The organism is Peribacillus sp. NPDC076916, from assembly GCF_050269675.1.
Lineage (GTDB): Bacteria > Bacillota > Bacilli > Bacillales > DSM-1321 > Peribacillus > Peribacillus aracenensis.
Map to the genome: position 1 here is coordinate 287485 of NZ_JBNNIU010000003.1, position 43705 is coordinate 331189.

A 43705-nucleotide genomic window follows, 5' to 3' on the forward strand; every position below is an offset into this window, starting at 1 on the left:
TGAAATAGTACGGATGCTAGCGGATGATGTGTTGGGGAGGGAAAGGGAACGCTATGAAAATCCACTTCCTGAAAGCTATCTAAAAGCATTTGCATCCATTGATGCAGATGATAATAATGAATTGATCGTAGCATGTCTTGGTGAGGAAATCGTTGGAGTGCAGCAAATCACGTTCACTCCATATATTACCCATCAAGGCGGTTGGAGAGCAACGATCGAAGGGGTTCGGACGGCATCTTCAGAACGAGGGAAAGGCATTGGAAGCAAGTTGATTCAATATGCGATTGACCGTGCCCGGAAGCGGGGCTGCCATATCATTCAGCTGACGACCGATAAAAAGCGGGAAGAAACGCTGCGATTTTATGAACGTTTAGGATTCAAAGCCACTCATGAAGGCATGAAAATGAAGCTTTAATTCACCGTCTTTTGACCCCTTTTTCTGTGCACAACAATTTGTCTGGTATTATATGTTAAAATTATTTGTGAGATATTAATAGATGCGCAGGATCTGATGAAAGGGTGTTCTCGATGGAAAACGAAGCATGTATTCAGAAGAGGTACGGTGTAATCAGTTTTACTTCATTCATCATTGGAATCATTTGTTTTTTTACTGTTTTTATTACACCTATTAGAATGGCAAATACCGGGAGCATGACGGGTGATTATATAACTTTTTTCCTTACGATTGCCGGCATCGTCCTCTCTGTCATAGGAATTTTGAAGAAAACCGAGAAAAAAGTGATCCCGATCATTTCTTTGGTTTTTTCCTCATCATTCTTTATATTTTGGGTGATCATCATCACCTTGTTGATAACTGGGGAAATAGAATTGCCCCGTAGAACAATAGGATAAAGGGATTGAACCAGGGAAGCTCCTTGGGAGATAGAACTGACAAAAGGTGGTTTTTCAATGATAAGAGGTTTATATGAAGCACATTTACCGGTTCGTGATTTGAAACGTTCCATCGAATTCTATGAGGGGCTTGGTTTACAGTTAGATCATAAGGTTGAAGACAACCTGGCATTTCTATGGATTGAAAAGGACAAAAGTTGGTTGGGGCTTTGGGAAACGGAAAAAGTGGAGGTTGAGTATCATCCCTCCCTACGGCATATCGCTTTTCAAGTATCATTGGAAGATCTAAAGAGCTCAGTCGCATGGCTTGAAGATAGGGGCTATGCGCCAAGAGAGGCTTTTGGATTTAAACCAATAGAACCTTTCGTGATGCCTCACGGGGAATATGCCCACGCTAAAATTCACTTTAATGATCCAGACGGAAACAGTTTGGAGTTTATTAGTAAAATGGAGAATCCCCAAAAAATCAAGAATCGTATGTATTTAAGTGAATGGGAACAGATATAAATGAAAAACAGAAGTAAAAAAAAGCGAATGACAGATGGGCGAAAACTTCAAGAATAATAATCATTTATATCTGTTTTATGTCAAAACAGAATGGGAGAATCATAGAATGAATGTCAAAGCGGAATTATATTGGAATGAATTTTGGCAGGGGAAAGATGAAGAAAAACCCCAGGCAGTCAGTGCATGGCAATTCGGGGCTGATCCAGATCAGTTGGCTCAATTAGTGATGGATGGGATGAAAACGGCTACGTGCTCTGGGTATGTTTTTTATGAAGAGGAAAATGAACCATTACCATCCGTAGGTGATTACAGCATTATTTTAAGTAGTGAGGATGAGCCCTTAGCCATCATCCAAACAGTGAAAGTCGAAGTATTGCCCATGAATGAAGTGAGTGAAGAGTTTGCGATTGCAGAAGGGGAAGGAGATCGAACCTATACATACTGGTGGGAGGCTCATGAAAAATGGCTGAAAGAACAATTGGACAAGATTGGGCACACCTTTAAAGAAGATATGCTGCTTGTGTGTGAGCGCTTTGAATTGATACATGTAAAGTGACGGAAGTGAACAATAAGTGTTTTCGTTCAGTGATTTGCTATAATAGGTCATTGGATTAAAAACTTATAGAAAGATAGGTATTTGCATGAAAAAGAAACTGACATTCATTGGATTGGGAATCGTGGTTGTTTTCCTGCTATTACTTGGTACGTATAAATTAATGAATTCGAGAACATATCAGGTATTCGGAGGATTGACGGATAATGTCGAGACGAATGAAAAAGTGGTCGCTTTGACATTTGATGATGGACCATCGAGGAATGTGAATCAGATCCTTCCGTTATTGGCTAAATACGATGTAAAAGCTACTTTCTTCCTGATTGGTAACGAAATCGAAAAATACCCAGAGGAAGCTGGAAAAATAGCGGAAGCAGGACATCAGATTGGGAATCACACATATTCCCACAAGCGAATGGTTTTTAAATCGCCTTCTTTTATCAAGGCGGAAATCGAGAAAACGGATAAATTAATTCAGGACTCCGGATATAAGGGTGAAATTGACGTCCGGCCACCAAACGGGAAAAAAATCATAGGTCTGCCTTATTATTTAAATGAAAATGATAGAGAGACCATTACCTGGAATCTGGAACCAGATAGCTATTACACTACTGCTTCTGACAAAGTGAAGTATGTGAAGGGAAATATAAAACCAGGTTCGATCATCCTGATGCACCCGATGTATGATGATACGGGTAAAGAACTTCAAGCGATTGAAGGGATTTTGCAGGAGTTAACGAACGAAGGGTATACGTTCGTAACGGTCAATGAACTTCAGGAAATGTAGTCTCATTTATACCGTATGTACGGTTTTCGAAGAAAAGGGTTGCTGCGGCAGCCCTTTTTTATTTGATATATTACAGAATAGTACAAAACGTGGTCTGCATATTGTTTCTTAACGGAATTCGTTGATGGCATGCAATCGCATGAAAAAGCTATTTTAAAATGGGGCTGGTTACTTGTATCGGAATAAAAATACCGCTCTGATCATCATTTTGTGTTTCCTGTTATTCCTATTTCTTGTCGTGCTCCTTTTTCGCCACATCAAAGTATACTTCGTGTATAGCTCGGGCATCGGCCCGTTATTGTTTATCGGGGTAATGGTTTTGGCTATCGTTATGCTTTTTTTCAAAGGATATAAATAGGTTGGTACAATTGAAGGCTGCTGCGGCCGCCTTTTTTATGTGGAAAAAAGCTCTTCACATAGAGAGGCATAAAAAAATATAAAAATCAATAAAAAATTAACGTTCAAATACTAGTAATATATGGTAAGATTTTAAATGGAATTATTTTCTTTTAAATTTTATTCAGGGGTGATTAGTACGTGGAGTTTTTTACTAAGTGGTCGTTTAAGAACAAGGCTGCCGTTTCATTGGTAACCATATTTATTTTGTTGATAGGAGTTGTCAGTTATTTTAAACTGCCGATGGAATTTTTACCATCTGCTGATAATCCACAAGTTACGATTATCACAATGGGGCAGGGCACCGATTCGAAAACGATGGAAGCACAAGTTACAGAACCGATTGAAAGAGCGGTCACTGGAGTTAAGGGAAAGAGTTCCATATACTCCACAACGGGAGACGGGTTTTCAAAAGTAGATCTATTCTTTGAAGCCGGATCGGATATGAAACAAGCAAAACTTGATGTTCAAGAGGCTTTAGGCAGTGTAGCTTTGCCACAAAGCATGGCAAAGCCTACTGTTACACAGTTAAATACATCTATGATTCCCATTTCATTTGTTTCCGTTACATTTAAGGATGGATTAACAGCTGAAAATATAGACTTTACCAAGAAAGAATTAGAGCCTCTGTATAAAGATATTAAAGGGGTTTCCGATGTACAGACATTTGGAGTTTCCCAATCCGTTCTTTCGGTCAAAGTGGATAATGAAGAATTGGCTAAAAAGAAAGTCTCCATTCAAGATGTCATGAACGTCCTTAACGGTCAGAATGCAGCTTTGGCCGTAGGCGAAAAAGTGATTGATGGGAAGGCAAGTAACATCAAGGTTATCGGGGATTTAACAAGTATTGGAAAATTGAAAGCGTTAAAGGTCACCCCGAATGTCACACTTGGAGAGATAGCAAAAGTTGAAGAAGCGAAGGATGGCAACCTCATCAGTCGTTTTAATGGAAAGGAAAGCATTGATTTAAGCATTATCAAGGACAGTCAATCAAATGCTGTCACAATCAGTAAAGAGGTTGAAAAAGTAGCGAAAGAAATTAATGAAAAGTATAGCGACCAGAAATCGGTCATTTATTTATCTACAGCTGATATGGTGGAGACTTCCGTTCAGACGATGGTAAAAGAAGTTCTGCTGGGAGCGCTATTCGCCACGATTGTAATCATGGTCTTTTTACGGAATGTACGATCTACATTCATTACAATCGTATCTATACCGCTATCTCTTGGCTTTACGTTATTTTTGCTGTCATTGTCGGGAGTGACGCTGAACATTTTGACGCTGGGCGGTGTAGCTGTAGCGATCGGGCGCTTGGTGGACGATAGTATTGTTGTTATTGAAAATATTTTCCGGAAAATGCAGCAGGAGAAGATTTCAATTGAATTGGTGATGGATGCAACTAAAGAAGTGGGAGTGGCGATAACAGCTTCAACCCTTACGACTGTAGCCGTTTTCCTTCCGGTTGCCTTATTGAATGGAGGGCTTCAAGAGTTTCTTCTTCCTTTCGCTTTGACTGTCACTTATTCTTTACTGGCTTCTTTAATCGTGGCATTAACGGTTGTCCCGTTAATGAGTGCAGGATTGCTGAAAAGGACGAAGCTGCCAAAACATCGCCCGGCCAAGCGTTTTACCAAGCTCGTTACTTGGTCACTAAACCATAAATGGGTTGTCTTGATTATTGCTATGCTGTTGTTTGTCGGTTCCATTGGTACATATTTTGCCATGCCAAAAGGGGCGATTGATAATTCTTCAGCAGACTATGTCTCCGTGACATTAACTTATCCAAATGATCAGCCCTATGAAAAAGTGAAGGAAAAAGCGATTGAACTTGAAGAAACGATGCAGGATATGAGTGAAGTGGATAATATTTTCATGCAATTAGGAAACTCTGCCGAATCAGCACAATATGGGGAAGTCACATCACCGACGGAAGCGATTTTCGGCATCCTGGTAAAAGATAAAGCAAATGTAGATACGATTCTAAAAAAAATGGAAAAGGAACAAGAAAACTATCCTGATGCGAAACTTACGGTCCAAGCCTCTTCCTTTATGATGGGGGCATCAAAGACGAACATTACGATAGATGTGGTCGGCAGTAATGTTGAAGATTTGGAACTGACGGCCAATAAGGTCAAAGAAAGTATACAGGATATTAAAGGAATTGAAGAAGTAACAACGAACCAAGACGAAAAGAAAACCATTTATTCATTCAAGGTAGATCCGGCTAAAGGCAATACAGAACAAATCGCTCAACAATTAGGTATCATGCTTAATAAAACGCCTATCGGAAATATAACTTTACAGGATAAGCAGACACCTGTCGTCCTTGAACCAATCTTAGATCCTAAAAAACCAGAGGATTTAAAAAGCATTCCGATCATGACAGATGGCGGTTTAGCCCCAGTGTCAAAGGTTGCTTCTTTAAAGAGCGAGGAGAGTGCAACAACGCAGTTCCATAAAGATGGGGAAACGTATCTTCAATTGAAGGCAACGGTCGATCCGGCTAAGCTTTCCGATATTGCAAGCAAAATAAATCTTGAGATATTTGGAGATAAAGAGAAGAACAAAGGACTTGATATTCCGAATGATGTAGATATTCTAGTCGGGGGAGCCAGTGCTCAGCAAACAGATGATTTTTCCGATCTGTTCCTTACGATGTTAATATCGATCGGCATTGTCTTTTTAATCATGGTTATAACATTTAAATCGATCAAAGCACCGATCGCCATTTTATTTTCCTTGCCATTCGCTGCCATTGGAGCGTTATTAGGATTGGTTATCAGCCGAATTCCAGTCGATATTACAGCACTGCTGGGTGCTCTCATGTTAATTGGAGTTGTTGTGACAAACGCGATTGTGCTTCTGGATCGAGTCAAACAAAACGAAGAAAAAATGATTATCCGTGATGCGATCGTCGAAGCGACAGCTACAAGATTCCGTCCGATCATAATGACGGCTGTAGCAACGATTTGTGCCATGCTGCCCCTATTGTATAAAAAAGCCGAAACAGGAAGCTTGGTTTCACAAAGTTTAGCGATCGTTGTCATTGGCGGGCTAGCTGTGTCTACACTGCTCACACTTATCGTCATTCCATGTATATACGAATTGCTGCACTATAAAAAATCGAAAAAACAGAGAAAGAAAAAGAGAGAACCCGTTAACGAACAAATCGAAATGTAATAATAAAAAGTTTGTAGAGAAGCAACGCTTTCTTTACAAACTTTTTTTTCTGTAAAATAGTGCATGCTCTTAGTTTTTTAAAAATAATGGTTGACTTTCTTTCCTCCTGTAACTAAAATGATTACAGCTAGTGAAAATGTTATATTTTTTTTGGTTTGTATTGTAACTGATTCGGTTACAAGTTTAGCCAATGATGAAAAGTGAGGGAATATATAATGACAGTGAAAATTAAAGCGTATTCTGATTTTATATGTCCATTTTGTTTTTTAGGTAAAGGTCCTTTGGATGAAATCATGGAGGAAAAGGATGTAGAAGTGGAATGGATGCCATTTGAATTGCGACCGAGTCCACATTCCAAAATAGATCCATGGAATGAACCCGATAAGTTGAATTCATGGGATTCTTACATTCTCCCTGTTGCGAAAAAACTTGGAGTGGATATGCGTTTACCCCGTGTCTCCCCGCATCCATATACACATTTGGCGTTCGAAGGGTGCCATTTTGCAAAGGAGCACGGAAAAGGGAACGAGTTCCACAACAGAGTATTTACAGCGTTTTTTCAAGAGGAACAAAATATTGAAGATATTGAAGTATTGACAAAATTAGCGGGTGAAGTTGAACTTCCTGTAGATGCTTTTACTGAAGCATTAGTGTCACGAAAGTATCGGGAAGTGCACCAAGAAGCACTGAAACATGCTTATGAAGAAGCAGATATAAGGGCTGTCCCAACGTTTATTATTGGTGATGAAGTGATTCAAGGACTAGCCAGTAAAGAAAGGTTAGCGCAAGTCATTGAGAAGGAAGAAGCAAAAAATGAACGGAATGAACTTGAGGGCCTGCAATGTGATGGTAAGGGGAATTGCTAAAGCCTTTTGAGGATTAAATAAATCATAATTTGGAGGAATCAAAATGTCAGTAACTACAACAAATTTAAAAGAAGCCATTATCAATCGCCGTTCCATCCGTAAGGTGAAAAAGAACGAAAATATTACGAAAGAAAGAATGAATGAAGTATTAAAAACGGCTTTACATGCACCAACTTCATTTAATATGCAAAGTGGACGAGTGGTGGTAGTGATGGATGACGAGCATGAAAAGTTCTGGGATATTGTAAAAGAAACACTTCGTTCCCGTGTTCCAGAAGAGAGCTTTGCGGCAACAGCAGAACGATTACAAGGATTTCGTGATGGAGTGGGTACTATTCTATTCTTTGAAAATCAAGAAACAATAGAACAAATGCAAGAAAAAGCACCCTCCTATAAAGAACAGTTTCCATATTGGTCCCATCAAGGAAATGCTATGCTTCAGTATGCAATATGGATGACTTTATCGGCGGAAGGTATAGGGGCATCTTTACAACATTATAATCCAATCATTGATGAAGAAGTGATGAAGACTTGGGATCTTCCAGGGAAATGGTCGTTGATAGCTCAAATGCCATTTGGTGAGCCGAATGAACAACCAGGAGAAAAAACGTTCCTGCCTTTCGAAGATATTGTGAAATTTTATTAATTCAAAGATTTAGGGTTGGGATACTAGATTAACCAAGAGCGCGTTTACTCTTAAAGAGTAAAACGTGCTCTTTTTTTTGACGAAACGTTCCAGCGGCATTACATATATAGGGAACAAATAATTGACAATGAGAATCATTTTCATTTATAGTAAACTGTGTAATGAAATTAATTCTCAATTAGGAAGGTGATATAGATGAAGGTATTCATTGGTTATGTCAGTTTATCCGGTAATACCGAGAAGATGGCTATAAACATAAAGAATAGAATGAAGGCTGTCGGCTGTGAAGTATATATGGAAAGATTGGATACTGTTGAAGTTGATGCTTTAAAGGATTTTGATTTGGCCTTTATTGGTTTATATACATGGAATCTTGAAGATTTACCGTATGAAGCACACGAGTTTTATGAAGAAATTGACCAGGTGGACTTTGCTGGAGGGAAGGTCGCATTCTTTGGTGCCGGCGACTTGACCCATTCGAAACCGTGCGCCGCGATAGATATCCTTTCCGATAAAATGAAGCAATTTGGCTTTGATGTATATGATCGAGTATTGAAAATACACCATGAAAGCAATACATACGAACAATTTAGGAAAAGTGAAGACTTTGCAGAGCATGCCCTTAAATGGGGAAGCAATAGGAAGAAATGGAGAATCTGCATGTGGGATCGGATGCTAGGCAGCCCGAAATACCGAAAGTCAGCATTTTTGTTAAGGAGGGTCCTTGATGATTACCCAATTAAGTTCAAAGAGAGAAGTAAAAAAAGAGGAACTTATACAAGAACTTCTGAAATTAGGGATTTTTAAAAAATATAATAAACAACTATATGAGCTTCCGATCGTTGTTTTACAAAAGGAATTCAATCACTTGAGAGGTGAATTAAAAAATGTCTAGGAGAAGGAAATCTTATACTGAACTGCTAAAGGAAAACCGCGAACTTCTATTGCATGACAAAATGGAAGTGGAACGCATCTATATAAAAATCGATCAAAAAGCCATTAATGAAAAAAAGGGAAGTAAGCAAGTACAATCATGACTGGTTAGAAATTTGGTTCAGTCAACAAAATAAGGTTCGGATGCTTATTTAGGGTTTGTAAAATGATTTCCACTACAGGCACTCACTTTCCGCGGGCGGTCCGGGAGCCTCCTCGGCGCCTTTGCGCCTGCGGGGTTCTCCCTTGGACACGTTTTTCCTGCAGGAGTCTCGTACCCTCCGTTCCAATCAACTGGTCTGTTTTTAAATAAAAAACTGCAGGCAAACTGACTTTCCTTCGAGTTTGTCTATAGTGGGACCGAAATCTTTTGTTGATTTCGGTTTTTTCTTTTGGACCTGATATTGAATGCTGTTGATTTCCATAGAACATATGGAGCATCATATTAACGATCAAATTCTAATTTGATATTATAGGGCTTCGTGAAGATCCTGATTGTAATTCCTTTAAGCCTTTACAGTTTTTGTTAGTAGGTCGGACCCAATATTTCATCTTTTTTTCTTCTCAATTTTTCACTTTTCGTAACAGCTTGTCATGAAGTTTGGACAAGGTGAACAATACAAGGATAGAGCCTATTAATGTTAAAGACATATCCCATTGTGCGTCCCAAATATCACCTTGTGTTCCTAAAAATTCCTTTGAAGCTTTTCCACCTTTTGAAACAATGGCAGTTATCCATTCGATGATTTCATATAAGGCTCCAATGGCAAGCGCAAAACTTAATGTTACAGCAAATAACCACGGTCCTTTTGTTAGAGGGGTTTTACGTATTAATATTTCTCTAATCACAATCGCAAATAAACCTTTCAGGAAATGCCCAAACCGATCATAGTGGTTCCGGTTTAGATCGTAATGATCTTTTAGCCAATTAAATGCAGGGACTTTTGAGTACGTATAATGGCCACCGATGAACATGGTGATTGAAAGAACGGCAATAACTAAATAGGATAATGTAGTGAGGCGGAATTTATTATATGTAGCAAGTAAATAAATCAGAAACACAACGGCAGGAAGTACTTCCATTGTCCATATCAAGTATCCTGCAGGCTTAATGACTGACCAAATAAAAACGGCAGTGACTAGCAATAGAAATAATAAATGAATCAGTATGCTTTTATCTCTTCCCAATTTTTTTCACTCCATTAAATTTATCAGTTGATAGAATCAAACAGTTCGTGTATGGATAAAACGCTTAATGCTTTCATTTAAATCATTAGCCGCTTTTGTAGGGACCTGATGCTTGGCATGTTCAATGAATTTTAATTCCGTATATGGCAATTTTTCATGTAATAAATAAGCGTAATGATGCAATGGTCCGGTCGAATAACCGCATATATAGCTTTTTTAATTTCCAAATGATCCAATAGATGATTGATATCTTCTATAATCAGGGGATAAGTTACTGGCGTCTTGAATACTGACTTCTTCCGTGACCCCTAATATCAAAAGTGATAACTTTGAACTCTTCTGATAATTCCTTCAGTTGGTATTGGACATTCACACTTGTCAGTACTGGAGGATGAATAAAAACAATAGGAACACCGTTTCCCTTAACAGAATAATACAAGCTAATACCGTCCACATCCAACATTGGCATATGAATATTCACCTCATTTGAAGAGTACTTGCATAATATCCCTCCTGAAAGAATTTTCCCTATCAAACGTATTTTTATAACTAATCGTTTCGGTTACAATCATCTTGAATTTTTTGGGTTTTTTTGAACAAGATATAAGAGTTCAGGAAATGAACAAAAATATATAAAATAAGGTGATTAAGATGAAGGCTAACATGAATAAAATTTTGCCAGTTGTCGCTTCGGTCGGAGTAGGTATTGCTACTTATCAAATGTTGAGTGGAAATGGCGGGAAAATGAATAATATGGTGCCGCTTGCCACTAACTTGATGGGCATGGGAACTGGGATGCAAGGGCAGAATCAACAACAGCCATAAAATCACTAAAACAAAATGATCCCCTTTAGGGGATCATTTTGTTTTAGCCAAGAAAAGGGACCTCCATCATATAAGCTTAATACATACCATGGATAATATTTACCATTTTTTATAATTAAAGTAATAAAACACCAATAAAACTACTCCTTACGTTATAATGAATGGGCTCCAAGGAAAGTGCCAGAAACCTGCAGGAGTGATCAAATGAATGGAGGTTATATGTGTTGAAGAAAAAATTATTGGTCATCATTCCAACTGTTGCCCTGATGTTGGCCCCACTAGGAACGGGAACTTCAATTACCCACGCAGCAACAAAGGAGAAAATCGAAACGAAGGCGGAAACGCGCCCGACCCTCAGGAAAGGCTCACGTTCAAGTTATGTAAGAGACTTACAGCAAAGCCTTAAAGATGTTAAATATAGTGTAGGCGTAGATGGGATTTTCGGTACCCAAACACAAAATGTGGTAAGGGAGTTTCAAGTAGATCATAACTTGAGTTCAGATGGTATAGTCGGTCCCCTGACATGGGCTGCTTTAGATGAGAATAAGGTGGAAAGAAAACAGTTCACGGAGAAAGACGCGATCGCGTTAGGGAAGAAGAAGCTGGGTAACAAGATCGTATTCAGCGGTGATGGCAGATTGCTGAAAGATGGCAAAGGAAAAGCCTATTACAACTATAAAAGCAGCTAATAAAGATTGGATCGATCAAGGCGGCACAGGAACGATTGGGTGGTTCCACATTTATAAAGATGGCCGTGTAGTGGAACAATAAAGGATATACATGCAAAGAATGTTCTCACTTTATGTGGGATTTTTTTTTGTAAGGCATGGATATAATAAGAAGACTAACTGCATCTGTTTTTGGATATAAACAACAAATAAATATAGAAAAGCAATTTGGTATATTGGGATGAAAAAAATTAGATCATATGAGCCTTAGTGTACCATTTTTAAGATTTGTTAAGTCCCCTGTACTCTTTTATGTCTGGATTCGAATGGGTGTGTTTAAAATCCCGCGTTTGCCTCTCAAAATCTCATTTCTGAACGGTCATTTATGCTAGAAACTATATCAAATTGATTTATTGTTACTAATAAAGTTGTTTAATAGTCGAAATAATCGTATACTTGACAAAAAGTCAGTTCCCATTGTTGTTTGGAAATAGTTCTTTACTAATATCTTGCAAAGCGAGTCCCTCAGTAGAAAATCTAATATTAGATAAAGAATAGACGAGTAAGTTTCCTAATCATAATAGGGAATCTTCTCGTCTTATACTATTTTGATATAGTTTAGGCGCCAATAAACCCGCATTCCTCTTCATTTTAGACAAGATTTCTAATACCTCCTGTAACAACAACACCTGCTTAGTATGGACATTTGTTTCATATCTATCTTGAATAAAATGCTTTTTACCAAGTTGGTTGTTTATTCCTTTAAATCGGGTGATATTTACACCCATGTATTTCTTCTTTATTTTATATCAGTTAAGTAGCGAACTTATTTAAGACTATAAATTATGAGGTGGGAACAAATGAGAAAAAGAATGTTTGGAATTATCGTATTAATTACTTTAGTTTCTTCTATTATATTAATCGGTTGCAATCAATTAGAATCCAATCAATCTGATGATTCGAATGGTGACGTTAATCAGAAGAAAAAGGATGAGCTTGTGATGGCATTTGGTTCAGAGCCTGAAGCAGGTTTTGATCCAACGACCGGATGGGGACGTTATGGCTCACCGCTTTTCCAAAGTACTCTACTAAAAAGAGATAACAAGCTTAACATTGTAAATGATCTTGCAACAAGTTATAAAGTCAATGAAGATGGAAAGGTTTGGACAGTGAACATACGTAAGGATGTGAAATTTTCAGACGGCGAACCATTAACCGCCGACGATGTAGTCTTTACATTTGAAACAGCTACCAAAAATGGGTCGGTCGTTGATCTTAATGGTATGGATAAAGTGGAGGCGATCAATGATTACACCGTAAAATTCACGTTAAAAGATCCTCAATCAACATTTGTTAATTCCTTAGTAGGAACAGGAATCGTTCCAAAACATGCTTATGGCGCTGACTATGCTGAAAATCCTATAGGGTCAGGACCTTATCAGCTCGTACAATGGGACAAAGGGCAACAGCTCATTATAAAGGTTAATCCTGAATATTATGGCAAAAAGTCGTTTTTTAAAAAGATTACCTTTCTATTTCTAAACGAGGATGCATCTTTTGCTGCTGCACAAGCAGGGAAGGTCGATCTTGCTTATATACCAGCTGCATTTAGTAACCAGGAAGTGCCTGGAATGAGGTTGGAATCGGTGAAAACAGTTGATAATCGAGGAATCGTCTTTCCATTTGTAAAATCAGGGGACTTTACTGAAGATGGATTACCAATTGGTAACGATGTAACTGCTGATCCAGCGATTCGTCATGCGATTAATATTGCGGTAGACCGAAAAGCTTTAGTTGATGGAGTCTTAGAGGGGCGTGGTACACCAGCTTATACTTCAGTGGATGGCCTTCCTTGGTGGAACCCGGATACAACCATTAAAGATGCTGATTTTGACGGTGCGCGGAAACTTTTGAAAGAAGCCGGATGGAAGGATACAGATGGAGATGGGATTCTTGAGAAGGATTCTTTGAAAGCTGAGTTCACTCTTTATTACTTAGCGAGTGATGCAATCAGGCAATCTCTTGCAATTTCTGTGGCCGATATGATCAAGCCACTGGGAATCCAGATTAAAGTAGAAGGAGGAAGTTGGGATATTATTGAAAAGAAAATGTATTCAAATGCAGTCCTATTAGGTTGGGGGAGCCATGACCCTCATGAGATGTATAACATTTATAGTAGCAAATTTGCAGGGGTAGACTTTTATAATACCGGATATTATCAAAATAAAACGGTGGATGAATATTTTGATAAAGCCCTTCTTGCTACAAGTGAAACAGAAGCAATCGAGTATTGGAAAAAAGCACAATGGGATGGAACAACGGGCTTAAGTGCAAAGGGTGACGCTCCATGGGCCTGGTTAGTGAATATTGATCATTTGTACTTAGTGAAAGATGGACTTGATATCGGGGAACAAAGAATCCATGTCCATGGGCATGGTTGGCCTGCAACAGATAACATAGTTGAATGGAAATGGTCCAACTAATTATGCGTAAACTTAGAGGTGGAAAGCTAGGATTATTTCTATTATTGAAAGGATTAAGAATGGCCACATTATTGATTGCCATTTGTTTAATTTCCTTTCTATTAATAAAAAACTCTCCGATTGATCCAATCCAAGCCTATATCGGAGCCGATATGTTGAAGGTGGGTCCTGAGCAACGGGAGAAGATAGCTGAATATTGGGGAGTGGACCAACCAGTCATGGTGCAATTCTTGAATTGGGGATCTGCGGTACTTACAGGTGATTTAGGAACTTCAATGATATTTCGCCGCCCGGTAATGGACATTATCGGTGAACGATTCTTAAATTCCCTGGCACTCATGATATCAGCCTGGATATTATCAGGGATAATTGGATTTTCCATGGGTGTTATAGCGGCCATGAAAAAAGGGACTTGGATCGATCGAATAATAAAATGGTACTGTTTCACTCTTGCTTCAACTCCTACCTTTTGGGTGGGGCTCCTTATCCTTATCGTTTTTGGCGTTTGGCTAAGATGGTTTCCGATTGGAATGGGAGTTCCAGCTGGGGTCCTTGCGGAAAATGTCACAATGATGGATCGAATCATGCACCTTATTCTTCCGGCAATCACGCTTAGTATAGTAGGGGTTGCTAATGTGGCCTTGCATACGCGCCAGAAGCTGATTGATGTTCTTTCTAGTGATTATGTCTTATTTGCTAGGGCGAGAGGTGAACAAGGATTTGTCTTGTTTTGGAGACATGGATTGCGTAATGTTGCTTTGCCGGCGATTACCTTACAATTCGCGGCTTTTAGTGAATTGTTTGGTGGAGCAGTGCTGGCTGAGCAAGTTTTTTCATATCCCGGTTTAGGACAAGCTACGGTAGAAGCTGGGCTTAGGGGAGACGTCCCCCTTTTATTGGGATTGGTTATATGTAGTACAATATTTGTTTTTGTAGGAAATTTACTTGCTGATTTAAGCTATCGTTTATTAGATCCCAGAATGAGGGAGGGGAGAAGTTATGATTCCAGGCCTCAAAAACAAAAATAAAGAGAATGTTAAACGATTTGCTCTAAATCGAAAGCAGCGGACGCTTTATATGATCCTAATCTTACTTGCTTTTTTAGTACTTGTCATAGTAGGTGGTATCTTTATTGATGAGGGGAGAATCGAGACGAATCTTGATGAGCGAAATGATTCCCCATCATTAGCTCATCCCTTTGGTACGGATTGGTTGGGCAGAGATATGTTTACACGTACGGTAATGGGACTTTCCTTAAGTATGGGGGTTGGATTGATTGGAGCGATGGGGAGCGCGTCAATTGCTCTATTCTTGGGGATGGCAGCTGCAACAATGGGAAAAATGGCGGATCGTCTCATTTCATGGCTTATCGACCTATTTCTGAGTGTACCGCATCTCGTAACCCTTATTCTAATCGCTTTTACATTAGGGGGAGGATTTAAAGGGATTGTAATTGGTTTAACTTTAACTCATTGGCCAAGCCTTGCCCGAGTCATCCGGGCAGAGGTCATGCAAGTTCGTTCAGCAGAATATGTTCAGGTTTCTCAGAAAATGGGGAAATCTCGATGGTGGATCGCTTTCCATCATATTCTGCCCCATGTTTTCCCGCAGCTTTTAATTGGGTTCATGCTATTGTTTCCTCATGTTATTTTACATGAGGCAGCTGTTACATTTATAGGTTTGGGATTGTCTCCTCACGAGCCGGCAATTGGAATTATTCTATCAGAATCTATGAAGTATTTATCTTCAGGTATGTGGTGGCTTGCCTTTTTTCCAGGGCTATGTCTATTGATTATCGTGAGAACGTTTGATCAGATAGGAGAAAATATCCGGTTGCACTTGGATCCTAATAGGGCTCACGATTAGTCACCCATATGCTACTTTCGATTTTAAGAGGAGTTTTAACAAATGCCTATTCTTGAAGTAGAAAATTTATCAGTATCCTTTAAGCAATATAATGGATTTAAAAAGAAAAATCATAAAGTTATATCAAGTTTAAATGTCACTCTTGAGGCAGGTGAGGTTCTTGCCGTTGTAGGAGCAAGTGGATCGGGGAAAAGTCTGCTCGCACATGCCATTCTAGGGATATTGCCAAGAAATGCGAGTATAAGTGGACGGATTAAATATGCAGGAGAGGATCTCACCACTGCTCGGCAAACCGTATTAAGAGGTAAGGAAATTGCCCTTGTACCACAATCGGTAAACTTTCTCGATCCACTGATGCGCGTTGGAAATCAGGTCCGCACATCAGTAAAATCCGGTGATGCTGTATCGGTCCAACGAGAGGTCTTTGAGCGCTATCACCTACGGCCAGAGGTGGAGGATATGTATCCATTTCAACTTTCTGGAGGTATGGCAAGGAGGACACTTCTATCAACTGCCATGGTAAGCGGGGCAAAAGTGATTATTGCGGATGAGCCTACTCCAGGGCTCGATCCCGATGTCATAATGGAAGCGTTAAATAATCTTAGAGAGGTTGCAGACAATGGTTGTGCAGTGATGTTGATCACTCATGATATTGAATCGACCCTAAATATTGCTGATAAAATTGCTGTATTTTATTCAGGAACTACAGTTGAGATAGCCCCGGCGGAGAACTTTACAGGACAGGGTGAGGAACTGCGTCATCCATATAGTAAGGCTTTGTGGAGAGCGTTACCTCAAAATGATTTTACCCCAATTCCGGGTGCTCAACCTCATCCAAGTTCATTGCCAGCAGGATGTTTATTTGCGCCTCGTTGCGAAATGGCGACTCCCGTATGCCGACAGGAACAACCTGAAATGCGAGGTCTTCGGGGCGGAATGGTGAGGTGTTTTCATGCAACTTGAAGCAAGAGATATCGGATTTCGATATGGAGATGGACCATGGTTGTTCCAAGGAGTCAATTTGACGCTAAAACCAGGGGAAGTCGTGGGTATCAAGGGCCCCAGTGGACAAGGGAAAACAACCTTTTGCCGGATATTGGCGGGTTTTGAAACACCTATTGAGGGAGAGGTACTCTTAAATGGAGCATCATTGCCACTGAACGGATATCATCCTGTTCAAATGGTCCTTCAGCATCCAGAGAAGGCAATCAATCCTAAATGGAAGATGCATAAGATTCTTAATGAAGGATATCAACCTGATAAAGCGTTGTTAGAATTACTGGGGATTGAGCAGGAATGGCTAGCACGCTGGCCTAACGAACTATCTGGAGGAGAGCTGCAACGATTTTGTGTTGCCCGTGCATTGGGGCCTGATACACGTTTTTTAATTGCAGATGAAATGACAACAATGCTTGACGCAATCACACAAGCCCAAATTTGGCAGGCACTCATTGAAATTGCTAAAAAGAGAGAGATGGGAATTATCGTTGTCACCCATGAAACGAGGTTAATGCAAAGACTTTGTCAGCGTGTGCTTGATTTTAATGATTTTAGTGGAGATAAGAATAAGAAATGAACTCATGACATAGGAAAAGGAGGTCTCTTTGACAGAGACCTCCTTTTCCTATGTCATTTATTACTAAATATTTTCTTTGTTTTCATTTACTTGTTTCGCTACTTTTTGATGGATTTCTGTTTCAATTGCCTCAATAAGATCATCTTTAAGCTTTTGCTTTGGCTGAGGATGGAACCATTGGATTTCTCCTTCGTGAATAAAGCCTTTGAATTCCTCTCCCTGCACTTGCAAGGAAAATTGTTGGCGTTCATGTATGCGGTCTTCAAATGCTGGTTTTAATTCAAGGTCTGCAATCTCTTTTGAAATGCCATAGTGTCGCATTAATGAATGTATGGTAGATTCAATTGCTTCTACTTTACTTTCACCAATCATTTGTTTCGGGTGTGGGTGGAGCCAATAGATCTCATCTTCATGAAAATGCCCCTTGAATTCATCGCCTTGGACCTTAAAAGTGAATCCGTGTCGCTCATGAACACGATTCTCAAACACTGTTTCCACTTCAAAATCTTCAAGTTCGGGTTTTGCATTCTTATCTTCAGGCATAATGTAACCCCTCTCATGAAAGTTTGTATTTGGATTTTTTTCTGGATTTCCGTAAATGTTCCGGAGTTGCAAAATCGGTCCAAATCCTGAGTGGTAATTATCTATTAATTGTCTATTATATAGGTCTTTATTTAAGACTGTCCATATAATAGGGAACAGTTCATGAAAAGTCGGTCTTTAATCGCACAATAGGACACTCCAAACTGTTAATGAGGGTACACGGTATAATACCATACTCAACATCTGTTCTTTGCCTTTTAAGGAATCAACATCAGGAGAATGTATTAGTATTTCCGTAATGAGCCTGGTGTACGATTATTCCACTTCTCGCTGATGACCTTATGGCAATGATTCAATATTCGTTCAATGACCTGGGTTGAGTTCGCAAGGATTCGTATGCTAAGGCCGGGCACTGCCAACTTTGAAATTCCAAATTTAAAACTCGTTTCTTCCATTTGAATAGTTTCATACAATTCATCGAGAAGGGCATCGTTCGTATATTCGCTGATTGCGATCATTGAGCCAAGATGGGTAAAGCCTTCCATGAAACCTAGACCCGATATCGATTGTTTTTCAGGTATTAATTTAATATGGTCAAACACACCAAGTGCTCCATCCAAAAAAACTTCGGTAATTAATTGAATAGTATTATAGCTGAACTTTTTGCCCCCCGGGGACCAGCCGGGAGTAAGAATATCCGTATAAATGAACGTTGCTCCGCTTTCCATATAAACCACATTTTTTTGCTTATAATGAGCATTTTCATAAGCGATCAGTGGATCAGGAAGGTATTCTAAATAACTACCTTTTTGTAAGGATATGTTGGTTTCCTGATAGGCATGGCTTTTTGGCGTTTTGTAAACTTTTGTCGCCGATTGCGTAGTTAAAGTAACTCTGGATCCTTCATCAGCTGTTATCTCCATCTTGTATCGATCGCCATCTAAATAACCGCCACCGGGATTTAGAAGGTAGTAGCAAACCTGCCCTGAATCATCAAAGTAAATCGGCCGCATAACTTTGAGTGCACCCTGAAAGTACACCCTTTTCGCGACGGTTTTTCCTTTCCGATCTTCTAGTTCCAGAGATAAAGTGCCAGTCCAATCTGTCATATTAATCTAAACCTTTTAATAAAGCATGCTGCTTAATCCAGTCAATTACTTCAGGAAGGCCATCATCATTTTTTAAGTTTGTAAAGACGAATGGTTTGTCGCCACGGAATACTTTTGTATCTTTTGCCATTACTTCAAGACTTGCACCGACATAAGGAGCAAGGTCCGTTTTATTAATGATGAACAAATCTGATTTGATCATACCTTGTCCGCCTTTACGCGGGATTTTTTCCCCTTGTGCAACATCAATAATATAAATAGAGAAGTCAACCAGTTCGGGGCTGAAAGTAGCCGCAAGATTATCTCCGCCACTCTCAACAAAAATAAGTTCAACGTCTGGGTGGCGCTCGATTAATTCATCGATAGCGGCGAAGTTCATAGAAGCATCTTCTCGAATGGCAGTGTGGGGACAGCCGCCCGTTTCTACACCAATGATCCGATCCTCTGGAAGTACTCCATTTTGGATTAAAAATTTCGCGTCTTCTTTTGTGTAAATATCGTTTGTGACAACTGCCATTTTTATTTCATTTTCGAGATGGCGAGTCAATTTTTCTACAAGCATTGTTTTACCTGCTCCAACAGGTCCACCAACACCGATTCTAATTGGTTCCATTAAAACACGTCCTTTACTACTGATTCTTTCAAAAAACTATGACATGAATATTCGAATGTTAACGCGCTCATGTTTCATTTGAGACAGCTCAATACCTGGAGAAACAATGCCAAAATCGTCTTTCGTCAGTTGCATGATTCTAACCGCTGCCTGTGTTATTTCAGGTATGAAATTATGAGTGATCGTTTGGCCTGCTGTTTGTCCAAGAGGAATGGCTCGGACTGCATTTTGTACTTGGCTGGATATGGCAGAATATAAATAATAGAGGAGGGTGTCTTGTTTTGTTACCCCAAGTCCATGAGCTACCATCGTAAATACAATGGCTGGATGGCCAAATGAACTCTTTTTCTTAATTTCCGCTCTGTAATGCGAGAGTATGGGCATATCATAAAGTGATTCAGTGAGTTTAAGCATTCGGTCCCCGATCATTTGCGTTCCTTCCCGTGTTTCCCTCGGCAAGTTCTGGACAGTTATCAGGCGATCCAGTTTCCAGATTTCTTGAATATCCTCTTTCATTAGGGCTTCATAAACGAGACTCGAGACAAGCCCATCTGTGTAGATGAGCTGCTCATGTAAATACACTTTCAGCCACTGGAAAAATGTCTCCTTGTCTACAACTTGATTTTCTTGTATATAGCTCTCCAAACCGAAGGAATGGCTGAAGGCGCCTGTAGGTAAATTAGAGTCACAAAGCTGAAACAATGAGAGAATATGATTATTCATGACTGTGGCCTATATGACGGAACGCTTGTTTCACTTTTCGTTCCTCCCGTTTAAAAGGAATTCCAAGTTCCAGAAGTAATTCCTCAACCAAGTAGTCATATTGGACCAGCATATCATCCTCTTCAAATTGAGCAGGGAGGTGACGGTTGCCTAGTTGATGGGCGATTGTACCCATTTCTTTTATACTTCGGGGACTGATAACTAGTAAGTCATCTGACAGCACATCTATGACGATCATATTTTTATCGTCCATATATAATACATCCCCAGCCAAAAGATCTCGAGGCTCTTTTAACCGAATACCAAGTTCATTACCGTGATCCGTCTTGACCCTTTGGATGCGCTTCATTAAATGTGCACTTTCCAAGTATACTTTTTCTATGTGACGCCTTTTAATTTCGTTAGTATCCATCTTTTCTAAATTAGTGACGATTTTTTCAATAATCAATACTCTTCACCTCAGAATAGGAAATATCGCTGACCCATTGGAACGGTATCAACCGGCTCACATGTCAGCAGCTCACCATTTACTTTCACTTCATATGTTTGCGGATCAACAGTAATATCAGGTGTTTCCCCATTTAATTTCATATCTTTCTTAGTCAGGGTCCGAATTCCGCCAACAGGTAAAATCATTTTTTGTAATCCAAGTTTCTCATGAACACCAGCATCATAGGCAGCTTGAGAAATGAAAGTCACCGAACTTTTTGATAAGGCTTTCCCAAACTGGGCATACATTGGACGATGAATATAAGGTTGCGGAGTTGGGATGGAAGCATTTGCATCACCCATTAACCCGGTAACCGCTAAGCCGTTTTTAAGCACCATTTCTGGCTTTACTCCAAAAAACTTCGGAGACCAAAGGACTAAATCAGCCAATTTTCCAACTTCAATTGAACCTACATGCTCTGAAATCCCGTGTGTAATGGCTGGATTAATAGTGTATTTGGCAATATAGCGTTTAGCCCGGTTGTTGTCGGAATATTTGCTATCTCCTAGCATGGTGCCTCTTTGTTTTTTCATTTTGTCTGCAACTTGCCATGTGCGTAGGACGACTTCTCCTACACGGCCCATTGCTTGGGCATCTGAGCTTACCATGCTAAATACGCCCATATCGTGAAGAATATCTTCTGCTGCAATTGTTTCCCTTCTAATTCTAGAGTCTGCAAATGCAATGTCTTCCGGAACTGAAGGATTTAAATGATGGCAAACCATTACCATATCAAGGTGTTCGTCGATAGTATTTACGGTATAAGGGAGGGTGGGGTTCGTTGATGATGGCAGAATGTTATGATAACCTGCCGATTTGATTAGATCAGGTGCATGGCCACCGCCTGCCCCTTCGGTGTGGTACATGTGAAGGACTCGGTCTTTTACTGCAGCCATGGTATTTTCCATGAATCCACTTTCATTCAATGTATCTGCGTGCAGGGCAACTTGAATATCATATTCATCTGCTACCCTTAGTGCATAGTCAAGAGAAGAACCTGTGGCTCCCCAGTCTTCATGAACTTTTAATCCGATAACTCCAGCTTTCACTTGCTCGGTTAAAGGTTCAATGGAAGCAGCATGACCTTTACCTGTAAAGCCAATGTTAATAGGAAGTCCTTCTGCAGCTTCAAGCATGCGATGAATATTCCACTCGCCCGGAGTAACCGTAGTAGCCTTGGATCCAGCTGCAGGACCAGTACCGCCGCCGATTAATGTTGTCGTTCCAGACGTTAGTGCGACCTGTACTTGTTCCGGATTGATAAAATGAACGTGGGTATCGATGGCTCCAGCAGTCACAATCAGGCCTTCACCGGCAATGATTTCTGTAGATGCGCCAATGATAATATCCACATTGTCCATAACGAGCGGGTTTCCACTTTTACCAATACCAAAAATTTTGCCATCCCTAATGGCTAAATCGGCTTTACAAATTCCTGTGTAATCCAAGATTACGACGTTTGTTATGATGGTATCTGCAACACCGTCGTCTTTGCGGGTGGCAAGGGGATGCTGGCCCATACCGTCCCGAATGACTTTACCGCCACCAAACACTACTTCTTCTCCATATGTAGTGTAATCCTTTTCAATTTGAATAAACAAATCTGTGTCTGCAAGGCGGATAGAGTCCCCTGTAGTTGGTCCGTACATTTCAGCATATTGCTTTCGGGACATTCTAAAACTCATGATTCACCCTCACTTTCTAATTTGCCGTCTACTTTATTATTGAACCCATATACACGACGCTCTCCTGCAAAATTAATAAGTTGTATTTCTTTTTCATCTCCGGGTTCAAAACGAACAGCTGCTCCAGCAGGGACATTCAATCTCTTACCGTAAGCTTCTTTTCTATTAAAACGGAGTGCTTCATTTACTTCGTAAAAATGAAAATGTGACCCGACTTGAACAGGGCGGTCTCCTGTATTTGTAACAGAAATGGAAAAAACAGCGCTTCCTTCATTACAAATAATCTCTTCTTCTTTTAAAATGTATTCTCCAGGCAGCATTTAGTCATCCCTCCTTTTTATCTTATAGGGCTGTGGACAGTCACTAACTTCGTTCCATCTGGGAAAGTTGCTTCAACCTGAATATCATCAATCATTTCAGGTATTCCATCCATGACATCATCTTGCGTCAAAATGGTAGCCCCGTATTCCATAAGTTCAGCAACAGTTTTCCCGTCCCTTGCGCCTTCCAATACCTCATAAGTGATGAGCGCACAAGCTTCAGGGTGATTTAATTTCAATCCCCTATCTTTCCGGCGCCTTGCAAGGTCTGCTGCCACCACTATCATAAGCTTGTCAATTTCCCGCGGCAATAAATGCATAGTTGAATCCTCCTGTTGTATTTTCAAACAATAAAAAACTCCCATTTGGAGAAAGGAGAGAAAATAAATACCCTTATTCATTTTCTCCAAACTCCCTGTAGATAATCCCCACTAAAGGAGTTTAACATACAAAGTTTTTAAGATGAAGTTTAACGCAATGCGAATCGAACTAAATAAAGTAGGACTTCATAGAAGGTTTAAAGGTGGTAATGATTTCTTTCCAAAAGGAGAGTAATAAGGATGCAGTCATTGACACATGTGGTTTTATTCCTGAGATACATCAAAAGGCAAGCAGTTCCTCATTGTTTAAGAAAGTCCCCATATCGTTGTTCGACAGCTTGTAAAGCCACAATAATAACTTGTCGGGATGGAGATTCATGACATTGACGAATTGTTTTAATTAATGGAGTGACTCCTTGAGATAAATCATATCCTATCATTAATCTTTTATAAAAGTCCCAAGGCAACTTTGCGATGAAAGTGACATCTGCATTTTCTATGATATGTGTTACTTTATTAATCTCAAGAACAATCCCTACACGTTTGTGAATGTCAAACATTGATAGTGCTTTAGGAACTTTGGCGTAGCCTGTAACTAAAATCGTTTTTGCATCATCCATTTCGTATCATCCTTTTTCACCTGAAATTTCAGTTTAATTATCATTCCATTCTAGGAGATGATCGTATCAACTAACATTTAAGAATCCTTTTTTAAGGGAATCTATTTTTATTAAAAAAGGTTTAATGAAAATGTGTTATCCATAGAGAACTGCAGTGTAGTTTAGAGGGATATATGTTTTCTATGCTTACGGTGGAGTCGGGAGTATTAATAAATTCTGTGCAGGGAAAAAAGGGTTACCGAAAGAGTATTCTGCAGTGTTCCACAAGTAGACGATGATACAAGAAAAGCTATGCTCCGTCAAATGAAAGACAAATTACTTTTGCATTTCTAAATAATAAGTCTCATAGAAAAGAAGTCTTTATTTCATGTTAAGTTCTTCTTTTCTTGTTCTGGGGTTATTCACAGTAAAGCTTGTTCCCATTTCTCCTTTTATTTAACTTATATGTTTAATTGGTTTATATGTGAAAGCAGTCAAAATCCCATTTAGTTTTACGTCCGCATGTAGAAGTTAAACTAAATGGGACAGAGTATATTACATGGTTGGTATAGTTATGTAAGGTTTTTCGTAAATAAAATATACAAGAAATGTGCTACAGACAGCTCGGTTACATTAAAAAAGTAACCCCCTCCATACCATCCGGCCAGATGTATGTAGGAAAAGGGTTACTTTCATGATTGAGTAGCCACTGACTTACCAACAAAAAAACATGGAAAGAGCACCGATTGGTTTCTTTGATCATTTCCAGAGTTTCATGAAACGAAGGTTTGGTAAATAATTAGATTTTCGTTAATTTCCCACCGGCTTCCAGTTTGAATAATCTCATTCCTTTATAAGATACAATCGAAGGGATCATACAAAGCAAGGCCATAGGTAAACAATAAAGAAGATAGAAATGGCCGCCGTTTCCGAGCCAAGGAATAAAGGCTAAAGCTACAAAAAGTAAAGTGAAAAAAATGATCGTGAAAATCCCGAAAGATTGATGATAGAATGCATGAATTTCGCTTCTTCGTTCCTCTTGGTTGGGTAAGGTCTTTACTGCTTTGTGCGTTCGAAGGAATAGGTACAGGGAGAACATTAGAAATAAAGCGGAAAATGGTAAAGCGATCGCAAATAATGAAACGTCAAGAATGGAAAGATAAAAGCTGGATAAAAAGAATACTTCTGATACCCCTAATGCAAAACAATAATTGAAGATACTTATTTTACCAGGTTGTTTAAGCATGAAATCCCTCCTTCTATATCATATTATGCAACGGCTTTCATGTTCACCACTTTGTCACATTTAAAAAGAAAAAAAGTGCACCTAGAATCAAGCAAAGTGGGTTAGTGGCATCGCTTGATACTATCAAGCATGCAGATGGTGAATAGAGTCTTCGCATATTACAAATAGTAATAAAATATCGCTTGAAGGGGGGGTGCTCAATGACTGTAAAAACGGCAATAATAGGGTTTCTGATCGTTCTTCTATTATATTTCCTTTATGTAGTGGTGACTGCAGTGGTTCTTTTCCCCAAAGCAGAAAAAAAAGAAAATAGGCCGATTAAACATGTGAGTGAATATATGGGTGAGAAGGAATCCACCGTGGATCGTGTCCTGCTTCTCGAAGACGGCTATGAGTCGGGACTCGCTCGGATGCGAATGATCCAGGAAGCCCAGCATTCAATCAATATTGCCTACTATGCTTTTGGAAAAGGCAAATCAACCGAACTTATTATTGGAGCCTTGATCGAAGCGGCTGACAGAGGTGTCAAAGTCCGAATTCTTTTGGATGGAATATCTCATGGACTCAGAGGTCAATTAAGCAGTGCCCGTTATGCCTTGGCCTCGCATGAAAACATTGAATTAAGATATTACGAAACCGTTAAGCCATTTAAGCCGTGGACCTGGCATAATCGCCTTCATGACAAAATCATCATTGTAGATGGGAAGTTGGGCATCATCGGAGGGAGAAATATCGCCGATAAGTATTTAGCCAGCAAGCCGCCGAAGAATTATGTCTATGACAGGGATGTGCTCATTTTCAATGCTAAAGAGGAAAAAGATAGTGTAATCGTTGAAATGAAGGTCTATATGAATGAATTATGGAACCATCCGTATACGAGCGATGTCTTTTCAAACCTTTCGAAAAGGCAAACGGAAAAAGGGAAACGTGAAAGAGATGCATTGGTGAAACAATACAGCGCAGCTTTGCAAACTGAAGCCGATTTCGTTCATCCAGCCGTCGATTGGAGCAAGGCTACAACACCTACTAAAAAAGTGTCCTTCATTCATAATCCAATCGAACGTTTCAATAAATACCCTTTTGTGTGGAGATCTTTATTGGATATTGCGGCGAATGCCAATCAATCGGTAATTATTCAAAGTCCCTATATTGTTCCCGCGGATGCTTTGAAGCAATATGTACCGAAGAAGCTGGATTCAAAGGCTGATTGGACGATACTTACCAACTCTACGGCATCAACCCCGAATGTGATCGCTTTTTCCGGATACTTGGCGCGTAGGGATAGTATCGTTGAAACGGGGGCAAGGCTTTATGAATATTCAAAGCCTTATTCTTTGCATGGTAAATCGGTTGTCTATGATCAACGATTAAGTGCAGTGGGTTCCTACAATTTGGATTCTCGATCGGCCTTTTTAAATACAGAATCGATGGTGGTCATCGATAGTGAAGCATTTGCAGAGCAGCTAACAGGGGCGATCGAGTCGAAAATGTCGAATAGTACACTCATTGCTGACAATAAAAAATATATAGAACTGCCTGAAGATCTGAAAAAGGAAGAGTCTTTTTTTAAAGCCACCTTTTTAAATGCCCTCTCGAAAATTACCGTATATTTGAATAGGTTCATTTAAATGATGACGAAAGGACAGCAATCTGAGTGATTGTTGTCTTTTTAACCTTTCGCGGAGTGTATCTTATGAAAGCATGTGTAATTTGCTATACTTGAGCAAGCTAATCACAACTATCGTAAGGAGAACAGAAACATGCAAACATTACAGCACCTATCGAAACATATTGCCTATCTGCCGCCAGTTCAGGAAACCGATCGCCCGGTACTTGCCGCCGTTACGGGAAACAAGAAAACGCTCATCATCGATGCCGGTAACTCTGTCAGGCATGCACAGCTCTTTAAGGACGAATTGCTTCGGCATGATATAAGCGGGAATTTCCTCGTTCTTACCCATTCACATTGGGACCATGTATTCGGGCTGGAGAATATCAAGATTCCGGTGATTTGTCAGGAAAAAACATACACGAACATGAAAGATATGCAGCAGCTTTCATGGGAAGATCAAGCCCTTGATCAACGGGTCGAAGAAGGGACGGAGATTCTCTTTTGCGCCGATGCAATCAAATTGGAACATGGGACGAATAGAGAGATTACCTTCCCCCTGCCTGATATCATCTTTGAAAAAACGATGACGATCGATCTCGGCAATATAACCTGTATCATTGAACATGTTGGCGGCGACCATGCCCAAGATTCCTGCATCATTTATGTACAAGAAGAAAAAACGTTATTTCTGGGAGATTGCCTTTATGCCAATCTTTATGCTGAAAAGTGGAATTATACGGCTGAACAGGCTTCACTTCTCATTAAGAAAATTGAAGCCTATGATGCCGAAACATATATCCTCTCCCATCATGCTCGGCCTTGCTCGAGACAGGAGATGGAGGCGGAGTTAAAGCTAATGAAAGAATGTGCCAGAACCGTGGTCAAGCATCGGGGAAACCAAGATTTAATGGAGCAGGAATTGGCTAAAGAATTAAAGCGGGATTTAACCGAGGACGAGCTCGAAACGGTTAGATTTTTCGTGAATGGCTATGTTGAGTGATGCAAGCACTAAAGAACACAACAAGGTAAACACTTTAATAAAGGTTTTGGTGGGGTATGGGTTCGGTATTATGGGGCTCATACCCTTTAATTTGCCCTTACAAAAAATCGATAATAATCATTAACAGTACTGTAACAATAAGAATGGATAGGAAACCTGAGATAATTTTCCCTGCCTTTGCTCCCCTATCATCGGGATGAATATGACCAATGATAAAGGAGGGGATGAAAAATATAGCCGAATAGAACATTGTATAATGAAAGCCTGAATCTCCATTTGACCACGCGCTAAGTCCGATAGTATTTAAAATATTATCTCCAAAACAAGGCTTATCACCAAATTGTAAGGTAAACAATATTCCGATTAAACATAGCGCAAAAGAAAGTGAACCAAAACCGATATCCTTTGTTTTCCGAACTTCATTAGTTGGCATGTCATTTTCTCCTTTTATAAAAACACCAAATTATGGTTTTTATTGTATCATAACTCATAAAAACTGCACCTCCAATTGTTAGATGTTGGCTAACGATTAGGGTGCAGTTCAAATTAATTATGAGCTTTTTCCAGTGCTAGCTTTATCCCGAAACCGATCAAGACCGTCCCGGTTATACCCTCGAAAATCGCTTGGGTTCTAGGCTTTTTCATGAAAGCACTGATCTGGTTCAACAGATAGATATAAAAGACAAACCACAACGCAGTTAACCCGGTATACGTCATGCCCATGATCAGGAACGGTAAAAACGTATCATTCCCCGGATTCACGAACTGAGGCAGAAACGTTAAAAAGAAGACGGCCACTTTAGGGTTCAGCAGGTTGGTAAGGAACCCTTGCTTAAAGCAAGACTGGTTTTCGTACTTACTTTTGACGGGCGTTTCCGCCGCTGCAGCCACTTGTTTATTCCTTAATCCCCATAGGGTCTTGAAGCCTAGATATACCAAGTATACGGCACCGACATATTTGAAGATGGAAAATAGTAAAGCGGATTTCACAATGATTGCTGAAAGTCCGAACACGGCAGCTGATGTATGAATAAGCAGGGCACAGCATGTGCCGAACATCGTTTTAAAACCTCCCGACGTCCCCACGGTAACGGTATTCCTTGTGGCTATTGCTGTATCTGGGCCAGGTAAGATGATGAGAAGGATGCACATGATGATGAACAAATAAAAGTTTTCCATATTCGGACCTCCGCTCTTAGTGATGAATTCTGAAAATTATAACATAGATGTACTTGGTTTAGGGGAAAAATTTGATGGTCATGATTATCCCAGGATAATGGATGAGAGGGGAAAGCGGCTTGAAATAAATACGGTGTTTAATGAAACAAAAAACAAGCCAGATCATTTTTTGATCTGGCTCGTTTTTTTATTAGTTCATTACCAACACTGTTATAAGTTAGGGTAACTTTTTCAACACAGCACGTACCGGACTTCCATCTGCTTCAACTAATGGAAGAGGGAGGGCAGCCAACTCATAATTACCCGTTCCTATACCGTCTAGTACAAGACCTTCCAAAATGTGAATTCCATGACCGGCAAGTTCATGATGTGCAGATAGTTCTTTACTATCCAAGGGATCTACTGATGGTAAATCAAGACCAATAAGACGAACGCCGTGTTCTGAAAGATATGCCGCTAATTCTGGCTGGATATGAGGAATGGTTTGTGGAAACATACTCCGATTCTTCCAAGCGTCCGTCCGAATTAACAGACGGGTAACGCCTTGCAGGTCTATACTGGATAATTCATTGACACCGATGCTTGTTTTGTTAGGTAAATGGATAACCCGGGCACTTCCCATATATAAATCGAGATCCAAATCAATCACTCTTTTTCCATCGTCATCAAAATGAAAAGGAGCATCAATATGGGTACCGGTGTGGATACTCATATTGATTTGACCTACATTGACAGATCCACTTTCTTCTTTACTCCAATTGACTTTGTATGAAAAAGGTGTATCTCCAGGCCAAACTGCAACGTTTTCATCCAGACGTTGTGAAATATCAATCCATGTCCCCATGCACCTTACCTCCATCTCTTCTGGCTGTTTCTTGAATATCTTATAGCTTCGTTCTTAGACTCCATAGTTCCGGGAAAAAGTGTTGATCGAGCGCTCTTTTTAAATACGTTACACCTGATGATCCGCCAGTACCTTGTTTATTACCAATAATTCTTTCCACTGTGGTCATATGATTAAAACGCCATAATTGCTGTTGATGGCCAATGTCCACTAACTTCTCGCCCAGCTCATATAAGTCCCAATATTGCTCAACATCGCGGTAAACTGTCAGCCACGCCTCTTCTACACTGGCATTTGGTTCATATCTTTGTGACCAATCCCTGCTGGTGGCTTCTTGATCAATAGGTAACCCGCGCGCCACAAGTGCATTGATCGCCGCGTCATAAATACTTGGTTCATGAAGGGCCTGCTGCATTTGCCCGTATAAATCTGTTTGGTGCTGATAGACTGATAGCGTATGGACATTTTTGTTTCCTAATGCAAATTCAATCAAACGATTCTGATAAGATTGGAATCCGGAAGATTGTCCCAGTTTATCCCTGAACTCCATGTATTCAGCCGGCGTCAAAGTTGAAAGGACATTCCAGGACTGGATCAATTGCTGCTGGATCCTCGAAACGCGCGACAGCATTTTAAACGAAGGTTCCAACTTGTTTTGGCGGATGGACTCAGTTGCTGCTGTCAACTCATGCAAAATGAGCTTCATCCATAGCTCACTCGCTTGATGGATAATGATGAATAGCATTTCATCATGATGATCGGAACATCTATGTTGACTAGTTAAAATCTTATCTAGGTGGAGATAATCTCCATAAGACATTGCTTTTTGAAAATCGGTTTGAATTTCTTTCTCTAGACCAGTTATTGTTTGTTCATTGTTATCCATATTCTTCATTCCGCAATCTCCTCACTTTTCCAAATGCAAAACTATTTATTCCGTCATTCTATTTTATCTTCTTTTCCAGAGGTTCTTCCATTACATTATGGTTAATATTTCTTCTTTTTGAAACAAAATAAGCAATAGTTAAAAATAGTAACCAAGGTATCCCGAATTGAAGCATGATCTTGAAATCTGTAAACCATGTTGTAATCATTAAGCTGAATAGAAGAACGGCGCCCAATATCGTTAAATAGGGAAAACCGATCATCCTTACCGGTAATTTGCGTCCGCCGGTTTTCTCCCATTTAACCCTGAAAAACAAATGGGAAATGAAGATCATGAGCCATGTGAACATGGCACCGAACATGGAGATCCCCATCATGAATGCATAGGATGAACCAGGAAGTAACGCATGAACGCCTGCCGCAATGAAAATCCCGGTTGTAGAGACAGCAAGTGCTTTTCCCGGAACGCCCCTTTTGTTTAGCTTTCCTAAAAAGCTAGGTGCATGTTTTCCGCGAGCCAATGAAAACATCATACGTGTTGAAGCATAGAGCTGGGCATTCATGGCAGATACTGCAGCCGTTAAAATAATAAAGTTCATGATCCCGGATGCACCAGGAATGTTCAAGATTTCCATTACTTTGACGAATGGACTTTCCTCAATCCCAGCCGTTTTCCACGGTACGATCATCAACATGATGCCGATTGTCAGCACATAGAAGGTGGATAAACGGAACACGGTCGCTTTTAAGGCTTTTGGAACAGCTGCATCCGGATCTTTTGCTTCTCCTGATGTAACCGCTATCATTTCGGTTCCAAGAAAGCTGAATAAAGAAATAAATACGGCCACCCACATTCCCCACCCGCCAAATGGGAAAAAACCGCCTTCATTTACAAAGTTCTCAGGTCCTATATGCGGCTGATCGGAAGAACCGAATAGTACATACGATCCAAGAAGGATAAAACCAACAATGGCACTTATTTTAATGAAGGAGAACCAATACTCAAATGTAGCGAATGTATTCACGCTAGTAGCATTTACATAAATCAGGGCACCTGCAAACACTAAAATCCATACGATTCCCGGCACGGTCGGAAACCAATACTTCATATACACGCTGACTGCACTTACCTCAACCCCAACAGCCAAAACATTGGCAATCCAATAAGAATAGCGGACAAGATAGCCAGCCATCGGAGTCATGTACTTTTCAGCAATGGCCCCAAAAGATCCGGAAGTGGGATGGGCAACCGTCATTTCGGCTAAACAGCCCATCAACAGTAAAACAATGAATGCCCCGAGTGCATAGCTGAGCAATACACTTGGCCCTGCCGCTTGAATGGCAAGCCCGCTGCCAAGGAATAGCCCTGTCCCGATGGCGCAGCCCATAGCGATCATGGAAAGCTGATTTGTTTCCAGCTCACGTTTTAATCCTTTTTCTGGCTCATCTTTAAAGTTCAATTGAGTATTTTTGTTCTCCATAGTTCATCCCCTTTTTATCAAAAAAGATTTTATCCTGCTCACATTAACTGACCATTTGAGGGATGAGCCCCATCTGGCGGAATTCCATGTTATGCGACCACTTCACGCTCATTCTTGAATTTTTCATATTGTTTTTCTGACATGATCTTCTTGAGTATTTGTACAACTTCCCAAACTTCTGCGTAGGAAGTATATAGTGCAACCGGAGCGAGACGAATGATGTTAGGTGCTCGGAAATCGGGAATGACACCGTTCTCTTTCAATGCCTTGCATATCCGTGCAGCTTCTTTATGCTCAAGGCTTACATGACCTCCGCGGCACTTGTCTTCTCTAGGAGTTCCAATGAAAAATCCCATGTCTGCCAATTCGGATTCGACTAAATCCATTAAATATTGATTGATTTTCAGGGATTTTTCGCGAATATTCTCGATTCCCGCTTCAATAAAAATGTCCAAAGACCCAATCAAAGGTGCACAACTTAACACATGGGGAGTGCCGATTTGATATGCGCCTGCTGATTCAGCTGGTGTTAACGTATGTTCCATATCGAATTGTTTATCTTTTTTGGAGCCGAACCATCCAGCCAATCCAGGCATCGTTCCAAAATGTTTTCGATTTACATATAAACCGCCGACACCGCCAGGGCCGCCATTTAAATGTTTATAATTGCACCAATACGCAAAATCCACATCCCATTCGCTGAATGAATGCGGAATCGCACCGATAGAATGACATCCGTCAAATCCGATTACGATTCCTCTTTTATGAGCTTCAGCAGTTAATCGTTTCATATCCAATATTTGACCGCTGCGATACAGGACTGTAGGCAAGATGATCAAAGCGATGTCATCGGTCATTGCTTCGATGATGTCATCCTCTTCAAGAAATCTGCCATCCGAGCTTTTGACGCGGATGAGATCTGTCTCCGGATCGTATCCATGTGTACGCAGCTGACTTTGAAGGGCATAAATATCAGTCGGAAAGGTTAATTCATCTGCTAAAATTTTTGTGCGCGTACCTTCTGGCTTATAAAAAGTGGCAACAAGCTGATGCAGATTTACAGTTGTGGAGCCGGTTACGATAACTTCCTCGGGAGAAGCCCCAACCAATGGGGCCATCTTCGCTCCCAATTTCTCAGCCATGAAAAACCATGGGTGATTTCCTTGCGTCCATCCATCGATCCCATGTTCCTTCCAATCTTCCAAAGATTCCAAAAGAGTGCGCTCAGCCCTTTTCGAAAGAAGCCCCAATGAATTTCCATCCATATAGATGGAACCCGGCTTTAAATAAAACTCTTCTCGAAATCCTTTAAGAGTATCTTTCTCATCCATTTGTTTAGCGTGATCCAATGTGTATTCAGAAACCATAATCATCCTCCTATATTAGTATTCTAAATAATTCTAGGAGAATCGTACCAAAGAATATGACACGGTGTCAATAAGTTAATTCAGAAAATTATAAACATTGAATCGACCTTTCCAACAAATGTTTTTTATTTTATGGAAATCCTTTATGCTAGAAGATAAGGGGAGGAATAAGCATGGAGAATGGCAAAGTAGGGGATAAGCGGCATTTACGCTCGATCATGACACGGCAAAAGTTATTAGAAGCTGCAAAGGAAACATTTCTTGAAGAAGGTTATCAAGCTGCGCTTATTTCCCAAATGATCAAAAGGGCAAACATCGGATACGGAACGGCCTATGTTCATTTTAAAGGGAAAGAGGATCTGCTGATTGTATTAATGGAAAATGTAATGGAGCAATTTTATGAAATTGCCGAGACCTCTTTCTTTCCAAAATCAAAAGACGAAGCAAAACATATCATAAACAGACAAGCTAATGCTTTTTTGAAAATGGCTGAAGCTGAACGCAATATGATGCAAGTTTTCGAACAGGCCATTGGGTTCTCAACCATTATTTCGGATAAATGGAAAGCGATCCGCATGAAGTTCATTCAGCGAATTTCAAAGGATGTCGCCTATGCACAGCAAAATGGACTGGCAAGAACTGAACTAAACCATGAGCTTGTGGCAAGAGGATGGTTTTTCACAAATGAAATGTATCTGTGGGAAATCGTCCGAAATGAACATCAAAGTTCTGTCGAAGAAATTGCTCAAACCATCACCTCAGTGTACGTCGAAGGCTTGTATTTGTAATGATAATGGCAGTTCACCAATCTTCCGGTTATATCGGAAGATTTTTTTTATTCAAGGCTTTACAACATTAAGCATTTCTAGCAAAAACATTAAACTCACGAGTAAAGCGGCGGAACTCACGAGTAAACTGCCCAAACTCACGAGTAAAGCGGCGGAACTCACGAGTAAAACCGCAAAACTCACGAGTAAAACCGCAGAATTTACGAGTAAACTGCCCAAACTCACGAGTAAAACCGCAAAACTTACGAGTAAAGCGGCAGAATTCACGAGTAAACGCCAAACTCACGAGTAAAACAGCAAAACTTACGAGTAAACTGCCCAAACTCACGAGTAAAACCGCAAAATTCACGAGTAAAACGGCGGAACTCACAAGTAAATCAGCAAAACTCACGAGTAAACTGCCCAAATTCACGTGTAAACGCCAAACTCACAAGTAAATCAGCAAAACTCACGAGTAAACTGCCCAAACTCACAAGTAAAGCAGCAAAACTCACAAGTAAACTGCCCAAATTCACGTGTAAACCGCCAAAACACACTAATAAAACAACCTCATAAGCATCGGACTTACGGCGTCTACGCCTTAAGTCTTACTAGAAAATATAGCTAAGGCTCATTATACGAACTTGTAAAAGTAGATAAGATATAAACATAGAAAGGAGGACGAAAACAATGAAGAAATTTGGTTTGTTTATTGTAGGACTGATCGCGCTTTTTCTGTTACTGGCGAACGTTGGTCCACTGATCAGCCTGGCGATTTGCTTGACGATCCTATACTTTGGATTCAAGCAGTTCATGAAGTCCGAATCGACAGGGGCGAAGATTGCGTGGGGATCAGTCTCCATTATCGTGCTGATCGTTTCTATTTCCCATATCCCGGCAATATTGGGACTGGTGGCAGCTTATGTTCTTTACCTGGTTTATAAAAAATGGAATGAAAATGATGAAAGTGCATCATCTAAAGAAAATGACCCATTCTCAAATTTTGAAAGAGAGTGGAAAGAGTTGAATAAGAACTAATAGAAGGGATGTAATTAGAATGGGTAATTTATTTTCAAGAATGAAACAAACGATTTCAGCGGATTTTCACGACTTGTTGGATAAAAAGGAGCAAAAAAACCCAATCGGAATGTTAAATCAATATTTGCGTCAATGTGAGCAGGAGACAGAAAAGGTCGGTAAGCTGCTTGAACGTCAATATCTTCTGAAAGAAGAGTTTGTGCGTGAATTTAATCAAGCGCAAAATCTGGCTGAAAAACGTAAGCATCAGGCTGAGATTGCCAAGCAGTCGGGAGAAACGGATTTAATGGAGTTTGCTGTAAAGGAAAGCCTGCACTATGAAGAGCGAGCGCTAAGCTTGAAGGAGGCGCATAAAAGTGCAGAGGTTCAGTTGGCTGAACTGGAGCGGAAATATGAAGAAATGAAGCATAAACTGAAGGATATGCATCTAAAGCGTCTGGAGCTCATGGGCAGGGAAAATATTGCCCGGGCAAACAACCGGATCAATCGGGTTTTGGATGGGGGCAGTTCCGAAGCCAAACCGGTAGCGATGTTTGAAGAAATGGAGCATTATATCGATCGCATCGAGCACCAGGTCCATACTGATTATAATCGGCATACGATCGATGCCAGGATTGTCCAGCTTGAAAAAGAATTGGAACAAAAAGAAGCGTAAAGGTTTTTTATGGCATCGCTGTTATCCCCTGACCTTTTGGAATGGAGGGCGGGGGAAAACAGGCTGTCAGAACATGATAATTTCATGGTATTCTTAAAAGGCACGGGTTCCTGTGCCTTTTAAGAATATCATGATCATAATACAGGGGAGGCGAACCGATGTTGAACAAGATGAAGACGGATTATATGGGATGGATACTTCTCATCGGAGTCGTCCTGATTTTTTTAGAGATTTCATTTAAGGGAGGGGGTCTCCTTTTTCCCCTCGCTTTTTCAATAGGATGCATCTATGTAGGCAGGAAATTCACAAAACGGACCATCGGGAAAATCCTATTTTTTATAGGGTTGATTTCCCTTATCATCAATGTCTTGAATATGTTCGTCTTTAAATTTTTCCTAATGGCGATCCTCATTTATCTTTTGTTTTTATATTATCAGTCCAAAAAGAATCCTGATTGGGTCAGTCCCATTTTAACCAATGACGATTCTGACGAAGAAAAGATCAATAAGGAACGATTGCTAAAAATCGATTACCTGTTTAAAAATAAGTTTTTCGGTCATCAACAGACGGCCGAGCATGTATATGAATGGAATTCCGTGAATGTTCAGGGCGGGATCGGTGATACGGTTATCGATTTAAGCAAAACGATTTTACCGAAAGGCGACGCTGTCATTTCCATCAGGAATATCATTGGCAATATCACTGTTCTCGTCCCATATGGCGTCGAAATCAGGGTCCATCATTCTGTCATTGCAGGCAGGGCGCGGATTTTTGAAAATAAGCCTGAATCCAGGGTCTTTAATCAAATTTATTCCTACCAAACGGAAGGGTTCAATGAAACGGATCACAAGGTCCATATCATCACTTCAATCTTAGTTGGGGATTTAGAGGTGAAGCGGATATGAGTATACTGGCACGGCAGATATTGACTGCCCTTGGTGTTGCTTTCGTTCTGTCCCTTGCCTTGCCGGCTGCGGTTTTCTTCATCTTTCCTTTATCAGACTGGAGCTTATTGTGGGAGAAAGTGGTCATGGGCTTACCCTTCGTCATATTCCTGCCAAGTCTGGTCATGACGGTAGGGCTGATTTATGGAGTCGTTTCGGGAATGTTTTGGAAGAGGCAGCTCGAAAGGGTGGATGAAGGGCTGCATTTGCTTGAACAGGGCCGCTTACCTTCGCAAGAGGAGACGTATCCTGTCCAAGAGATGGTTAAAATGGCGGAACGGATGCAACTGATCCATAAGCAAATCAATGAGCAGACAAAATTATCACAAAAAATGGCGAATGAAAAGGCCATAGATCAGGAGAAACAGATTCAGGAAATCGTTTCCCAGGAACGAAACCGTTTGGCGCGGGAGCTGCATGATTCGGTGAGCCAGCAATTGTTTGCCGCTTCGATGTTCATGTCGGCCATCACCGAGTCACAATCCGATATGGAAAAAGCGGAAATGAAACAATTCAAGGTAGTGGAAGAAATGATCCATCAATCCCAGCTTGAGATGAGGGCGTTATTGCTTCACTTGAGGCCTGTTGCATTAAAGGGAAAATCTTTACATGAAGGAATGAAGGAGCTTCTTTTGGAATTGGCCCAAAAAGTGACGATGGATATAAATTGGAAGATGGAGCCTGTCACTCTGGATAAGGGGATTGAGGACCATCTGTTTCGGATTTTACAAGAATCGATTTCCAATACACTGAGACATGCAAAAGCGAACTCGCTTGAAGTGCTATTGATCGTTCGTGATGGGATGATCATTTTACGGATAACGGATGACGGCATCGGTTTTAATGTCGAGGAGTCGAAAACGGGATCATATGGTCTGCAAAACATGCATGAACGGGCTGTTGAATTAGGCGGAACGATGCAACTTGTAAGCGTTCCGAATAAAGGAACGAAACTTGAAGTGAAAATCCCATTATTAAATGCTGGAGGTGATCATGATGATTAAAGTATTATTTGTCGATGACCATGAAATGGTAAGGATAGGGGTATCGGCTTATTTATCTGCACAGTCGGATATCGAAGTGATCGGGGAAGCGGACAATGGCTTGAAAGCTGTCGAACTGGCAATGGAATTGCGTCCGGATATCATTTTGATGGATTTGGTGATGCCGGAAATGGACGGCATAGAAGCGACGAAACGAATTATTGAAAAATGGCCTGAAGCAAAGATCATCATTGTGACAAGCTTCCTGGATGATGAAAAAGTGTACCCGGCATTGGAAGCCGGGGCGACGAGCTATATGTTGAAAACATCAAAGGCCAGCGAGATTGCGAGAGCCGTCCGTTCCACTTTCCAGGGACAAAGCGTACTTGAACCTGAAGTTACGGGAAAAATGATGGAGAAGTTGCGTCGCCCAAAGATTACCGAGCTTCATGATCAATTGACAAACCGTGAAATGGAAATCTTGCTGCTAATGACACAAGGGAAAACGAATCAGGAAATTGCGGATGAACTATACATAGCCCTGAAAACAGCCAAAGTGCATGTCAGCAATATATTGAGTAAGCTTGCCGTACAGGACCGCACGCAAGCAGTGATTTACGCATTTAAACATTCACTCGTTCAAGAAGAGCAGTGAAGAGGGTCCATTTACCAATAGAGGAAAGTTTGTTATATTTAGGGAACTATCCCATCCTGTAAAGTTTTTTCAAGGTTGCTGATGCAGCCTTTTTTTATGGATAACGGGAAAAAGGCAGGTGAAATGATGTTAAGAGTGATCTTAGAATTATTTCGTATAATCACCATCATTTTCGTTATTGGAATGATAATGGGGTTCATCATTAATTCAATCTATGCGATTTTTGGTATAACCGTAGAGAATACCACGGGCGGATGGGTTGTTGCTTTGGCAATTTTCCCATTACTTTATGTACTCTATAAAAACCGGCTTCAATTTTCTGGGTTCTATAAAAATGACGGACAAGTAAAACTCTCAAACAGGACAACCACTATACTGCTTTGCTTCTCTGTGCTAATGTTAACGGTTGCCCCATTATTTCGCTAACGGAATGCAAAAGAGCATGTTTTGATCAAAACATGCTCTTTTTTATACGATTTTTTTGATTATACAGCTTCATCTGCGGTATCGAGCCTCTTGCCGTAGATCCGATAAAGAACCAAAGCGAATACCATTCCTATAAAGGAGATGGAGGATATGAACAGGTAAAGGGTCTTGCCGCCGTAAGTCCCATATATGGCTCCGCCTATATAAGAAGCAATGATTCCCGAAACTCCGAAGAATAGCAGCGCCAGTACGGTCTGGCCTGTGGCGCGCCATTCCACCGGAACGATCCGATATAGATATTGGATGGCCGCCGAGTAGAAAATCGGGAAGGTCAATAGCTGCATGACTTGCAAATAAGCTAATAGCTGTGGATCGGTAATCCACGCAGAGACGAAATAACGGATAAAGAAAAACGCTGCTGCAAACGAAATGATGATGATTTCCTTACCCTTGCGAAGCCACCAAAAACTTAGGGCGAACACAACGATTTCACTTCCCGCCGCTAAGAACCAGGTTAAGCCTACAAGCTTGGCACTTCCTCCAAGTTCCCGGATATACACCCCGAGGAAAGTATCGTTCATCCTTGCTGGAACAGCACAAATAAAGACCAATAACAGAAAGAGAAGCGTCTCTTTATTGCCGAAAAAATGCTTAAGGCTGCTAAAGGTGACAGGTTTCCCTGAAACGGGTGCATCAGGCATCATCCAGCTGATAATGAAACTGATCAAACCAATGCCTGCAAAAAGGAAGGCAAGGCTGTTCGCCCCGAAATAAGACATAACATAGCCGGTGATCAGCGATATGACCGCATAACCCAATGCACCATATGTCCGGATGGAGCCGTAGCTGATCCCGGATTTCTCTGCCATCGTAAAATTGAGGCTTTCCGTCAAGGGATCGATCGGCATCAAAAAGAAATATAGCAGCATGGCAAACAGGATGAGCTGAAGATAACTGCTTGAATCATAGAGGAAATAACCGATTATGCTCGAGAAAAAGATGAGTAACAACAGGACTTTTCGTATCGTCCTTGTTTTGTCGCTGATCATTCCCCATAAAGGCTGGGTGATGAGGGTGACAAAACCTCCTGTACCGACGATGAATCCGATTTGGGCAGGACGCAAACCTTGATCAGCCAGATAGACTGGGAGAAACGGAATGAAAATGGCAAGCAGTCCAAAATATAAAAAGTTAAAACCCTTTAATAATCGTATTGCTTTCATAAAAAATATGATACCTCACGTGTTCTATAGATTGATTTCAACCTTGTTATTGTAACATTGATGACAGAATTTGAAAAAATAGTTTTAATTTTAAGGATGAAAATAGAATGATAGAGTGGGTTTCAAAGAGATTCTTGACCCATGAGGGTAGATGCCTTTCAAAATTCATGACATCGAGGAATATAGATAGGGACCCCTTATGCTATCCTTTGCTTTCCAGCTTGAATAAGCTAGGTTTCTTTTATTAGTCTATTCATGACACCTATTTTGGGAAAGGTAGTTATTGGGACTTTTTTATTACGGGTTAATTATTTTTATGTACTGATTGAAAATACAAATAACCGTCTTCCTTAACTCTCATGCTTAATTAAATCCAAGACGAACACATTCCCTAAAAAAATTGATTTGAATGCAACCAAAAAAGTACAGCATGTTTTGCTAAGTGAATTCTTCAATCTTTATACACTTTAAGTGATTTCTTTATCTCATACAGTCTTTCCTGAACGACTTTCTCAAATTCGTAATTCTGCTGCAATAAGAATATATTCCTTGCCTCTTCATACCCCTTTGTGGCACTTTCCATGTTGTTCAGTGACTGCAAGGATAAGGCGCGCTGATATAAAACTTCTCCCAAAAGGTACATAGATTCTTCCCGGATTAAAATTTGAATAGCATCAGAGCAAATTTTTATAGATTCATAATATTGTGCGTCCTTATGTAAGGATTTTGTCAATCCGTATTGAATCCGGACTTTAATTCTATAATTCATTGAGGTTTTTGGAAGTTGTTGAAGTTGCTTAAGGGCATCTTCATAAGAGGCAATAGACTTTTTATATTCAGTAATTTCGTTATAAATAATGGCTTTGCTATTCAATATTTCTATTTTTTGAGCAGAAAAAATATGAAAATGAGTAGATAAGTCTAGTGCTTGATCTAAAAAGTCCAGGGATTTCAATATATCATTATCACAATAATATGCTACGATCCCCAAATGCCAGAGGATGAATTGTTTATTGATAGGTGACTGGAAATCTGCATGGTATTGTTCTGCTTCGAGAATCCGTTTTACCTGCCTATACTCTCTATTTCTAATAGAAACCCTGACTTGAGACTTCACTTCCTCACTATATTCCAATCGGTCTGAATAAGTTTCTAAAAGTATATCCTCAATGCTGATACCTAAACGCAATGAGAGCTCATATAAAGTAGTCGCTAATGGAATGACTTTCCCCTTCTCTATGTTGCTTAGTTGTGCTTGAGTAATGATTCCCTCTGCCATGACTTTTTGTGTTATGCCTGACCTTTTTCTTAAAGTGTAGAGTACATTTCCGAGCTTAAAAGGAATATTTGAATCCATTTTATCAACTCCTAAAAATATAAATACTTTTATATTTTTTTATGTATTTCATTGGAAATACATAAAAAATATCGAAAAAAATACTCTGTAGCATTCACACAAGAAAAATGTACCATATTTGGATGGTTTATACTAGTTGTATCGATCAATATCAGGAGGTTAGGGGATATGAAAAAAATATTAGTATCTGGGTTCTCCATTCTATTTACATTAGCGATGGTTGTACAATTCGATTCAAGCGTCAATTTGGCTGTAGATGATCGGCCTATAATAAATGATCTGCCGAATCAGCATTGAGGTTTAAATACCAATATCAAACTATATTAAAAGGGAAGACACCTAAAGGCGAATTTAAATAAAATAAATAAAAAAAGGATCATTTATATGAAAATAAATAAAGATCAATTATTGATTATAACCATTTCTTCATGTGTTATAGCTAGTGTGATGTCTACGTCCATGCTGACGATTGCATTCCCTAATCTTGTAGACTTTTTTAATATTTCTTATTCCACACTTCAAATTAGAAATATTCTATTCTTTTCTTTTTTCGCTTTTCTCATTCCGCTTTTTGGTAAAGTGGCGGATATATTAGGGGCAAGAAAATTGTTGATATTTGGCCTATCGCTATTTATCGCATCTACCATTCTTAGTGGAACCACAAATAATTGGAATTTGTTTTTGGTTTATCAGACGCTTCAGGCAATTGCAGATGCAATGGTAGTACCGGCACAGGTATTATTGATTAGGCAAAGTTTTAAGGATAATAAATTAGGTTGGGCTTTTGGGTGGTTTTCCGGAGTTTTAGCGGCTGCCTCACTTATTGGACCAGCTGCTGGAGGTTTGGTAATAAAATATTTCTCTTGGCAAATGATATTTGGGGTATTGATTATCATAAGTTGCATATCCTTAATTCTTGTATTAATGGTAACTCCCAAATCAAAAAAAAGAATCACGGCAAACCTTCATTTACCTTTAAAAAACAGTTTGGCCTTACTGGTTATGGTAATCAGTTTTCAATTCATATTCAACGATGAAATTAGTATAGTGGGACGGTCACTTTCTATTGCTGTTACGATATTGAGTTTGATTTTATTTATATTTTATGAACGGGCAAACTACGGAAATACTTCTCTGCTTCCAAGAAAGGCAATAAAAAACACCATTTTTATCTCTTCAATTATTAGAATATTCGTTCTTTTTACCATCACAAATGTAATTGTGCTTTACATACCAAGTTACATGCGGGATATACATAATATTCAACCGGATATTGTTGGCTATATTATTATGGTAGATTCGATACTGGCCGTTTTGTTATCTGGGTATGCAGGTAAACTTGCAGATTTAAAAGACAATAGAAACCTTTTACTTCTATCTATTTCGATTTCCATAATTGGAATGGTAAACCTTACTATGACAATGTTTAATGGCAGCTTAATTTTCTTTATATTTGCATTTCTCCTTTTTGGATTGGCAGGTGTCATTTCCATGCCCACACAAAATAAAATTGCTATGATGTCCGTTCCTGAGGAAGAAACCGGGGTTTATATGGGTTTGTTCCAGATGGTACAGTTTGGAACTGGGGCTTTCGCGGCGGGGGTATTCAACACTTTATTGGATTATGGCACTGACCAAGGTGACTTTTCCAAAGTTGGTTTTTCATACGTGTTATTCATTTGTATAGGATTATATTTGGTGGCTATTGGAACAGTCATATATGATAAAAGGCTTCTAAAGAGCAATATAAAATTGTCTTTGAAAGAAGAAATATGATTCCCGTTTAGCTGATAGTGAAATATACCAAGAAGAGACAGCTTTGAATTGATTTAAAGGAGGTGATACATGTGACTAAGCAAGTGGAAAATACACAAGCGGAAAAGCTAGTGGAAAATCTTGAAGTAATCGAAGCTAAAGAGCTGGAAGTGGGTAGTGCATTTCATGCATTCCGTTTCAATGCAGTGACGGACGCAGAAAAATAGATTAGAGCCAAGAGTTACAGGCAATCCATTGCAAATGGTAAGGAGGTGAAACATATGACTAAGCAAGTGGAAAATACACAGGCGGAAAAGCTAGTGGAAAACCTTGAAGTAATCGAAGCTAAAGAGCTGGAAGTGGGTAGTGCATTCCATGCATTCCGTTTCAGTACAGTGTCGGACGCAGAAAAATAGATTAGAGCAGAGTTACAGGCACAATCCATTGCAAATGGTAAGGAGGTGGAACATATGACTAAGCAAGTGGAAAATACACAGGCGGAAAAGCTAGTGGAAAACCTTGAAGTAATCGAAGCTAAAGAGCTGGAAGTGGGTAGTGCA

52 protein-coding genes and 1 pseudogene (1 of these 53 cut by a window edge) are annotated in these 43705 nt (G+C 40.0%); 31 read left to right on the top strand and 22 right to left on the bottom strand.

Annotation, left to right across the window (positions count from 1 at the left end; genetic code table 11):
- The 11 genes from ACQKFG_RS10895 to ACQKFG_RS10945 form a co-directional block, all read left to right on the top strand.
- Nucleotides 1-415 carry the 3' portion of a GNAT family N-acetyltransferase gene (locus tag ACQKFG_RS10895; RefSeq protein ID WP_076364265.1) on the top strand. 38 nt of this gene lie to the left of the window's left edge, so only the last 415 of its 453 coding nucleotides appear in the window; the start codon falls outside the window, past its left edge; its stop codon occupies nucleotides 413-415.
- Between the two features lie 113 nt (nucleotides 416-528).
- Nucleotides 529-852: a hypothetical protein gene (locus tag ACQKFG_RS10900; protein WP_369619439.1), complete on the top strand. Its 324-nt coding sequence runs from the start codon at nucleotides 529-531 to the stop codon at nucleotides 850-852.
- A gap of 57 nt (nucleotides 853-909) precedes the next feature.
- On the top strand, nucleotides 910-1359 hold the full coding sequence (locus ACQKFG_RS10905; RefSeq protein WP_342614406.1) for a VOC family protein: 450 nt from the start codon (nucleotides 910-912) through the stop codon (nucleotides 1357-1359).
- 106 nt (nucleotides 1360-1465) lie between these two features.
- Nucleotides 1466-1915 carry an ASCH domain-containing protein gene (locus ACQKFG_RS10910; RefSeq protein ID WP_192206284.1) on the top strand — a complete coding sequence of 150 codons (450 nt, stop codon included), beginning with the start codon at nucleotides 1466-1468 and terminating at the stop codon, nucleotides 1913-1915.
- 85 nt (nucleotides 1916-2000) lie between these two features.
- Nucleotides 2001-2699, top strand: coding sequence for a polysaccharide deacetylase family protein (locus ACQKFG_RS10915; protein WP_427558769.1), 699 nt, complete (start codon nucleotides 2001-2003; stop codon nucleotides 2697-2699).
- A gap of 537 nt (nucleotides 2700-3236) precedes the next feature.
- Nucleotides 3237-6275, top strand: a complete 3039-nt coding sequence (locus ACQKFG_RS10920) for an efflux RND transporter permease subunit (RefSeq protein ID WP_427558772.1) — start codon at nucleotides 3237-3239, stop codon at nucleotides 6273-6275.
- Between the two features lie 215 nt (nucleotides 6276-6490).
- Complete coding sequence (locus tag ACQKFG_RS10925) at nucleotides 6491-7141, top strand: DsbA family oxidoreductase (protein ID WP_427558775.1); 651 nt, start codon at nucleotides 6491-6493, stop codon at nucleotides 7139-7141.
- Nucleotides 7142-7184: 43 nt separating this feature from the next.
- Nucleotides 7185-7787, top strand: coding sequence for a nitroreductase family protein (locus ACQKFG_RS10930; protein WP_427558778.1), 603 nt, complete (start codon nucleotides 7185-7187; stop codon nucleotides 7785-7787).
- 195 nt (nucleotides 7788-7982) lie between these two features.
- On the top strand, nucleotides 7983-8594 hold the full coding sequence (locus ACQKFG_RS10935) for a flavodoxin domain-containing protein (protein WP_427558781.1): 612 nt from the start codon (nucleotides 7983-7985) through the stop codon (nucleotides 8592-8594).
- Complete coding sequence (locus tag ACQKFG_RS10940) at nucleotides 8515-8682, top strand: Fur-regulated basic protein FbpA (protein ID WP_192206278.1); 168 nt, start codon at nucleotides 8515-8517, stop codon at nucleotides 8680-8682. The genes ACQKFG_RS10935 and ACQKFG_RS10940 overlap by 80 nt, the downstream gene beginning before the upstream one ends.
- Entirely contained in the window at nucleotides 8675-8824 is a 150-nt protein-coding gene (locus tag ACQKFG_RS10945; RefSeq protein ID WP_353872395.1) for an FbpB family small basic protein, read from the top strand. Before ACQKFG_RS10940 ends, ACQKFG_RS10945 begins: the two co-directional genes overlap by 8 nt.
- 460 nt (nucleotides 8825-9284) lie before the next feature.
- On the opposite strand, the gene ACQKFG_RS10950 is transcribed toward ACQKFG_RS10945, so the two are convergent.
- Nucleotides 9285-9908 carry a DUF2238 domain-containing protein gene (locus tag ACQKFG_RS10950; protein ID WP_427558784.1) on the bottom strand — a complete coding sequence of 208 codons (624 nt, stop codon included), beginning with the start codon at nucleotides 9906-9908 and terminating at the stop codon, nucleotides 9285-9287.
- 36 nt (nucleotides 9909-9944) lie between these two features.
- Nucleotides 9945-10377 (bottom strand): annotated as a pseudogene (locus ACQKFG_RS10955) (alpha/beta fold hydrolase).
- A 194-nt stretch (nucleotides 10378-10571) separates the two neighbouring features.
- Between ACQKFG_RS10955 and ACQKFG_RS10960 the strand changes: the two are divergent.
- From ACQKFG_RS10960 to ACQKFG_RS10990, 7 genes are all read left to right on the top strand, one after another.
- Entirely contained in the window at nucleotides 10572-10733 is a 162-nt protein-coding gene (locus ACQKFG_RS10960; RefSeq protein WP_192208357.1) for a hypothetical protein, read from the top strand.
- Between the two features lie 224 nt (nucleotides 10734-10957).
- Nucleotides 10958-11422: a peptidoglycan-binding domain-containing protein gene (locus ACQKFG_RS10965; protein WP_427558787.1), complete on the top strand. Its 465-nt coding sequence runs from the start codon at nucleotides 10958-10960 to the stop codon at nucleotides 11420-11422.
- Nucleotides 11423-12261: 839 nt separating this feature from the next.
- Entirely contained in the window at nucleotides 12262-13884 is a 1623-nt protein-coding gene (locus ACQKFG_RS10970) for an ABC transporter substrate-binding protein (protein WP_427558790.1), read from the top strand.
- Between the two features lie 2 nt (nucleotides 13885-13886).
- Nucleotides 13887-14912, top strand: coding sequence for an ABC transporter permease (locus tag ACQKFG_RS10975; protein WP_427559702.1), 1026 nt, complete (start codon nucleotides 13887-13889; stop codon nucleotides 14910-14912).
- Nucleotides 14884-15750, top strand: a complete 867-nt coding sequence (locus tag ACQKFG_RS10980; RefSeq protein WP_353872391.1) for an ABC transporter permease — start codon at nucleotides 14884-14886, stop codon at nucleotides 15748-15750. The genes ACQKFG_RS10975 and ACQKFG_RS10980 overlap by 29 nt, the downstream gene beginning before the upstream one ends.
- Before the next feature lie 42 nt (nucleotides 15751-15792).
- Nucleotides 15793-16713, top strand: coding sequence for an ABC transporter ATP-binding protein (locus ACQKFG_RS10985; protein WP_342614399.1), 921 nt, complete (start codon nucleotides 15793-15795; stop codon nucleotides 16711-16713).
- Nucleotides 16703-17326, top strand: coding sequence for an ABC transporter ATP-binding protein (locus ACQKFG_RS10990; protein WP_260286675.1), 624 nt, complete (start codon nucleotides 16703-16705; stop codon nucleotides 17324-17326). Before ACQKFG_RS10985 ends, ACQKFG_RS10990 begins: the two co-directional genes overlap by 11 nt.
- A gap of 63 nt (nucleotides 17327-17389) precedes the next feature.
- On the opposite strand, the gene ACQKFG_RS10995 is transcribed toward ACQKFG_RS10990, so the two are convergent.
- The 10 genes from ACQKFG_RS10995 to ACQKFG_RS11040 all read right to left on the bottom strand — a co-directional run bounded on the left by ACQKFG_RS10995 (nucleotide 17390) and on the right by ACQKFG_RS11040 (nucleotide 24974).
- Entirely contained in the window at nucleotides 17390-17869 is a 480-nt protein-coding gene (locus ACQKFG_RS10995) for a hypothetical protein (protein ID WP_342614397.1), read from the bottom strand.
- Nucleotides 17870-18153: 284 nt separating this feature from the next.
- The gene (locus ACQKFG_RS11000; RefSeq protein WP_427558795.1) at nucleotides 18154-18978 is read right to left on the bottom strand and encodes an urease accessory protein UreD; all 825 of its coding nucleotides are present in this window, start codon (nucleotides 18976-18978) and stop codon (nucleotides 18154-18156) included.
- A gap of 1 nt (nucleotide 18979) precedes the next feature.
- A complete protein-coding gene (ureG, locus tag ACQKFG_RS11005) occupies nucleotides 18980-19591 on the bottom strand; it encodes an urease accessory protein UreG (RefSeq protein WP_056524172.1) in 612 nt (203 codons plus the stop codon).
- Nucleotides 19592-19627: 36 nt separating this feature from the next.
- Nucleotides 19628-20314, bottom strand: a complete 687-nt coding sequence (locus tag ACQKFG_RS11010; protein ID WP_342614395.1) for an urease accessory protein UreF — start codon at nucleotides 20312-20314, stop codon at nucleotides 19628-19630.
- Nucleotides 20307-20762 (bottom strand): urease accessory protein UreE, encoded by a 456-nt coding sequence (ureE, locus tag ACQKFG_RS11015; RefSeq protein WP_427558800.1) that lies wholly within the window; start codon nucleotides 20760-20762, stop codon nucleotides 20307-20309. Before ureE ends, ACQKFG_RS11010 begins: the two co-directional genes overlap by 8 nt.
- Nucleotides 20763-20773: 11 nt before the next feature.
- Nucleotides 20774-22489, bottom strand: coding sequence for an urease subunit alpha (gene ureC / locus ACQKFG_RS11020; protein ID WP_342614393.1), 1716 nt, complete (start codon nucleotides 22487-22489; stop codon nucleotides 20774-20776).
- Complete coding sequence (locus tag ACQKFG_RS11025) at nucleotides 22486-22809, bottom strand: urease subunit beta (RefSeq protein WP_342614392.1); 324 nt, start codon at nucleotides 22807-22809, stop codon at nucleotides 22486-22488. Before ACQKFG_RS11025 ends, ureC begins: the two co-directional genes overlap by 4 nt.
- Nucleotides 22810-22826: 17 nt before the next feature.
- Nucleotides 22827-23129 carry an urease subunit gamma gene (locus ACQKFG_RS11030; protein ID WP_260286687.1) on the bottom strand — a complete coding sequence of 101 codons (303 nt, stop codon included), beginning with the start codon at nucleotides 23127-23129 and terminating at the stop codon, nucleotides 22827-22829.
- A 299-nt stretch (nucleotides 23130-23428) separates the two neighbouring features.
- A complete protein-coding gene (locus tag ACQKFG_RS11035; RefSeq protein WP_427558805.1) occupies nucleotides 23429-23749 on the bottom strand; it encodes a DUF3870 domain-containing protein in 321 nt (106 codons plus the stop codon).
- A gap of 778 nt (nucleotides 23750-24527) precedes the next feature.
- Nucleotides 24528-24974, bottom strand: coding sequence for a hypothetical protein (locus ACQKFG_RS11040; protein ID WP_353872389.1), 447 nt, complete (start codon nucleotides 24972-24974; stop codon nucleotides 24528-24530).
- A gap of 200 nt (nucleotides 24975-25174) precedes the next feature.
- Between ACQKFG_RS11040 and ACQKFG_RS11045 the strand changes: the two genes are divergently transcribed.
- Together ACQKFG_RS11045 and ACQKFG_RS11050 are read left to right on the top strand one after the other, a co-directional pair.
- Nucleotides 25175-26602 carry a phospholipase D-like domain-containing protein gene (locus ACQKFG_RS11045; RefSeq protein ID WP_427558808.1) on the top strand — a complete coding sequence of 476 codons (1428 nt, stop codon included), beginning with the start codon at nucleotides 25175-25177 and terminating at the stop codon, nucleotides 26600-26602.
- Between the two features lie 132 nt (nucleotides 26603-26734).
- Complete coding sequence (locus ACQKFG_RS11050) at nucleotides 26735-27586, top strand: MBL fold metallo-hydrolase (protein ID WP_427558811.1); 852 nt, start codon at nucleotides 26735-26737, stop codon at nucleotides 27584-27586.
- A 97-nt stretch (nucleotides 27587-27683) separates the two neighbouring features.
- Here the strand turns inward: ACQKFG_RS11050 and ACQKFG_RS11055 are convergent, their stop codons facing one another.
- From ACQKFG_RS11055 to kynU, 6 genes are all read right to left on the bottom strand, one after another.
- The gene (locus ACQKFG_RS11055; protein WP_349727682.1) at nucleotides 27684-28019 is read right to left on the bottom strand and encodes a hypothetical protein; all 336 of its coding nucleotides are present in this window, start codon (nucleotides 28017-28019) and stop codon (nucleotides 27684-27686) included.
- A gap of 113 nt (nucleotides 28020-28132) precedes the next feature.
- The gene (locus ACQKFG_RS11060) at nucleotides 28133-28765 is read right to left on the bottom strand and encodes a LysE family translocator (protein WP_427558814.1); all 633 of its coding nucleotides are present in this window, start codon (nucleotides 28763-28765) and stop codon (nucleotides 28133-28135) included.
- 217 nt (nucleotides 28766-28982) lie between these two features.
- Nucleotides 28983-29609, bottom strand: coding sequence for an arylformamidase (kynB, locus tag ACQKFG_RS11065; protein ID WP_427558817.1), 627 nt, complete (start codon nucleotides 29607-29609; stop codon nucleotides 28983-28985).
- Between the two features lie 40 nt (nucleotides 29610-29649).
- Nucleotides 29650-30495: a tryptophan 2,3-dioxygenase gene (gene kynA / locus ACQKFG_RS11070; RefSeq protein WP_192208011.1), complete on the bottom strand. Its 846-nt coding sequence runs from the start codon at nucleotides 30493-30495 to the stop codon at nucleotides 29650-29652.
- Nucleotides 30496-30553: 58 nt separating this feature from the next.
- A complete protein-coding gene (locus tag ACQKFG_RS11075) occupies nucleotides 30554-31975 on the bottom strand; it encodes an amino acid permease (RefSeq protein ID WP_427558820.1) in 1422 nt (473 codons plus the stop codon).
- Nucleotides 31976-32064: 89 nt separating this feature from the next.
- On the bottom strand, nucleotides 32065-33342 hold the full coding sequence (gene kynU, locus ACQKFG_RS11080; RefSeq protein WP_349727685.1) for a kynureninase: 1278 nt from the start codon (nucleotides 33340-33342) through the stop codon (nucleotides 32065-32067).
- 173 nt (nucleotides 33343-33515) lie between these two features.
- On the opposite strand from kynU, the gene ACQKFG_RS11085 reads away from it, so the two are divergent.
- Complete coding sequence (locus ACQKFG_RS11085) at nucleotides 33516-34130, top strand: TetR/AcrR family transcriptional regulator (RefSeq protein WP_192206266.1); 615 nt, start codon at nucleotides 33516-33518, stop codon at nucleotides 34128-34130.
- Between the two features lie 67 nt (nucleotides 34131-34197).
- Here ACQKFG_RS11085 and ACQKFG_RS11090 read toward each other — a convergent pair whose 3' ends face one another.
- Nucleotides 34198-34521: a hypothetical protein gene (locus ACQKFG_RS11090; protein WP_427558823.1), complete on the bottom strand. Its 324-nt coding sequence runs from the start codon at nucleotides 34519-34521 to the stop codon at nucleotides 34198-34200.
- Nucleotides 34508-34645, bottom strand: a complete 138-nt coding sequence (locus ACQKFG_RS11095; protein WP_427558826.1) for a hypothetical protein — start codon at nucleotides 34643-34645, stop codon at nucleotides 34508-34510. The genes ACQKFG_RS11090 and ACQKFG_RS11095 overlap by 14 nt, the downstream gene beginning before the upstream one ends.
- Nucleotides 34646-34799: 154 nt before the next feature.
- Between ACQKFG_RS11095 and ACQKFG_RS11100 the strand changes: the two genes are divergently transcribed.
- The 6 genes from ACQKFG_RS11100 to ACQKFG_RS11125 all read left to right on the top strand — a co-directional run bounded on the left by ACQKFG_RS11100 (nucleotide 34800) and on the right by ACQKFG_RS11125 (nucleotide 38810).
- Nucleotides 34800-35147, top strand: coding sequence for a flagellar basal body rod protein (locus tag ACQKFG_RS11100; RefSeq protein ID WP_192206263.1), 348 nt, complete (start codon nucleotides 34800-34802; stop codon nucleotides 35145-35147).
- 19 nt (nucleotides 35148-35166) lie between these two features.
- The gene (locus tag ACQKFG_RS11105) at nucleotides 35167-35802 is read left to right on the top strand and encodes a PspA/IM30 family protein (RefSeq protein ID WP_427558829.1); all 636 of its coding nucleotides are present in this window, start codon (nucleotides 35167-35169) and stop codon (nucleotides 35800-35802) included.
- A gap of 158 nt (nucleotides 35803-35960) precedes the next feature.
- The gene (liaF, locus tag ACQKFG_RS11110; RefSeq protein WP_349727691.1) at nucleotides 35961-36707 is read left to right on the top strand and encodes a cell wall-active antibiotics response protein LiaF; all 747 of its coding nucleotides are present in this window, start codon (nucleotides 35961-35963) and stop codon (nucleotides 36705-36707) included.
- A complete protein-coding gene (locus tag ACQKFG_RS11115) occupies nucleotides 36704-37750 on the top strand; it encodes a sensor histidine kinase (protein ID WP_427558833.1) in 1047 nt (348 codons plus the stop codon). Before liaF ends, ACQKFG_RS11115 begins: the two co-directional genes overlap by 4 nt.
- Nucleotides 37743-38384, top strand: coding sequence for a response regulator transcription factor (locus tag ACQKFG_RS11120; protein WP_349728534.1), 642 nt, complete (start codon nucleotides 37743-37745; stop codon nucleotides 38382-38384). The genes ACQKFG_RS11115 and ACQKFG_RS11120 overlap by 8 nt, the downstream gene beginning before the upstream one ends.
- A 96-nt stretch (nucleotides 38385-38480) precedes the next feature.
- Nucleotides 38481-38810 (top strand): hypothetical protein, encoded by a 330-nt coding sequence (locus tag ACQKFG_RS11125; protein ID WP_427558836.1) that lies wholly within the window; start codon nucleotides 38481-38483, stop codon nucleotides 38808-38810.
- A 59-nt stretch (nucleotides 38811-38869) separates the two neighbouring features.
- Here ACQKFG_RS11125 and ACQKFG_RS11130 read toward each other — a convergent pair whose 3' ends face one another.
- The gene (locus tag ACQKFG_RS11130; RefSeq protein WP_192206259.1) at nucleotides 38870-40033 is read right to left on the bottom strand and encodes an MFS transporter; all 1164 of its coding nucleotides are present in this window, start codon (nucleotides 40031-40033) and stop codon (nucleotides 38870-38872) included.
- A gap of 451 nt (nucleotides 40034-40484) precedes the next feature.
- Complete coding sequence (locus ACQKFG_RS11135) at nucleotides 40485-41390, bottom strand: helix-turn-helix domain-containing protein (protein WP_427558839.1); 906 nt, start codon at nucleotides 41388-41390, stop codon at nucleotides 40485-40487.
- A 168-nt stretch (nucleotides 41391-41558) separates the two neighbouring features.
- Here ACQKFG_RS11135 and ACQKFG_RS11140 point away from each other — a divergent pair, with 168 nt between their 5' ends.
- From ACQKFG_RS11140 to ACQKFG_RS11155, 4 genes are all read left to right on the top strand, one after another.
- Entirely contained in the window at nucleotides 41559-41687 is a 129-nt protein-coding gene (locus ACQKFG_RS11140) for a hypothetical protein (RefSeq protein ID WP_349727693.1), read from the top strand.
- 87 nt (nucleotides 41688-41774) lie between these two features.
- A complete protein-coding gene (locus ACQKFG_RS11145) occupies nucleotides 41775-43166 on the top strand; it encodes an MFS transporter (RefSeq protein ID WP_427558842.1) in 1392 nt (463 codons plus the stop codon).
- A gap of 71 nt (nucleotides 43167-43237) precedes the next feature.
- A complete protein-coding gene (locus tag ACQKFG_RS11150; RefSeq protein ID WP_260286708.1) occupies nucleotides 43238-43372 on the top strand; it encodes a hypothetical protein in 135 nt (44 codons plus the stop codon).
- 54 nt (nucleotides 43373-43426) lie between these two features.
- Nucleotides 43427-43561 (top strand): hypothetical protein, encoded by a 135-nt coding sequence (locus ACQKFG_RS11155; RefSeq protein ID WP_260286709.1) that lies wholly within the window; start codon nucleotides 43427-43429, stop codon nucleotides 43559-43561.
- The last annotated feature ends 144 nt before the right edge of the window (nucleotides 43562-43705 follow it).

Coding starts and splice junctions, on each gene's coding strand:
- ACQKFG_RS11055 (WP_349727682.1), bottom strand. CDS start 28,019: ATGCCAACTAATGAAGTTCGGAAAACAAAGGATATCGGTTTTGGTTCA.
- ACQKFG_RS11145 (WP_427558842.1), top strand. CDS start 41,775: ATGAAAATAAATAAAGATCAATTATTGATTATAACCATTTCTTCATGT.
- ACQKFG_RS10960 (WP_192208357.1), top strand. CDS start 10,572: ATGAATAAAATTTTGCCAGTTGTCGCTTCGGTCGGAGTAGGTATTGCT.
- ACQKFG_RS10900 (WP_369619439.1), top strand. CDS start 529: ATGGAAAACGAAGCATGTATTCAGAAGAGGTACGGTGTAATCAGTTTT.
- ACQKFG_RS10990 (WP_260286675.1), top strand. CDS start 16,703: ATGCAACTTGAAGCAAGAGATATCGGATTTCGATATGGAGATGGACCA.
- ACQKFG_RS10940 (WP_192206278.1), top strand. CDS start 8,515: ATGATTACCCAATTAAGTTCAAAGAGAGAAGTAAAAAAAGAGGAACTT.
- ACQKFG_RS10935 (WP_427558781.1), top strand. CDS start 7,983: ATGAAGGTATTCATTGGTTATGTCAGTTTATCCGGTAATACCGAGAAG.
- ACQKFG_RS10980 (WP_353872391.1), top strand. CDS start 14,884: ATGATTCCAGGCCTCAAAAACAAAAATAAAGAGAATGTTAAACGATTT.
- ACQKFG_RS11105 (WP_427558829.1), top strand. CDS start 35,167: ATGGGTAATTTATTTTCAAGAATGAAACAAACGATTTCAGCGGATTTT.
- ACQKFG_RS11125 (WP_427558836.1), top strand. CDS start 38,481: ATGGATAACGGGAAAAAGGCAGGTGAAATGATGTTAAGAGTGATCTTA.
- kynA (WP_192208011.1), bottom strand. CDS start 30,495: ATGGATAACAATGAACAAACAATAACTGGTCTAGAGAAAGAAATTCAA.
- ACQKFG_RS11140 (WP_349727693.1), top strand. CDS start 41,559: ATGAAAAAAATATTAGTATCTGGGTTCTCCATTCTATTTACATTAGCG.
- ureC (WP_342614393.1), bottom strand. CDS start 22,489: ATGAGTTTTAGAATGTCCCGAAAGCAATATGCTGAAATGTACGGACCA.
- ACQKFG_RS11120 (WP_349728534.1), top strand. CDS start 37,743: ATGATTAAAGTATTATTTGTCGATGACCATGAAATGGTAAGGATAGGG.
- ACQKFG_RS11050 (WP_427558811.1), top strand. CDS start 26,735: ATGCAAACATTACAGCACCTATCGAAACATATTGCCTATCTGCCGCCA.
- liaF (WP_349727691.1), top strand. CDS start 35,961: ATGTTGAACAAGATGAAGACGGATTATATGGGATGGATACTTCTCATC.
- ACQKFG_RS10995 (WP_342614397.1), bottom strand. CDS start 17,869: ATGCCTGAAGATAAGAATGCAAAACCCGAACTTGAAGATTTTGAAGTG.
- ACQKFG_RS10915 (WP_427558769.1), top strand. CDS start 2,001: ATGAAAAAGAAACTGACATTCATTGGATTGGGAATCGTGGTTGTTTTC.
- ACQKFG_RS11135 (WP_427558839.1), bottom strand. CDS start 41,390: ATGGATTCAAATATTCCTTTTAAGCTCGGAAATGTACTCTACACTTTA.
- ACQKFG_RS11025 (WP_342614392.1), bottom strand. CDS start 22,809: ATGCTGCCTGGAGAATACATTTTAAAAGAAGAAGAGATTATTTGTAAT.
- ACQKFG_RS10975 (WP_427559702.1), top strand. CDS start 13,887: ATGCGTAAACTTAGAGGTGGAAAGCTAGGATTATTTCTATTATTGAAA.
- ACQKFG_RS11115 (WP_427558833.1), top strand. CDS start 36,704: ATGAGTATACTGGCACGGCAGATATTGACTGCCCTTGGTGTTGCTTTC.
- ACQKFG_RS11085 (WP_192206266.1), top strand. CDS start 33,516: ATGGAGAATGGCAAAGTAGGGGATAAGCGGCATTTACGCTCGATCATG.
- ACQKFG_RS11155 (WP_260286709.1), top strand. CDS start 43,427: ATGACTAAGCAAGTGGAAAATACACAGGCGGAAAAGCTAGTGGAAAAC.
- ACQKFG_RS11035 (WP_427558805.1), bottom strand. CDS start 23,749: ATGGATGATGCAAAAACGATTTTAGTTACAGGCTACGCCAAAGTTCCT.
- ACQKFG_RS11045 (WP_427558808.1), top strand. CDS start 25,175: ATGACTGTAAAAACGGCAATAATAGGGTTTCTGATCGTTCTTCTATTA.
- kynU (WP_349727685.1), bottom strand. CDS start 33,342: ATGGTTTCTGAATACACATTGGATCACGCTAAACAAATGGATGAGAAA.
- kynB (WP_427558817.1), bottom strand. CDS start 29,609: ATGGGGACATGGATTGATATTTCACAACGTCTGGATGAAAACGTTGCA.
- ACQKFG_RS10925 (WP_427558775.1), top strand. CDS start 6,491: ATGACAGTGAAAATTAAAGCGTATTCTGATTTTATATGTCCATTTTGT.
- ACQKFG_RS10985 (WP_342614399.1), top strand. CDS start 15,793: ATGCCTATTCTTGAAGTAGAAAATTTATCAGTATCCTTTAAGCAATAT.
- ACQKFG_RS10945 (WP_353872395.1), top strand. CDS start 8,675: ATGTCTAGGAGAAGGAAATCTTATACTGAACTGCTAAAGGAAAACCGC.
- ACQKFG_RS11060 (WP_427558814.1), bottom strand. CDS start 28,765: ATGGAAAACTTTTATTTGTTCATCATCATGTGCATCCTTCTCATCATC.
- ACQKFG_RS11130 (WP_192206259.1), bottom strand. CDS start 40,033: ATGAAAGCAATACGATTATTAAAGGGTTTTAACTTTTTATATTTTGGA.
- ACQKFG_RS10905 (WP_342614406.1), top strand. CDS start 910: ATGATAAGAGGTTTATATGAAGCACATTTACCGGTTCGTGATTTGAAA.
- ACQKFG_RS11000 (WP_427558795.1), bottom strand. CDS start 18,978: ATGACAGATTGGACTGGCACTTTATCTCTGGAACTAGAAGATCGGAAA.
- ACQKFG_RS10930 (WP_427558778.1), top strand. CDS start 7,185: ATGTCAGTAACTACAACAAATTTAAAAGAAGCCATTATCAATCGCCGT.
- ACQKFG_RS11030 (WP_260286687.1), bottom strand. CDS start 23,129: ATGCATTTATTGCCGCGGGAAATTGACAAGCTTATGATAGTGGTGGCA.
- ACQKFG_RS11040 (WP_353872389.1), bottom strand. CDS start 24,974: ATGCTTAAACAACCTGGTAAAATAAGTATCTTCAATTATTGTTTTGCA.
- ACQKFG_RS10970 (WP_427558790.1), top strand. CDS start 12,262: ATGAGAAAAAGAATGTTTGGAATTATCGTATTAATTACTTTAGTTTCT.
- ureG (WP_056524172.1), bottom strand. CDS start 19,591: ATGGAACCAATTAGAATCGGTGTTGGTGGACCTGTTGGAGCAGGTAAA.
- ACQKFG_RS10910 (WP_192206284.1), top strand. CDS start 1,466: ATGAATGTCAAAGCGGAATTATATTGGAATGAATTTTGGCAGGGGAAA.
- ACQKFG_RS11075 (WP_427558820.1), bottom strand. CDS start 31,975: ATGGAGAACAAAAATACTCAATTGAACTTTAAAGATGAGCCAGAAAAA.
- ACQKFG_RS11100 (WP_192206263.1), top strand. CDS start 34,800: ATGAAGAAATTTGGTTTGTTTATTGTAGGACTGATCGCGCTTTTTCTG.
- ACQKFG_RS11010 (WP_342614395.1), bottom strand. CDS start 20,314: ATGAATAATCATATTCTCTCATTGTTTCAGCTTTGTGACTCTAATTTA.